The sequence below is a fragment of the Micromonospora sp. CPCC 205539 genome, from assembly GCF_036906815.1.
In the GTDB taxonomy this organism is placed as follows: domain Bacteria; phylum Actinomycetota; class Actinomycetes; order Mycobacteriales; family Micromonosporaceae; genus Micromonospora.
The window spans coordinates 1-56,753 of the sequence record NZ_JBAKHW010000020.1 but is presented as its reverse complement, the minus strand read 5'-3'; the positions used below and the strand labels follow the sequence as shown (position 1 = coordinate 56,753).

Below are 56,753 nucleotides of genomic sequence, written 5' to 3'. Positions count from 1 at the left end.
ATCGTCTGGGGCACGACCTACGCCGTGACCACCGAGTTCCTCCCGGATGACCGGCCGCTGCTGGCTGCCGCGCTACGGGCCCTGCCGGCTGGTCTCGTCCTGCTCGCGGTGACCCGCCTCCTGCCCCGGGGATCGTGGTGGTGGCGGGCGGCTGTGCTCGGCACGCTCAACATCGGAGTGTTCTTCGCGATGCTCTTCTTCGCGGCCTACCGGCTGCCCGGTGGCGTCGCTGCCGTACTCGGCGCCGCCGGCCCGTTGCTCACGATCGGCCTCTCGGCCGCTCTGCTGCGGATCCGCCCCACGATGATCGCGATCGGTGCTGGACTGCTCGGAATGCTCGGCGTCTCCTTCGTGGTCCTGCGGCCGGAGGCGCACCTCGACCTGCTGGGCATCCTGGCCGGCCTGCTCGGCACCGCCTCGATGGCCACCGGCACGGTGCTGACGAAGCGATGGGGACGCCCGGCCGGGGTCGGCGCACTGCCGTTCACCGCATGGCAACTCACCGCCGGTGGTCTGCTGCTCGCCCCGGTGGCGCTCGCCGTGGAGGGACTGCCGGCGACCCTGACCAGCACCAACCTCCTGGGGTACGGATACCTGGCGACCGTTGGCACGGCGCTGGCGTACTGGCTGTGGTTCCGCGGGATCGCCGCCCTGCCGGCGACCTCGGTGGCGTTCCTCGCCCTGCTCAGCCCGGTCACCGCAGCAGTCCTCGGTTGGCTGGCGCTCAGTCAGACGCTGCGCCCGGTGCAGGTACTGGGCCTGATCGTCGCGCTGGCCGGCACTCTGCTCGGGCAGCTACCCGCCGGTGCCGCCGTCAATCGACGGATGAGATCGCGGCGCATGTCGGCCGACCCGTCGAGCCAGGTCGGGTCGGCTGGCCGGCAGGTCAAGCCTGCCTTGTGAAGGTGCGCCCGGCAGGATTCGAACCTGCGGCCTTGGGATTAGAAGTCCCCTGCTCTATCCGCTGAGCTACGGGCGCGCGGCGTGGGTGTCGCGCCCAGAGGGTACCGCCGCCCCGCCGTCCGGCGGGATAACGGGTGGCCGCGTCCACGTTGTCGAGCAGGGTCTCACGACGGCTGTGCGGCAGGCATCCGGGTTCCCACGGTTCGACGCGGCGCGGGCCCGTACCCTCGGCTGGTGCTGCTGGACCCCGAGGTCGAGAACGATGTCGCCTACGAGCTGTGCCAGATCGTCGGCCGCGCCATCCTGCCGTACCGCTCGGCGGACGATTTCGGCACCGCGTTCTTCTTCCAGGCCGCTGACGGCCCGATGGGCGGGTTTCTGCTGACGGCGGCCGACCTCACCGGCACGCCGGGTGGGGAGTTGGGCCTGCGGGCGAGCGTCACCGAGCCGGCCGGCGTGGCCCCGGCCGCCGTCGCGGATGCCGAGATCACGCCCGGCTGGCTCCGCTTCCCGGGCGACGGTGTCGCGGTGCTGCCCACGGCCGGGCTGCACCGGCACGCCGATGACGGCGGCTGGCGGTGGCGCGTGCAGCCGGTGTCCGCCGGGATCGCCGCCGGGCCCGAGGTGGTCGCCCGCGTCGGTGCCGCCGCGGGCTCGGCCTTCGTGCTGGCCCTGGGGGTACGCCAGGACGGGTCGCGACCGCTGGAGGTGGCGATCGAGCGGGTGGTCCGCGACGGGGACGCCGTGCAGATCACGACCGAGTTGCCCCCGGGCTACCTCGGTGCGCCGGTCTTCATCGTCGAGCCCGACGATGCCGGGGAGACGTCCCTGTACTGCCTGGGCCTGGTGCTGCCCGGCATCGGCGCGCACCCGGTGGCGACCTTCGACCGGATCCGCGCCGTCCTCCCGACCGCACCGGGCAACGCCTGAGTCAGCTGCCGGGCGTTGTCGCGCCCGGCGACGCCTGAATCAACTGCCGGGCTTCGCCGCACTCGCCGGGTCGCCCGCCGGGCGTCGACTTTCCGGCAGCCGGGTCGCACCCGGGGCCGACGCGGTGTCGGACGACGTGCCGTCGACCGAGCCGGTGTCGGGCGGTCCAGCGACGGCCGGTCCAGCGACGGCCGGTCCAGCGACGGCCGGTCCAGCGACGGCCGGGGCGGCGTCCGCCGGGGCGGTGGGACCGGCGCCGAGGAACGCCTCGGCCCAGCGGCCGACCTCGTCGAAGACCTTCTGGCGTACGGCGGGGCCGGAGAGCGTGAGGTCGTGCAGCCCACCGTCGAAGCGGGCGAGGGTGACGTGCCGGCCGAGTCGGGGCGCATACCGGACCATGTGCTCGACGTCCAGCACGGCGTCGGCCAGAGTCGCGTTGTCGTGCCACTTCGTGCCCCGGAAGGAGCGGGTCGAGCAGGCCACTAGCACCGGCACCTGGATGTCCAGCCCGGCGCGGAGCCGACGTTGGCCGGTGCGGATCGCGTTCAGCCAGCCGGCCCGGACCGGGAACCCGGCCAGCGGCTTCCACGCCAGGTCATAGCTCCATTCGCCCCGGTGGTCGGCGTGCAGGCTCTCGCCGTACACCGTGCCCAGCCCGAACGGGAGGATGCGGTGCGGCGCCCGGCGGCCCAGCCGGGAGACGGCGGCCGCGAGGGGTCGGCGCACCGCCCAGGGTGCGTTGATGTCGAAGAAGGGACTGTTGAGCACCAGGCCATCGACAGTGCCGGTGTCGCGGCGGGCGTCCGCCCAGAGCGAGAGGATCAGGCCACCGGTGGAGTGGCCCATCGTCAGCAGGGTGTCGTGCCCGTCGTCCGTGCGGATGATCTCGGCGGCGGCGTCCAGCTCGGGGAAGTAGTCGCTGATGTCGCGGCAGAAGTTCGGGGTCTGGCCGGGGAGCAGACTGCGGCCGTACTTGCGCAGGTCGAGGGCGTAGAAGTCCCAGCCCCGCTCGGCGTAGAAGTCGGCCAGGTGGGTCTGAAAGAAGTAGTCGACGAAGCCGTGCACGTAGAGCACGGCCCGCCCGGTGGGGCGCTCGGCCCGTCGCCGGACCAGGGTCGCGACGACCGGCCCTTCGTCGTCGGTGCCCAGGTCGATCGTCTGCCGCTCGTAGGGCGGCCCCAGCACGTCCGGTTCCACGACCGCGACGGTACGCCGGCAAGCTACCCCGCGGTAGCCCCGCTCGCCCTCCCCGCGCCGCCCGGCCCGCGCCAGCCCTGCCCCGCCCGCCCCGCCCCGCGCCAGCCCCGCCCCGCGCCAGCCCCGCCCCGCGCCAGCCCTGCCCCGCGATCTTGCACTTGCTGTCTCGGCAAAGCGCGCGAAAGGCGCGAAACGGAGTCCGAAAGTGCAAGATCGCTGGACTGGACTGGGCTGGGCTGGGCGGGGCGGGGCGGGGCTGGGCTGGGCGGGGCTGGGTGGGGCTGGGTGGGACCGCGGGGCGGGGCGGGACCGCCGGGGAGGCGGGACCGCCGGGGGTCAGGCCGTTTCTGCGTCGGCGCGGCTCGGGTCGGCCGCCGGCAGTGCCTCGGGGTCCTCGGCGAGGTCAGTCTCGCTCTGGGGCTGGCCGACATCGCGCAGGTGCTTGTTGTGCCGCGGTTCCTGGCGCGTCTTGGCATCGTTGAGTCGCCGGCGCAGATCGTCGCGGACGTCGTTGAGCGCGGCGTGCAGGTCCTCCTCGGCGGAGGTGGTGACGATCTTCTGCCGGCCGGCGATCCAGCACTCCAGGGTGACCTTCTGCCCCCGGGCTTCCCGGTCCTTTACCGACACCTCCAGCTCGGTGGCGTCGGAGTGGAAGCTCGCCAGCCGGGCGTCGAGGGTGGCGAATTGCTCGGCGATCCAGTTTCGGTCGCCCTGCGAGAACCCGGTGCCGACCCGCAGGCACTCCGCCACGGTGGCCGGGTTCGCCACGGCGCTCATCGCCGCACCTGGCCGGATGCGGCTGCGGAGTCGATGCTGGTGATCATCATGGCGCTGACCTCTCGTCGACGTGGAGCTTGTCGGTGTTGCGTTGATCAAGTCCATACCCAGTTCGAGCGGATTCGGAACCGCCCTGGCCCGGGCGAGCGGGTTGGGCGTACCACATCGGGGCGAGATCAGGGCGTTGTCCACAGGTCGCTTGGTTGTCCACAGGCCGGGGGTGGGGCGCTGGTGGCGGCCGGTTCCACCGCCCAGGCTCGGGGTCGAGTCGATTCACCTTGGCAAGCTCCCGATCCCACTGGAGGGACGATGTTCGACACCTACGTCACGATTGTCGGCAATGTGCTGACGACGCCGGAGTGGCGGCGTACCACCCAGAGCGGCACCCTGGTCGCCAACTTCAAGGTCGCCTCCACCGCCCGCCGCCTCGATCGGGGCAGCGGTCGCTGGGTCGACGGCAATTCGCTTCGGGTCCGCGTCAACTGTTGGCGGAAGCTCGCCGAGGGGGTCGCCGCCTCGGTGATGGTCGGCGACCCGGTGGTGGTCTGCGGCCGGCTCTACACCCGTGACTGGACCGACGACGCGGGCAACCACCGTTCCCTCTACGAGTTGGAGGCGGTTGCGGTCGGGCACGACCTGTCGCGGGGCCGGGCCCGATTCATGCGCACCCGGCCGAGCACGACCACCAGCACCGTGGAGGACGCGGAGGCCGAGAGCCGGGTGCACGGCGAGCCCACCGAGCCGGTGCCGGCCGGGGAGGCGCCCGCCCTGCTCGACGACCGTCCGCTCGACGACGACTTCGAGTTGCCCGACTTCGGCGTGCCACGTGGCGGCCCGTTCGCCACTGCCGGCCCGGACGACGACGGCGCCTTCCTCGGCGCCGGCGGCGCCCAGGGCGCCGACGACGCGGAGGGCCTCGACGACGACGAGTTGGCCCTTCCGCCTCGGACGGACGAGGACGACGAACTGGACGACGAGTTGGGCCCGGTGCCGGACGAGGGCCGGCCCGAGCCCGAGGAGACGCCGACCAGAGGGCGGCGTGGCAGGGGTCGGATACCGCAGCCGGCGTGACCCCTCGACCCGGCCCAACCCGGGCCGGCTGCGGCTCGACGTCATCGCGGCCAGCCGGCCGGGGTCGACGCGGTGACCGGTGCTCCGGCGCCTCGGCACGACGGGGGCGGGGTGGCGACGCGACCGGCGTCGTCACCCCGCGTGGTTGGCTGCGGTGCGGTCGGGCCTGTGCCGAACAGGGCTGGGCCGGGTTGGTTCACGGGATGCTCGTCTAGGCTGGCCGGCCGGAGGTGATGCGCGTGCGACGGACAGCGCCGGTGGCGAACGCGGTGGGGCTGCTGGCCGGGTACGCGCTGGACACGCTGCTCGGTGACCCACGCCGGTGGCATCCGGTGGCCGGCTTCGGCCAGGCCGCTGGTGCGCTGGAGCGTCGCCTCTACCGACCGGACCGGACTGCTGGGGCAGCGTTCACCGCCCTGGCCGTGGGCGGGCCGGTGCTGCTCGGAGCGGTCGCCGCGGCGGCCACCCGACGTCGGCCGGTGGCCCGGGCGGTGCTCGTGGCCGCCGGCACCTGGACCGTGCTCGGTGGTCGCACGCTGCGGCACGAAGCCACCGTCATGGGGCGCACGCTGCGTGACGGTGACCTGCCTGCCGCCCGGCGACGCCTTGGTCACCTCTGCGGCCGGGACCCGTCGACCCTAAGCGAGTCGGAGCTGGCGCGGGCCACCGTCGAGTCGGTGGCGGAGAACACTTCCGACGCGGTGGTCGCCCCGCTGCTCTGGGGTGCGGTCGCCGGCCTGCCCGGGCTGCTGGGCTACCGCGCCGCGAACACCCTGGACGCGATGGTCGGCCACCGGTCGGCGCGCTACGTCCGGTTCGGCACTCCGGCCGCCCGCCTGGACGACCTGCTCAATCTGGTGCCGTCCCGGCTGACCGGGCTGCTCACCATCGCCGTCGCGCCCGTCGCGAACGGCGACCGGGATCGAGCCCTGCGGGTGTGGCGCCGCGACCGCAACGACCATCCGAGTCCCAACGCCGGCCAGTGCGAGGCGGCGATGGCCGGGGCGCTCGGCGTCCGCCTCGGTGGTCGCAACGTTTACTTCGGGCGCTCCGAGGTGCGCCCGTTCCTGGGCGACGGCCCCCGTCCCGAGGCGCGGCACCTCAAGCGGGCCGCTCGGATCTCCGGCGCTGTCGGGTTGGCCGCCCTCGGGCTGGCCGCCGCCTACCCGCTGACCGTCGGGCGCCTGGCCGCCGCCGTCGGCCGGCGTGGGCTGGCTGCCGTCGCTGGCGAACGTGGGCTGGGTGCCGATGCTGGCCGGCGTGGGCTGGGTGTCGTGGGCGGCGTCGGCACACCGTGGGGTGCGCGGCGCGTTGGCGCGGCTGGGCGGGGGAGTGGGCGGTGACCGGCGGCCTGTTGGTTGCCGGCACCACCTCCGATGCCGGCAAGAGCGTGCTCACCGCCGGCATCTGCCGATGGCTGCACCGGCAGGGCGTGAAGGTGGCGCCCTTCAAGGCACAGAACATGTCGAACAACTCGGCGGTGGTGGTCGGGCCGGACGGGCGTGGCGGCGAGATCGGCCGAGCCCAGGCCATGCAGGCGGCCGCCTGCGGGGTCGCTCCGGACCTGCGCTTCAACCCGGTGCTGCTCAAGCCGGGCAGCGACCTGGCCAGCCAGGTGGTGCTGCTCGGCGAGGCGGTCGACATGATCACCGCCGGCACCTTCCGGCAGTTGCGTCCCCGGCTCGCCGAGACGGCGTACGCGGCGCTGGCCGAGCTGCGGGCCGCGTACGACGTGGTGATCTGCGAGGGCGCCGGCAGCCCTGCGGAGATCAACCTGAGGGCCGGCGACTACGTCAACATGGGGCTGGCCCGGCACGCCAACCTGCCCACCATCGTGGTCGGCGACATCGACCGGGGCGGTGTCTTCGCCTCGATGTTCGGCACGGTGGCCCTGCTCGACCCGGCCGACCAGGCACTGATCGCCGGCTTCGTGATCAACAAGTTCCGGGGTGACCTCGGTCTGCTCGAGCCGGGTCTGGACATGCTGCGCCAGGTCACCGGCCGCCCCACGTACGGTGTGCTGCCGTGGGCACTCGACCTGTGGCTCGACGCCGAGGACTCGCTCGCGTACGGCCGGGTGCTCGGCCGCCCGGCCGCCCCGCGCGGCACCGAATGGCTGGACGTGGCCGTCGTCCGGCTACCCCGGATCAGCAACGCCACCGACGTGGAGGCACTGGCCACCGAGCCGGGTGTCCGCGTACGTCTCACCGTCGAACCGGCCGAACTGGCCGCCGCCGACCTGATCGTCCTGCCCGGCTCCAAGTCGACCGTGGCCGACCTCGCCTGGCTGCGCGAGACCGGCCTCGCCGACGCGGTCCTCGCCCACGCGACGGCCGGCAAGCCACTGCTCGGCATCTGCGGCGGCTTCCAGATGCTCGGCCGGGCCATCCACGACCCGGTGGAGAGCCGGCAGGGCAGCGTCCCCGGCCTCGGCCTGCTGCCCATCGAGATCACTTTCGACCCTCGCAAGACCGTCCGGCAGTCGGTGGGCACCGCCCACGGTGAGCTGCCGGTCCGGGGCTACGAGATCCACCACGGGTACGTCTCGCACGCCGACCCCGCCCTCACCCCGCTGCTGACCGAGGAGGACGGTGCCGGCGGCGAGGGGGCCGTACTCGGCGCGGTGCACGGCACGCACTGGCACGGCGCCTTCGAATCAGACGGGTTTCGCCGGCACTTCCTCACCGAGGCGGCCCGCCTGGCCGGCCGCACCGGTTTTCGGGTCGCGCCGGACAACCGCTTCGCCGCCGCCCGGGAACGTTCGCTCGACCTGCTCGGTGACCTGGTCGAGGAGCACCTCGACACCGACGCCCTCTGGCGCCTCATCGAGACCGGCCCACCCCCCGGCCTCCCGTTCATCCCACCGGGGCAGCCCTAACCCTCCGCCGTCCCGTCCCGCCCGGCGTTCGCTGGGGGCACGGGCCGGCCGTGCCGTCCTTCGAGGAGTTCCTTGAGCTTCTGGTGACTCGCAGGTGCGCTCTTCTGTGCCTGCCGGCGCACCAACGGCACGATGGGCACGCCGAGCCCGTGGCCGTCGATGTCGAGAGTGAACGTGACCCGGGACCCGGCGCCACCGTTGATCGGCTCCACGCTGATCGTGGCGGCTGGGCGGATGGGTCCGTCGACACCCTGGGCGGCCCAGTAGCTCGGTGGGTCGTTTCGCGTGATGCGTTGGGTCATCGTGCGCTCGGTGCCGCCGATCCGCCGGGTCGTGGTGAACCGTGCCGCGTCCAGCACGCGTACGCTCACGACGTCACGCTGCCACTCGGCGAAGTGCCGCGGATCGGCGGCGAAGGCGAAGACCTCCTGCGGTGGGCGGGCGATCTCGATCGTGGAAATCAACGGTGCCATCGTTGCTCCTTGTTACCTCTGCCTCAGCTGACTCGTCGGTGCTATGACGAGAAGCGCGGCGGGAAGGTAACTGTGAACGATTTCGAGGCGCACCGAGGGCACCTGCGTAGCGTGGCCTACCGGATCCTCGGTTCAGCGAGTGAGGCCGACGACGCGGTCCAGGAGGCCTGGCTGCGCTCGGCGCGGGCAGACCACGTCGGCATCCGCAACACCCGGGCCTGGCTCACCACCGTCGTGGCGCGGGTATGCCTGGACATGCTGCGCGCACGCACGGCACGCCGGGAGGTCGTACTCGACGCGGCGCTGCCCTCCGTCAGCCCCGACCCGGAGCAGCAGGCGCTGCTGGCGGACTCGGTGGGTCTCGCCCTGCTGGTCGTCCTGGACACGCTGCCCCCTGCGGAGCGCCTGTCGTTCGTGTTGCACGACATGTTCGCCGTGCCCTTCGAGGAGATCGGGTCGATCCTCGGACGGTCGACGCCAGCGGCCAAGATGCTGGCCAGCCGCGCCCGGCGCCGGCTGCGCGACGCCGAAGCTCCCGACGTCGACGTGACCCGCCAACGCAAGGTGGTTGACGCTTTCCTCGCGGCGTCGCGCGAGGGCGACTTCGCCGCGCTGCTGGACCTGCTCGCCCCCGACGTCATCGCCCGCGCCGACGGCCTCGCGACGCCGGGTGGAGTTCCCACACGGCTGCGCGGCGCCAACGCGGTGGCGCGGCAGGCCTTGGCGTTCTCGCAACGGGCCAGGCATGCCAGCGTCGGGTTGGTCGACGGAGCCGTCGCCATCCTCGTGGCACCCCAGGGACGGCTCGCCATCGTCCTGACGTTCGCGATCCACGACAGCAGGATCGCCGCAGTCGACATCATCGCCGATCCGCAGCGTCTGGCCGCGCTCAGCATCACGCCGCTGGAGGACGAAGGCTCAGGCTAGGGGCGGATGTCGGCGGGGTGGTCGGTGGTGGGGAGGCCGGCGGTGAGCCATGCCTCGACTCCGCCGATCATGTCGGTGGCCCGGCGTAGGCCGAGGGTCTGGAGGCTGGCGGCGGCGAGGCTGGAGCTGTAACCCTGCCGGCACACCAGCACGATCTCCCGGTCGTACCCGGTGGCCTCCGGGATGCGCCAGGCGCTGGCCGGATCGAGCCGCCACTCCAGCACCGTGCGGTCGATGACGACCGCGCCGGGGAGTTCGCCCTGTTCCCGGCGTTGTATCTCGGTACGGGTGTCGACCAGCAGCGCGCCGCCGCGGACCACCTCGACGGTCTGCTGCGGAGTCAGTCGGTGCAGCCCGGCGCGGGCCTGTTCGAGGAGGGCGTCAATGCCGGGGCTCATCACGTCTCGGAGCACCTCCCGAGCATGCTCATTCCGGTGTTGCCGTGCCGACGAACGGGCGGCACATCACCCGTCACCGCCCCAATTCCCCCGGACGTGAGAGTGGCCGGTGATGACGGATGCCGAGGCGTGCGGCGGGCCAACGCTGGGAGAGACTGGGACCGTGCTTGATGACCGGCCTCCCACCGACGGACCGGCGGGCGACGAGGAGCCGGCAGACGGCGGGGAGCGCGCGTCGGTCGCGCTCGTCGAGGCGTACGCCGAGCTGGCGCGCCGGGTGGTCGCGGGCCCGGCGCGGTTGGGGCGGACCCGGCTGGTCGCGGTCGACGGACCGAGTGGCGCGGGCAAGAGCCGGTTCGCCGCGCGCCTCGCGGACGCCCTCGCGGCGCTGCCGGGCGGCACCCGGCCGCCGGTGGTGCACACCGATGACCTGCTCGACGGCTGGGACGACCAGCTCACCTTCTGGCCCCGGTTGGACGAGTGGGTGCTCGCCCCGCTGCGCGAGGGAACGCCCGGCGCCTACCGGCGCTACAGCTGGGTCCGGCGGTGCTTTCTGCCCCGCCCGGTGCCGGTGCCGGCCGCACCGGTGGTGCTGTTGGAGGGGGTCAGCGCGGCGCGTGCCGTCGTCCGACCCGAGCTGACGCTGGCCGTCCTCGTCACCGCGCCCGCGCCGTTGCGGTTGGCCCGTGCGGTGGCACGGGACGGGCCGGAGATCCTGCCTGAGCTGCGCCGCTGGCACGCCGGTGAACGGGCGCACTTCGCCGCCGACGGTACGGCCGAGCGGGCCGACCTGGTGGTCGACGGCGCTCCGATCCTGCCGCACGACACGGACGGGTACTACGTGCGGATCCGCTGAGCGGTCCATGGACGCCGGCCACTGGCTGCGGCACGATGCGAGGAGTCACGGCGAAACGGGGGACGCATCATGTCGACGACGGACCTGCCCGCGCGGCGCCGGATCACCCTGACCGGGATCAGCTCCCGTGCCTGGGAGCATCCGGCCGACCGGGGCGCCCTGGTGGCGCTGCGGGAGCTGCGCGGCTTCGACGACGTGGTGCGGGCGTTCTTCGGCATGTGGAACGAGCGCGGCTTCCGGCTCTCCGTGCTGTCCGCCGGCATCCGGGTCGACCATCGGCAGTACCCGGCGGTGTGGCAGCGCTACACCGAGGCCGCGGCGGCGCTCGACCTGGCCGAGCTGCCCGAGCTGTACGTGACCCAGTCGCCGTGGCTGGGTGCCGAGGCGGTCGGCCTGGAGCGGCCGTTCATCGTGCTGAACTCCGCCTGCGTGCAGCAACTCGACGAGGACGAGCTGCGCTGCCTGCTCGGCCACGAGCTGGGCCACGTCGGCAGCGGGCACGCCGTCTACAAGACGATGCTCGTGATCCTCACCCGCTGGGCGGCCAATCTGAGCTGGCTGCCGGTGGGCGCGATCGCGCTGCGGGCGATCATCGCGGCGATGCTCGAATGGTGGCGTAAGGCCGAGCTGTCGGCCGACCGGGCCGGTCTACTCGCGGGCCAGGACCCGGCGGCCGCGCTACGGCTGTTGATGAAGCTCGCCGGCGGTGGCGACCTCTCCCAGATCGACACCACCGCCTTCCTGGAACAGGCCGCCGAGTACGCCGGCGGCGGTGACCTGCGGGACAGCCTGCACAAGATCCGGATGACGGCGTGGAGCACCCATCCGGCTCCGGTGGCGCGGGCCGCCCAGCTGCGGCAGTGGATCGACTCCGGGGCGTACGGGCGGGTGCTGGGCGGGGACTATCCGCGCCGCGAGGACGACGCCTCGACCAGCGTCTCCGAGGAGATCAGGGCGGCTGCCGAGTCGTACCGGGAAGAGTTCAGCCGGTCCACCGACCCGCTCGTCGGGCTGCTGCGCCGGCTTGGCGACGGCGCGAGCGACGTCGGCGAGTGGGTGGGCGGCACCGCGGGCCGGGCCCGTTCGTGGATGGACGCGGCCACCGAGGCCGCCGGCCGCGCGCACCGCGGCAGCCGGGCCGCGCCCGGCGCGACTGCGGGTGCCGGCCAGGCCGGAGCCGGTGACGGTACGGGCTCCGCCGGCACGCCGGGGTAAGGCCGGCATACGATCTCGGTCATGACCACACCGATCATGTCCGAGTCCGAGGTGCGGGCCGCCGTCGAGCGGGAGATGCCCGGCGTCCGGGCCGACCTGGAACGCCTCGTCCGCATCCCCGGCATCGCCTTCGAGGGCTTCGACCACTCGCACGTGGAGCGCTCCGCCGAGGCGGTGGCCGAGCTGCTGCGCGGCTGTGGCCTGGACGTCGACATCGTCCGTTCCGGCGGTCAGCCCGCGGTGATCGGCCGTCGGGCCGCCCCGCCCGGCGCTCCGACCGTGCTGCTCTACGCCCACCACGACGTGCAGCCGGTCGGCGACCGGTCGCTGTGGGAATCCGACCCGTTCGAGCCGGTGGAGCGGGACGGCCGGCTCTACGCCCGGGGTGCGGCCGACGACAAGGCCGGCATCATGGCGCACGTCGCGGCGCTGCGCGCGTACGGTGACGCGTTGCCGGTCGGCGTGGTCCTCTTCATCGAGGGCGAGGAGGAGTACGGCTCCGACTCGCTGGAGCGGCTGCTGGCCGAGCACCGCGACGAGATCGCCTCGGACGTCATCGTGATCGCCGACTCCGGCAACTGGGACATCGGCGTACCGGCGCTGACCACCTCGCTGCGCGGCGTCGTCAACTGCTTCGTCGAGGTCCGTACGTTGGACCACGCGGTGCACAGCGGCATGTTCGGCGGGGCGGTCCCGGACGCGCTCACCGCGCTGGTCCGGCTGCTGGCCACCCTGCACGACGATGCCGGTGACGTGGCGGTGGAGGGGCTGCTCGGCCGGAACGGCGCCACCGTCGACTACCCCGAGGACCGGTTCCGGGCCGAGGCCGGGCTGGCCGAGGGCGTGCAGCTCATCGGCACCGGCCGGATCACCGACCGGCTCTGGACCAAGCCGGCGCTGGCGGTGCTCGGCATCGACGCGCCGACCACCGGCGAGGCGCCGAACGCCCTGGTCCCGGCCGCGAAGGCGAAGCTCAGCGTCCGTCTCGCTCCGGGCGACGACCCCAAGCGGGCGTACGCGGCGGTGCAGGCGCACCTGGAGAAGTACGCGCCGTGGGGCGCCCAGGTGACGGTCAGCCTCGAGCACGACGGCGATCCTTGCGTGATCGACGCGTCCGGCCCGATGTTCGACGCCGCCCGCTCGGCGTTCCGGGCGGCCTGGGACGGCACCGACCCGGTGGACATCGGCGTCGGCGGCTCGATCCCGTTCATCGCCACCTTCCAGGAGATGTTCCCGAAGGCGGCGATCCTGGTGACCGGTGTGGAGGACCCGCACGCGCGGGCGCACGGCCCGAACGAGAGCCTGCACCTCGGGGAGTTCGCCCGGGTCTGCCTCGCCGAGGCGCTGTTGCTGCACAACGTTGCCGCAGCGGGCACGAACGGGAGCTAGGCGTCGGAACGGTAACTTCCGGCTGATCTGGGAGTTTACGGCGTGTCGCGGACGTGGTTGGGATAGCGTTTCGAACATGAGTACGAACGAGGTGATGGCCCGGTTGGGGGCCGCCGTCAGCGCGCTGGGGGACGTCGATGTCTCCGGGTGGTCCGAGGCCACGCTCAACGAACAGATCGGCGAGCTGTCCGCCGCCCTGGTCGCCCTCGACTCGGTGCTCTCCCGGGTCGCTGGCGAGGTCCGTGCCCGAGGGTTACGCATCGAGGAGCCCGTCTCCGCCTGATCCGGCGCCCACGTCGGCGGCGGCGCCCTGCCGACACCGTCCGGGCACGGCAATGTCCGGGCGGTGTCGGGGGTGGCTGGCAGGATGAACTGCGTGCGGTTCATCGACCTGGCAGCCACCTCCGCCGCCGTCGGCGCCACCAGCGGCCGGCGGGCCAAGGTGGAGTTGCTCGCCGACGCGCTGCGCCGGCTCGACCCGTCCGAGGTGGAGCCCGGCTCCGGCTACCTCGCGGGTGAGTTGCGTCAGCGGCAGACCGGGGTGGGCTATGCGAGCCTGCGTGACCTGCCCGCGCCGGCCACCGAGCCGACGTTGACCGTGGCCGCGGTCGACGCCGCCGTCGAGCAGCTCGCCGGCGTGCACGGCGTCGGCGCGCAGGCTCGGCGTCGGGCCCTGCTCGGCGCTCTCTACGCGGCGGCGACCGCTGACGAGCAGCGGCTGCTCACCGGCCTGTTCAGCGGCGAGCTACGCCAGGGCGCCCAGGCCGGGCTGCTCGCCGACGCGGTGGCCCGGGCAGCCGACGTGCCGGTCGCGGCGGTCCGTCGGGCTCTGCTGCTCGCCGGTGACCTGCGGGCGGTGGCGGTTGCCGCTTTGGCCGGAGGCACTGCCGCGCTGGCCGGGTTCAGTCTGCGGGTCGGTCGGCCGCTGGCGCCGATGCTCGCGCAGAGCGCCCCCTCGGTCGACGAGGCGCTGGCCGCGACAGGTGTGCCGGCGGTGGTCGACGTGAAGCTCGACGGCATCCGCATCCAGGTGCACCGCTCCGGCAGCGACATCGCCGTGTTCACCCGCAGCCTCGACGAGATCACCGCTCGGGTGCCCGAGGTGGTCGCCGCCGTCCGCGTCCTGCCCGGCCGCGAGCTGGTGCTCGACGGCGAGGCGATCGGCCTGGACGAGACGGGCCGCCCGTTGCCGTTCCAGCAGACCGCCAGCCGGGCCGCGCGGCGCACCACGCCCAGCACCACGGGGCGTACGCCGGTCGCCCCGGCGGTGCTCGCGGCGGCCGCCAGCACCGGCGAGACCGTGCTGACTCCGTACTTCTTCGACCTGCTGCATCTCGACGGCCAGGATCTGATCGACCTGCCCGGCCGGGACCGGTGGGCCGCGCTGGCCGGCGCGGTGGACGCGTCGCTGCTGGTCGGGCGGATGGAGGTCGACGGCCCCGAGCAGGCCGGGGCCGCATTCGCCGCGGCGCTCGACGCCGGCCAGGAGGGCGTGGTCATCAAGGCACCGGACGCCCCCTACGACGCCGGTCGGCGCGGTGCGGCCTGGGTCAAGGTCAAGCCTCGGCACACCCTCGACCTCGTGGTGCTCGCCGTCGAGTGGGGCAGCGGCCGGCGGCAGGGCTGGCTGTCCAACCTGCATCTCGGTGCCCGCGATCCGAGCACCGGCGACTTCGTGATGCTCGGCAAGACGTTCAAGGGGCTCACCGACGAGTTGCTGCGCTGGCAGACCGAGCGGTTCCTCGGCCTCGCGGTGGAGCGCGGCGACTGGGTGGTCCGGGTCCGCCCCGAGCAGGTGGTCGAGATCGCGTTCGACGGGGTGCAGACCAGCTCGCGCTATCCGGGCGGGGTGACGCTGCGGTTCGCCCGGGTGGTGCGCTACCGCGACGACAAGTCGGCCGCGGAGGCGGACACCATCGACGCGGTCCGCGCCATCCAGGCCGGCCGCGTCACCTGACGGACAGCGACCGGGCGTAGTTGACCTGGCTGTTGAGGTGCTGCACGCCGGGATCGGTTTCCCGGAAGTCGGGTGGTCGGAGGACGTCTGATACCCCGACTTCCCGGGAGTCGAGTCGATCAACGCCAACGCCAACGCCGGGCGTCGGCGCCGGGTGCGGTTAGGCCGTCGCGCTCGGGGTCGGCTCGGCCGCCCGGTCCAGCGGGGCCGGCTCGGTGCCGATGCCCGCGGCCCGTCGGGCTTCCCGGCGGGCCACCCAGCCATAGCCGAACAGGGCCATCACGGCGAAGAGCCACCACTGCACGACGTAGCCGAAGTTCTGCCAGTTGTTGGCGTGCCCGACCGTCACCGCCTTGAACGCCGGGTCGGCGGCCGGGGTCTGCTCGTCGAGCAGCAGGTAGCCGCCGTACACCGGGTAGGGGAGTTCGCGGGCCAAGCGCGACACGCCGATCCGTCGGGTCTCCAACCGCCCCTCACGCCGGTCCACCGTGCCGGAGCCGCTCTCGGTCGCGTGCACCCGGCCGACCACCGTCACGTCGCCGCCCGGCACCGCGGGCACCTGCGGCTGAGCGGTCGCCCCGCCCGGCGCTGGCGGGATCCAACCCCGGTCCACCAGCAGCGCCGTGCCGTCGCCGAGCACCAGCGGGGTGAGCACCTCGAAGCCGACCCGGCTGTCCACCGTCCGGCCGCGGACCAGGACGGTGTTCGTCGGGTCGTACCGGCCGGTGGTGGTGATGCGGGTCCAGACCTTGTCCTCGGCGGGGGCCGGGCCGGCCGTGCCCGCGCCGCCGGTGGGGGCACGCAGCGCGTCCGCCAGCGGCGCCGGAGCCATCCGCTGGCCGGCGTCGATCCGCTCGTTGACCTCGGTGCGCCCCCGGTAGCGGTCCAGCTGCCAGTTGCCGAGCAGCACCATGACGGCGGCAGCGACCAGGGTGAGCGCGAGCGCGCCCAACCAGCGTGGGCTCAGCAGGAACCGGTACACGCGACCGAGGCTACCCGTATGACCTGGGCCACTGACCTCGACCGGCCCGGGAGCGGTCCGCCGGCCCGCTCGGCGGTGCTGGCGCGTTGGCCCCAGACGGGTATCGTCACGCGGACGGATCGGCCCCCCGGTCCGCCGTCGCGTACCGCCCGCCGCCCGCGAGGAGTCGATGATGACTGTCGTGCCGCGCCTGGTGCTCAGCGCGCCGTCCTCCGGGCACGGCAAGAACGCGCTGGCGATCGGGTTGCTCGCCGCACTGGCCGAGCGGGGTGTCGACGTCGCCGGGTTCAAGCTCGGCCCGGACCACGTCGACGCCGCCTACCTCGGTCTCGCCGCCGGTCGGCCCGGCCGGGTGATCGATCCCCGGCTGGTCGGCGTCGACCGACTCGCCCCGCTTGTCGCCCACGGTGCCGCGGGAGCCGCGCTCGCCGTCGTGCAGGGCAGCATGGGGCTGTACGACTCGGTCGGTGGTCGCCCGGAGCAGGAGTCCACGGCCGCCGCGGCCGCCGCGCTGCGTAGCCCGGTGGTGCTCGTGGTCGACGTGGCCGCGATGGGCCAGTCGGTGGCCGCCCTGGTGCACGGATTCCGCTCGTACGACGAGCAGCTCTGGCTCGGCGGGGTGATTCTCAACCGGGTGGCGTCGTCGCGGCACGAGGGAATGCTGCGCGAGGCGCTCGACGACGTGGACGTTCCGGTCTACGGCGCGCTGCGCCGACAGGACCTGCCGGCGGTGCTGCCGTCGCGCCGGCACGGTGTGGCGCCGGTGGTCGAGGGGTCCGCCGACGCGGCCCGCGCGGTCCGTCGGCTGGGCGAGGCGGTCGCCGCCACCGTCGATCTGGAGCGGCTGCTCGGGCTGGCCCGTTCCGCCCCGCCGCTGCCCGCTGTGGCCTGGTCGCCGGCGGAGGCGCTCGGTCAGTTGACCGTGCCGGCGGAGCGGCCGGTGGTGGCGCTGGCCGGTGGGCCGGGCGGCAGCTTCAGCCACCCGGAGACCGCCGAGCTGCTGCGGGCCGCTGGCGCCGAGGTGGTCACGGTTGATCCGCTGCGCGACGAGGCGCTGCCGGCCGGCACCCGCGCGCTGGTCGTCGGTGGCGCGCTGCCGGAGGCGTACGCCGAGCAGCTGTCGGCCAACCGGAGGCTCTGCATCGCGGTGGCCGAGCTGGCGCGTACCGGTCGGCCGGTGGTGGCCGAGGGTGCCGGGCTGCTCTGGCTGGCGCGGGAGCTGGACGGGTTGCCGATGTGCGGCGTGTTGGACGCGGTCGGTGCCAGCCGCGACGGTCTGGTGGTGGGCTACCGGGAGGCGACCGCCCAGACCGACAGCGTGGTCGCCGCGCTCGGCACCGTGCTGGTCGGGCACAAGGAGCACCGAGCGGTGCTCACCCCACGGGCCGGTCAGCGGCCGGCGTGGAGCTGGGACGGCGGCGCGCCGGAGGGCTTCGTCTGGCGCAACGTGCACGCGTCGCAACTCACCCTGCACTGGGCCGGCCATCCGACGACCGCCGCCCGGCTGGTCGCCGCGGCGGCGACCGACCCGGTGGCTGAGGCTGAGCCCGCGCAGGCGGGCGGGGTGCCAGCGTGATCGGTCAGGTGGCGGTGCGCCGCTTCCCGGCGCTGACCGTCTCCACCCCGCGTACCGAGGTGCGGCCGCTCACCGCGGCGGACGCGGAGGCGGCGGGGGAGATCTTCGCGGACAAGCTGACCCGGCGTTGGTTGCCGCTGGCCGACGACTCCGGCCCGATCGACGGGCACGCCTGGTGCACGGATCTGGCCCGGCAGCGGCGGGACAGCGGCGAGGGTGACCACTACGCGGTCCTCCGCCGGGAGGACGACCAGGTGGTGGGCTCGCTGTGGACGCGGCGCACCGACTGGGGCGCCCGGTGCACCGAGGTCTCCTACGCGATGGCGCCGCACGCGCGGGGATTCGGCCTGGCCGCCGAGGCGGTGGACGCGGCGGCCATCGCGCTGATCCTGGAGCACGGCTTCCAGCGGGTCGAGCTGCGGGTGGCACCGGGCAACCTGGCCTCCCGCCGGGTCGCGGAGAAGGCCGGGTTCAGCTACGAGGGCCTGCTGCGCAACGCCGGCTTCGTCCGTGGTGGCCGGGTGGACCTCGAACTGTGGTCGTTCGTGGCCGCCGACCTGCGCTGACCCGCGCCGGCCCCACCCGCCCCCGGTCAGCCGACGATGGCGTCGGAGGGCGGGGTGAACTGGCGGGTGGGTTGGCCCTTGAGGGCATCGCGCAGGGTCTCCGCGACCGCCGCGATCGGGATCTGGGACTGCCCGTCGCCGACGGCGTTGAACGGATTGTCCGGGTCGGAGATGAAGCTCGCCGCGGCGAGTTCCGGTGTGTAGCCGACGAACCACGCGGACCGGGTGCTGTCGGTGGTGCCCGTCTTGCCCGCCACCGGGCGGCCGACCGTACCCCGGACGCTGTCGGCGGTGGACCAGCCGCCACAGCCGCCGCGTGCCGGCCTGTCCCCGGTCGGGCAGCGGGCGGCGTCGGTGGCCGCCCGGGCCGCGTCGGCGCTGACCACCTGCCGGCAGCGGGGCTTGGCCACCTCGCGGTGGATGCCACCGGGAGTGGCGTACGTGGCCGGAGTCCCGTCCCGGTTCATGATCGCTTGTACCGGGATCGCCTCGCAGTAGCGACCGTCGGCCGCGACGGTGGCGTACGCGTTCGCCATCTCCAGCGGGGTGGCATCGGAGACGCCCAGGGTGAACGCGCCCCACTTCTTGGCGTTGGTCGGTGACGCCTGTTGCCGGTCGACGTCGGTGCGCCAGCGCAGCCCGAGTTGTTCGGCCAGTCGGACCGCCCGGTCCGCGCCGACCTTCTCCTCGAGCCACACGAAGTACGTGTTGACCGACTTGCCGAAGCCGGACCACATGGTCTGCTGACCGGTCATCGCGCCGCTGGCGTTCGACGGCGCCCAGCCGTCGTAGACAGATGACTTGTACCGGTACGGGGCGTTGAACGAGGTGGAGAGCGTCATGCCGGAGTCGAGCGCGGCCAGCATCGGGAACATCTTGAACGTCGACCCGGCCTGGTAGCCCGGCAGATCACCGCCGCCGAGCAGCGGTGCCACCGTGTTCGGATAGTTGGCCTTCACCTTCGGCCCGGCCTCCGGATTGGAGCTCTGCGGATTCTCGCTGAGATCCAGCGAGTACGTCCGGTTCACCGCCATCGCCTTCACGCGACCGGTGCCCGGCTCGGAGACCACGATGCCGTTGGCGAACGGGCTGCCGGTGCCCTCCTTGGCGCCGACGTTCTTCTCCGCCGCGTCCTGGATCTTCGGGTCGATGCTGAGCACGATGCGGTAGCCGCCCCGGCGCAGCTTGTCCATCCGCTCCAGCCGGTTGGCCCCGAACGCGGGCTGCGCGCTCCACCAGTTCTTGAGGTAGTCGCAGGCGAAGCCCCAGCTGTTGTACTTCTCCGTCACCGCGGCGCAGTCGTTCGGCGGGTCGGTCAGCTTCAGGCGGATCGGTTCGGACTTCGCCGCCGCCGCCGAGTCGGGGGAGAGGTAGCCGAGCTGACTCATGTGGTCCAGCACGTAGTTGCGCCGTCCGGTGGCGTCCTTCTGGTCGGAGCTCGCCGGGTCGTACTCGGACGGAGACTTGACCAGCCCGGCCAGCGTGGCCGCCTCGACCGGGGTCAGGTCCTTCGGGGTCTTGGAGAAGAAGATCTCGCTGGCCGCGTAGATGCCGTACGCCCGGTGCCCGAAGTACGCCGAGTTCAGGTAGCGCTCCAGGATCTGCTCCTTGCTCATCTCCTTCTCCAGGTCGAGAGCCATGCGCATTTCCTTGACCTTGCGCAGGCTGGTCTGCTGGGTGGCCTCCTGGACCTCCTTGGGCGTGTCCGCGCTGTCCCGCAGGGCCATCCGGACGTACTGCATGGTCAGCGTCGAGGCGCCCTGGGAGACGCCGCTGGAGCGGGCGTTGGCCACGAAGGCCCGGGCCACGCCCTTCGGGTCGACGCCGTGGTGCTGGTAGAAGCGGGAGTCCTCGGCGGCGACGATCGCCTGCTGGATGTTCGGCGACATGTCCGACAGCTTGGTGTACTGCCGGTACTCCTCGTAGAACATCGTCAGCACGGTCTTGCCGTCCGGGGCGTAGACGTACGAGGTCTCGGCGGGCAGGGCGGTGGTCAGCAGCTTGGTCTTGCTCTCCACGGCGTGCGCGGTGGCCTTGGCGCCGAGCCCGGTGAGGGCGACCAGCGGGTACGCGGCGGCGGCGATCACGATGCCGGCGATCAGCCCGGCGCGAAGGAGAGGAACGAGGCGACCAGCGGCAGCAAGGGGTCGGTTGCTCACCTGGCAAAGTTATGACATTTCCGAATCGTCCATGAGAAGAACTCATAAACCGACGGGTGGTGATGCGGCTTACGCCGAGATCGACTGTCCCACCCGCCGCCTTCCCGGCAGGATCGCGGACATGTCTGGTCAGCCGAGCGGAGCGACCGAGCTGACGGCTGCCCGCGAGCTGCCGGCTGCCTCTGAGCCGGACCTGACACACCACGGCGACGCGGAGGTGGGCGAGGGCCTGATCGACCTCGCCGTCAACGTCCGTCAGGCACCGCTGCCGAGCTGGCTGGCCGGCCCGATCGCCGCCACGCTCACCGACCTGGCCCGCTATCCGGATCCGGCACCGGCCCGAGCCGCCGTCGCCGCCCGACACCGGCGTCACCCGGACGAGGTGCTGCTCACCGCCGGCGCCGCCGAGGGCTTCGTGCTGATCGCCCAGGCGCTGCGCGGCGTCCGCCGGCCGGTGGTGGTGCACCCACAGTTCACCGAGCCGGAGGCGGCGCTCCGGGCCGCCGGGCACCCGGTGGAGCGGCTGCTGCTGGACCCCACCGAGGATTTCCAGCTCGACCCGGCCCGGGTGCCCGCCGACGCCGACCTGGTGATGATCGGCAACCCGACGAACCCCACCTCGGTGCTGCACCCGGCGCACACCGTGGCCGCGCTGGCGCGTCCGGGCCGGGTGCTGGTGGTCGACGAGGCGTTCGCCGACACCACCGCCGCCCCCGACGGCTCCGGCGAGCCGGCCTCGCTGGCCGAACGACGCGACCTGCCCGGCCTGCTCGTGCTGCGTAGCCTCACCAAGACCTGGGGCCTGGCCGGCCTCCGGATCGGCTACCTCCTCGGCGCGCCGGATCTGCTGGCCCGGCTGGCCGCCGTCCAGCCGCTCTGGGCCGTCTCCACGCCCGCGCTGGCCGCCGCGTCGGCCTGCGCCACCCCCGTCGCGGTCCAGGCGGAACGCGCGATCGCCGCCGAACTCGCCGCCGACCGCGACCACCTGGTCGCGCGCCTGGCCGACCTGCCCGGTGTACGCGTCGTCGGGCGCCCGGCCAGCGCGTTCGTGCTGCTGCACCTGCCCGGCGCGACCCAGGTCCGGGCGGCCCTGCGCGAGCGGGGCTGGGCGGTCCGTCGGGGTGACACGTTCCCCGGGCTCGGCCCGGACTGGCTGCGGGTGGCGGTGCGCGATCGAACCACCACCGACGTGTTCATCGAGATCCTTCGCGAGATCATGGAGGCATGATGCTGGAGACCACGATCGCGACGATCCGGCCGCTGGACGCGGCGGCCATGGCCGCCGCCCGCGAGCTGCACGGCCGGCTGACCAAGCCGGCGGGTTCGCTGGGCGCGCTGGAGGAGCTGTCGGTGCGCCTCGCCGGCCTGGCCGGAGCCTGCCCACCGCCGCTGCCCGAGCCGGCCGCGGTGGCGATCTTCGCCGGCGACCACGGCGTGCACGCCCAGCGGGTGACCCCGTGGCCGCAGGAGGTCACCGCGCAGATGATCGGCAACTTCCTGGCCGGCGGGGCGGTGGTCAACGCGTTCGCCCGGCAGGCCGGCGCCTCGGTCACCGTGGTCGACGTCGGCGTGGCCACCCCGCTGCCCGCCGGACCGGTCGCCGAGACGGGCGTCCTCGACCCGTCCACGCCCCGGCTGGTCGCCGCGAACGTCCGTCGGGGCACCCGGGACCTCGCGGTGACCGCCGCGCTCACCCGGGACGAGGCGCGGGCGGCGGTCGAGACGGGCATCCGGATCGCCGATGAGCTGATCGACGCCGGTGCGGGCATCCTGCTCACCGGGGACATGGGCATCGGCAACACCACCCCGGCCGCCGCGCTGATCGCCGCGTTCACCGGCGCGGACCCGCTCGACTCGACCGGCCGGGGCACCGGGGTCGACGACCCGACGTACGCCCACAAGGTGGCCGTCGTGCGGGCCGCGCTGGCCCGACACGCGCCCGACGCCACCGACCCGCTGGGCGTACTGGCCACCATCGGCGGTCTGGAGCACGCCGCACTGGCCGGGCTGATCCTGGGCGCCGCGGCCCGCCGTACCCCCGTGCTCCTGGACGGGGTGATCGCGGTCTCCGCCGCCCTCGCCGCCGCCGCGTTCGCCCCGGACGCGGTCTGCGCCATGGTCGCCGGGCACCGTTCGGCCGAGCCGGGCGCGACGGTGGCACTGCGCCACCTCGGCCTCGACCCGATGGTCGACCTGGGGCTGCGCCTCGGCGAGGGCACCGGTGCGCTGCTGGCGCTGCCGATGGTCAGCGGCGCGGTACGGGTGCTGCACGAGGTGGCCACCTTCGACTCCGCCGGCGTGGCCGAGAAGTGAGCGAGAGGGGCATTCGGCTCAGTGGCGAGGCGAGACCGTGAGTAACCCGTACCCCCTCGGTCTGCGGCTCGACGGGCGGCGGGTGGTCGTGGTGGGTGGTGGCGCGGTCGCGACCCGGCGGGTGCCGGCGCTGCTGGACGCCGGCGCGGACGTCCTGCTGGTGGCACCGGAGCTGACTCCGGCGCTGCGCGCTCAGGCGGACGCGGGGCGGCTGCGCTGGGTGGAGCGCCGGTTCGAGGCCGACGACCTGGACGGGGCGTGGCTGGTCCACGTGGCGGTCGACGACCCGGTCGCCGCGGAGTCGGTGAGCGTCGCCGCCGCCGAACGACGGATCTTCTGCGTCCGGGCCGACGACCGGACTGCCGCCACGGCCTGGACCCCGGCGGTGACCCGGCACGGCCCGGTCACGGTGGCCGTGCTCGGCGGCGGCGATCCTCGACGGGCGATGAGCGTCCGCGATGCCATCCGCGACCTCCTCGCCGCCCGCGTGACGCCGCGCGGTGCCGCTCCGACGCGCGGTGCCGCTCCGACGCACGGTGCCGCTCCGACGCACGGTGCCGCTCCGACGCACGGTGCCGAAGCGACGACCGCTGCGGCCGAGCCAGCCGGCGGGGGCCAGCGCGGGCGTGTGGCGCTGGTGGGGGCCGGGCCGGGCGACCCGGAGCTGATCACGGTGCGGGGCTGGCGGCTGCTCACCGAGGCGGACGTGGTGGTCGCCGACCGGCTGGTGCCCGGCCTGCTGCTGGACGAGCTACGCGTCGACGTCGAGCTGGTGGACGCCTCGAAGATCCCCTACGGCCCGTCCCGCGCCCAGGAGGAGATCAACCGGATCCTGGTCGACCGGGCGCTCGCCGGAGCGTTCGTGGTCCGGCTCAAGGGCGGTGACCCGTACGTCTTCGGCCGGGGTGGCGAGGAGCTGTTGGCCTGTGCCGAGGCCGGCGTGCCGGTGACCGTGGTCCCCGGGGTGACCAGTTCGATCGCGGCGCCCGCCGCAGCGGGGATCCCGGTGACGCACCGGGCGGTGGCGCACGAGTTCACCGTGGTCTCCGGGCATCTCGCTCCCGACGCGCCGGCCTCGCTGGTGCGCTGGGAGGCCCTCGCCGGTCTGCGCGGGACGTTGGTGATCCTGATGGGGCTGAAGAACCTCGCCGCCATCGCGGCCACCCTGATCGCGCACGGGCGGTCGCCGCAGACGCCGGCTGCCGTGGTGCAGGAGGGCACGACGGGTGCCCAGCGGACGCTGCGGTCCACCCTCGGTGAGGTGGCCGCCGACGTGCTCGCGGCCGACCTGCGGCCGCCCGCGGTCGTGGTGGTGGGCGACGTGGTGGGTGCGCTCGACGGGTGAGGGGCGTCAGCGCCCCTCCCGCGAGGATGAGGTCGCACGCCGCCGGCACGAGGATCGGAAGGCACAGAGCCTCGGGGTTCAACCACTGGTAGGGACACCTTCGGTGCTGGCCCTCGCCCGGCAGCGTTGATCACTGTGTCGTGAACAGTTGCGGGGATGCTCCTGTAACTGTTCACGACACAGTGATCTTGCTGGGCTGGGTCAGTCCGCAAAGCCGGGCGGATGATGTTGCCGGACGGGTGGGTCATGCGGCCGACTAGTCGCGCTTCGTGACGTAGACCCCTCGGCCGGGCTGTCCATACACCAAGCTCCGAGCTTTGAGCTGGATCATCACGAAGCAGTATGCGGATTCGCCGGTGCCCCTGGCCATCGTCGTCATGCAGGCCGGACTGCGCACCGCCCCGGAGCCCGGCGTCAGCCCACCGGGGCGTAAGAGGCACGTCAGTGCGCGCGTAAGGGCCTGACACCGACCGACGGCGGGGCCGGAGCGTAAGCGCTCCGGCCCCGCCGTCGTACGAGCTGCCGACTACTGCTTGAGCATGTTGTCCAGCAGCAGGGCACAGCGGATCAGACCGAGGTGGCTGTACGCCTGCGGGTGGTTGCCCAGCCCGCGCTCGGCGAGCGGGTCGTACTGCTCGGGGAGCAGCCCGGTCGGGCCGGCGGTGAGCACCATCTGCGCGAACAGCTCCTCGGCATCGGTGTGGCGGCCGGTGCGCAGGTACGCCTCGATCAGCCACGCCGTGCAGATGTGGAAGCCGCCCTCGCGGCCGGGCAGGCCGTCGTCCCAGTGGTAGCGGTAGACGACCGGGCCGCTGCGCAGGTCCGCCTCGATCCGCAGGACGGTGGACAGGAAGCGCGGGTCGTCACCGGGGAGCAGGCCGGAGAGCCCGATCCAGAGCGACGACGCGTCCATGTCCTCGTCGCCGTACGCGACGCTGTACGCCTCGACGTCCGGGTGCCAGCCGTGCTCCAGCACGTTGGAGCCGATCCGGTCGCGCAGCTCCACCCACTCGGCCCGGTCCTCGCCACCGTGCTGACGCATCACGTGCAGCGCCCGGTCGACGGTCATCCAACACATCACCTTGGAGAAGACGTGATGCCGCGGAGGCAGGCGCGCCTCCCAGATGCCGTGGTCGGGCTCGTGCCAGCGGCGACGGACCGCCTCGACCATGTTCTCCAGGACCCGCCACTCGTCCTCGCGGACCGAGCCGCGCGCGTCGGCGACGGCCGCGATCAGGTCGGCGATCGGGCCGAAGACGTCCAACTGGAGCTGGTGGTTGGCGAGGTTGCCGACCCGGACCGGCCGGGAGCCGGCGTACCCGGGCAGCGTGTCGATGACCGCCTCGGCACCCAGCTCGTACCCGTCGATGGTGTAGAGCGGGTGCAGTCGCTCCGGGTGGCCGCCGGTGCGCTCGATGCAGCCGTCCACCCAGCGGAGGAACGCCTCGGCCTCCTCGAGGGAACCCAGGTCGACCAACGCGCGGGCGGTCAGAGCGGCGTCGCGCAGCCAGCAGTAGCGGTAGTCCCAGTTGCGGACACCACCCAGCTCCTCGGGGAGTGAGGTGGTCGCCGCGGCCAGGATGGAGCCGGTGGCCTCGTGGCACAGCCCGCGCAGGGTGAGCGCGCTGCGGGCGACCAGGTCGCGGGCGGTGGTCGGCAGCCGCAGTGAGGCCACCCAGTCCTTCCAGGGCTGCTCGGCGGCGGCCTGCCGGTCGTGGATCGGCACCTGGTGGTGCTCCAGGCTGTGGGTGCCGAACCGCAGCTCCAGCACGACCTGCCCGCCGGCGGCGGAGAGGTCCACGACGGCCTTCGCGGTCTCGTACCCGCCGTCGTTGCTGACCTGCCACTGCACGCCGGGGGAGTAGAGCGCGACCGGCTCGTTGGACCCGAGCACCAGCAGGCCGTCGCCGAGCGGCTGCATCTGCACGGCGACCTGACCGAACTCGGGCCGCGGCGCGAACTCCAGCCGGGCCCGGCCGCTGCCGGTGAGCACCCGGACCAGGGTCGAGTCGCCGGTGACGACGGCGGGGCCGTCCGGGGTGGTCTCCCGAGCCGGCTTGTCGAGCCAGTCGGTGACGGTGAGCCCGGACCACCGGGTCTCGACGGTCATCGTGCCCGAGCGGTAGCGCTGGCCCAGCGGGATACCACCGCGTTCCGGGGCGACGCTGAAGTGACCGGCGGGGCTGCCGCCGACCAGGTCGGCGAAGATCGCCGCCGAGTCGGGCTTGGGGTGGCAGAGCCAGCTGACCTTCGCCTCGGGAGTGAGCAGCGCGACGGTACGACCGTTGGACAGCATGGAGTGCCGCTCGATCGGCACCGCCCGCTCGCCGAACAGCCAGTGCCGGCGGGTCTCCAGCAGCAGCCCGAGCGCGCGAGCCGCCTCGAGCGGGTCGGCCACCCGGTAGTCGGCCTGGGTGTCCCCGTCACCGATCTTGATGCCGAGGTCCGGACCGTGCAGGTTGCCGAACGCGTTCTCGTCGGTGACGTCGTCGCCGATGAAGAGCACCGCGCTCGCCGCGAGCTGGGTCCGTAGCTGGTCGACCGCGGTGCCCTTGTGGGTGGCCACCACGGAAAGCTCGATGACCTCCTTGCCCTGGGTGACGGTGACGCCGTCCCAGGTGGCCGGGCCGTTGCGGACCGCCTCGATGGCCGCGGCGGCGATCTGCGGGTCGATGCCCCGGGTGTGCACCGCGACGCTGGCCGGCTTGCGTTCCAGCCGGATGCCGGGGTGCTCGGCGGCGATCTCGCGCAGCGCGTTGCGGACCTGGGTGCGCACCGCGACCAGCTCGGGGGAGAGCCGCTCGACGAAGCCGATGTCGAACTCGGAGCCGTGGCTGCCGACGAGGTGGACCTCGCTGGGCAGTCGGGAGAGCGCGGCCAGGTCGCGCAGCGCCCGGCCGGAGACCACCGCCACGGTGGTCTGCGGCAGCGCGGCGAGCGCGCGGACCGCCGCCACCGACTCGGGCAGCGGTACGGCGGTGCTCGGGTCCTCCACGATCGGCGCCAGTGTGCCGTCGTAGTCACAGGCGATCAGGAGCTGGGGGACCCGTGCGATCCGGCCGATGGCGGAGCGCAGCTCCGGGTCCATGACCCCGGTGGCGATCGCCGCTCCGTCGTTGACGGACGTGTTCACGCGGCCTCCGCCTCGGAAACTCCAAGCTCGGAGAGGAAAGACTTGGCCCAGTGCCCCACGTCGTGGGTACGCAGGTGACGTTGCATTGTCCGCATCCGGCGGCGCGCCTCGGTTTTCTCCACGTGCACGGCCCGGAGCAGGGCGTCCTTGACCGCGTCCGGGTCGTGCGGGTTACACAAAAATGCCTGACGCAGCTCTGTGGCGGCGCCGGCGAATTCACTGAGCACCAACGCGCCACCCTGGTCGGCGCGCGATGCGACGTACTCCTTGGCTACCAGATTCATTCCGTCTCGCAGCGGGGTCACCATCATCACGTCGGCAGCAACGTACATCGCGGCCAGCTCACTGCGACTGTACGACTGATGCAGGTAATGCACCGCCGGCACGCCGACCCTGCCGAACTCCCCGTTGATCCGGCCGACCTCGCGCTCCACCTTCACGCGAAGTGCCTGGTAGTGCTCGACCCGCTCCCGGCTCGGCGTGGCTACCTGGACCATGACGGCGTCCGGAACTGTCAACTTTCCGTCAGCCAGCAACTCGCGGAAGGCCTTGAGTCGCAACTCGATGCCCTTGGTGTAATCCAGCCGGTCCACGCCCAGGATGATCGTCTTCGGGTCGCCCAGCTCGGCGCGGATCTGCTTGGCCCGGGCCTGCACCGCCGGGTCGGCCGCCATCCGCTCCATCTCGTGGGTGTCGATCGAGATGGGGAAGGCGCCCGCCTTCACCTGCCGTCCGTCGACCTGGATCATCTGGCCCTCGTAGCGCAGCCCGAGCAGGTGCCGGGCCAGCCGGACGAAGTTCTGTGCGGCCAGCCGCTGCTGGAAGCCAACCAGGTCGGCGCCGAGCAGACCGCGCAGGATCTCGGTGCGGAACGGCATCTGCATGAACAGCTCGATCGGCGGGAACGGGATGTGCAGGAAGAAGCCGATCCGCAGGTCCGGTCGCAGCTCGCGGAGCATCGCCGGGACCAGTTGGAGCTGGTAATCCTGCACCCAGACCGTCGCGCCCTCGGCCGCCACGTCCGCCGCGGCCTCCGCGAACCGCGCGTTGACCAGGCGGTACGCCTCGCGCCAGCGGCGCTTGTAGGCCGGCGTCTCCACCGCGTCGTGGTAGAGCGGCCAGATCGTGGCGTTGGACTGGCCCTCGTAGTAGCGCTCCAACTCCTCGGCGCTCAACGGCACCGGGTGCAGCCGGATGCCCTCCAGGTCGAACGGCTCGGGTGCGGCGCCGGTGCCACCGGCCCAGCCGACCCAGGTCCCCTGCTGTTCGGCCAGCACGGGATGCAGTGCGGTGACGAGCCCGCCAGGGCTGCGTCGCCACTGCCGTCCCTCAGGTGTGCTCACCTCGTCGACCGGCAGACGGTTCGCCACTACGACAAAGGAGCTACGGACGGTCACGATCGGCCACCTCCGGGTACTGACGGGTCCACCGCGATGAGCGTACTGAGCGTAGCTGCGGCGTCTGCTGCCCCGTGCCGGAGTCTGCTACCCGCCTCGCGCGCGGCGAATCCTGAAGGTGATCTTGTCGACAGTCGCGGTTCAGAGGTCGATGATCGGCCACTCCTTGGGGAGCACCTCACCGAGCAGCTCCCGCCGATCCGTCATGATCGGCACGACCGCTCGGGCTGCCGCCTCGATCGCGACCTGGGCGAGATCGATGCTGCCCAGAAGGCGGGACCAACCGCCCAGGACGGGGCACATGTTGTGATCGACCGGCGTGACGAGGACTGCTTCGAGATCGGCGGCAATGTCCAGCAGCGGCCAGCCGTCGTTGGACACTCCGCGATACGCGGCCGCGAGGCACATGGCCGGGATGATCACCGACTCTCGGCGGTAGGCGACTTTGGCGATCTGGATGCCGACCGCCGGCACTCCTTGGGAATAGGCCAGCAGTGCGCTCGTGTCGAGCACGAGGCCCGCGTCAGTCACGAACCTGCATCCGTCCCCGCGACGCCTCGCTCAGCAGGGCGGCAGCCTTGGCGCGCAATTCGGGAGTTATCGCCTGGCGGGCCTGATCCAACTTGCGCCCGGCTTCCTCTAGGCCCTCGTCAGTAATTTCGAAACCGACCTGCTCCAAAGTCCGCCGCGTTCGCTCGCCGACCATCCTCTGACGGATGCTCTCCGTCACGAAGGCGGACACGTTGGCCTCGGTGGCCAACCGCTCGGCCACGTCGTCGGGCACGCTGATGGCGATCTTCTTGGTCATACCACGGACGTTATCCAGTGATACCGACTCTGGCAACGCGGCTCGCCCGCGTACTCCTGGGGCGGGGTGATGTGGGCGAAGCGCGCCGTACCTGTCAGGATTGACGATGGCGTGCGCGCGGCCGGCCCTCGGCCGGCGGCGGCGGGTGGAGGTCATCGCCCGCGCCGCGCCGCCGATCAGGCGACAGTAAATCGACGGAGGTAGCCCGCACCGTGGCCCAGTACATCTACGTCCTGGAAAAGGCCCGCAAGGCGCACGGCGACAAGGTCGTGCTCGACAACGTGACGCTGAGCTTCCTGCCGGGAGCCAAGATCGGTGTGCTCGGCCCCAACGGCGCCGGTAAGTCCAGCCTCCTCAAGATCATGGCAGGCCTGGACAAGCCCAGCAACGGCGAGGCCCGGCTGATGCCCGGCTACACCGTCGGCATGCTCGCCCAGGAGCCCCCGCTCAACGACGCCAAGACCGTGCTCGGCAACGTCGAGGAGGCGGTCGCCGAGACCAAGGCCAAGCTGGAGCGGTTCAACAAGATCGCCGAGCAGATGGCCACCGACTACTCCGACGAGCTGATGGAGGAGATGGGCAAGCTCCAGGAGGAGCTGGACCACCTCGACGCCTGGGACGTCGACTCCAAGCTCGAACTGGCCATGGACGCGCTGCGCTGCCCGCCGCCGGACGCCGACGTGACCCAGCTCTCCGGTGGTGAGCGCCGTAGGGTCGCGCTCTGCAAGCTGCTGCTGGAGGCGCCCGACCTGCTGCTGCTCGACGAGCCCACCAACCACCTGGACGCGGAGAGCGTCTCCTGGCTGGAGCAGCACCTGGCCAAGTACGCCGGCACCGTCATGGCGATCACCCACGACCGGTACTTCCTGGACAACGTGGCCAACTGGATCCTCGAGCTGGACCGCGGCCGGACGTACCCGTACGAGGGCAACTACTCCACCTACCTGGAGAAGAAGGCCGCCCGGCTGGCCGTCGAGGGCCGCCGCGACGCCAAGATGAAGAAGCGCCTCACCGAGGAGCTGGAGTGGGTCCGCTCCAACGCCAAGGCCCGGCAGACCAAGTCCAAGGCCCGCCTGGACCGGTACGACGAGATGGCCACCGAGGCGGAGAAGACCCGCAAGCTGGACTTCGAAGAGATCCAGATCCCGCCGGGCCCGCGCCTGGGCAGCACGGTCATCGAGGCGAACAAGCTCAGCAAGGGCTTCGGCGACCGGCTGCTGATCGACAACCTGTCCTTCTCGCTGCCGCGCAACGGCATCGTCGGCATCATCGGCCCCAACGGCGTCGGCAAGACCACGCTGTTCAAGACCATCGTCGGGCTGGAGCAGCCGACCGACGGCTCGGTCCGGGTCGGCGAGACCGTGTCCCTGTCGTACGTCGACCAGAACCGTGAGGGTCTCAACGGCGACAAGACCGTCTGGGAGGTCGTCTCCGACGGGCTGGACTACCTGATGGTGGGCAAGGTCGAGATGCCGTCGCGGGCGTACATCGCCGCGTTCGGCTTCAAGGGACCGGACCAGCAGAAGCCGACCAAGGTCCTCTCCGGCGGTGAGCGCAACCGGCTCAACCTGGCGCTGACCCTGAAGATCGGCGGCAACGTCATCCTGCTCGACGAGCCGACCAACGACCTGGACGTGGAGACGCTGTCCAGCCTGGAGAACGCGCTGCTGGAGTTCCCCGGCTGCGCCGTGGTCATCTCGCACGACCGGATGTTCCTGGACCGCGTGGCCACGCACATCCTGGCCTGGGAGGGCGACGATCAGGACCCGGCCAAGTGGTTCTGGTTCGAGGGCAACTTCGAGGCGTACGAGAAGAACAAGATCGACCGGCTCGGCGCGGAGGCCGCTCGGCCGCACCGGGTGACGTACCGCAAGCTGACCCGCGACTGACCGGCCAAGAAGGTGTCTGACCGGTTCGTTTACCACTGCACGCTGCGCTGGTCCGACCTGGACGCGTACGGCCACATCAACAACTCGCGCTTCCTCACCTTGTACGAGGAGGCGCGGGTGGCGTTGATGTTCGCTGGCGGCCGGGCCTGGGGAGTCGGTTCGTTCGTCGACGGGGTCGTGATCCGCCGGCACGAGGTCGACTACCTGCGTCCGGTCGACTACGCGCTGGGTCGGGCCACCGCGGAGGCCGCGCCCACCGTCCGGATCGAGCTGTGGGTGGAGGAGATCCGGCACTCCCGGTTCACCGTCGCCTACGAGCTGTACGACGGTGAGGTGCTGGCCAGCCGGGCCCGCTCGGTGCTGGTGCCGTTCGACCTGACCCGCCAGGTGCCCCGGCGGATCACCGCCGACGAGCGGGCGTTCCTGCTCACCTATGCCCCGCAGGGCGGCGGGGCGTGACCAGGCCGGGTGCGGCCGAGTCGGACCGGGCGGCGGCACCCGGGCACGGCCTCACCGGAGTGGCCGACGCGGGAGCCTTCCTGGCCCGGCTGGTGCGGCTCGACCCGGCGACGCCGGTCCGGCTTCGTCCGGCCGGCGCCACCGGCCGGGTTGCCCTGTGGGCCCGGCTGCCGTGGCAGGTGCTGGTGGCGCGGACGGTGGCCGGTGGCCCGGCCGACGGTGCTCCGGACGTGACGGTGTCCGCCGCGGAGCTGTTGGCCGAGTTGGAGCGGGGCGGCGCGGCGCTCCCGCAGCGCCGGGACGCGGAGTGGCGCTGGCCGCTGCCGCCGGCTCGCAGTCGGCCGGTGGAGGCGCTGCCCGCGGTCGAGCTGTGGCGGATCGCGGACGCGGCGGCGGGCACCCTGCGCACCGCGAGCGAGCAGGGTGTGGCTGGCCGCGCCGTGGGCCAGCGGGTGCTGCGGGACGCGCTGCTCGACCATGTCGCCGTGCTGGTAACCCCGGACGACCCACCCGGCCCGCCGGTGGAGGTGTCGCAGCGACTGGTCCAGGGGCTGGTCCGGATGGGCTTCCTCGGCTCGGCGGACGGCCTGTCCGGCACCTCCGGGGCAGCGACCGTCCAGGTGCGGGTGGCCGGCCGTTGGGTTGGCCTGGTGGGACCATACGGAGCGGCCTGGTTGCAGAAGGCCACCGAACTCGCCGTGACACCCCTGGCTGCTCGTCCGAACGGCTGACCCCTCCTCATTCTTCTGGTCAGGGGCGGTCGTTGGGGGGGTGCCTCAACTCGGCTGTCCGGGTACCGTCCATCCTCGGATCCAACGCACCGTAGGCGGCTGGATCCGCTGGGGAGTGAGGTGCACGAGCGATGCCGTGGTGGTCATGGCGCCCCGGTCCCGCCGACGGCGGTGATCCGGAAACCCGGAGCGGGATCACAATGGAGAGCGCGGTCCGGGTCGGGCCGCCGAGCCCTCGCCAGCCGGGGGACGACTGTGCGGCCCCCGAGCGGCCCGTGCGGACCGAGATGCCCGCCACCATCGAGCCGGTGAGCCTGCGCCGGGTCTGTGACGCACTCGATCTGCTGGATGTCCGCTACCTGGCCGACGGTGACGGCAACCTGCTGGCCATGTGGGAGCGGCACGCCGTCCTGGTCGCTCTGGAGGGGCCGGAGGACGAGATCCTGGTGATGCGGGCCCGTCCGCACGCCACCGTGCCACCGGACTGGGCCGACCGGGCCTACCGGGTGGTCAACGAGTGGAACCACACCCGCCGGTTCTGCAAGGCGTACATCGGCGACCCGACCGAGCGCGGCCAGCTGCCGATCTACGCCGAGCTCCAGGTGCCGCTGGGCGCCGGCACCCACGACGCGTTGCTGGTCGAGATGCTCGACTGCGGCGCCGCCGTGGCGACCAGCTTCGTGGACTGGCTGCACGACGAGGGCGCCCTGCTCTGAGGCCACCGCGACCGGGTGCCCCGGCGCGCGCCGTCAGGCGTCGGCGGCTGGGTCCTCCATCACGTTGACCATGAAGTACGCGGCCCGCTCCAGGTAGTCCCAGAGTGCGCCGGCGACCTCCGGCTCCAGGCCGAGCTTGTCCACGGCGTTGCGCATGTGCAGCAGCCAGGCGTCCCGCTCGGCCACGCCGATCCGGAACGGCGCGTGCCGCATCCGCAGCCGTGGGTGCCCGCGCTGGGCGGAGTACGTGTTCGGCCCGCCCCAGTACTGCATCAGGAACAGGGTCAGCCGGTCCGCAGCCGGGCCCAGGTCCTCCTCCGGGTACATCGGCCGCAGCAGAGGATCGGTGGCGACGCCGACGTAGAACTCGTCCACCAGCTTGCGGAAGGTGGGCTCGCCGCCGATCGCTTCGAAGAGAGTCATCGACGCGGCGGGACGGTCGGATTCGCCTGCGGGATTCACCGCTCCATCCTGCCAGGTGCGCTCCGCGTCGGCCCGACCCGGACGCCGTGCGTCGGGTCACGCCGGCCCGTACGGGACGGAGGCGGTGAGCCGGGTCAGGTGACCGCGTGCCGGCGACGGTCGTCACCGGCCTGCGGTGTGGCGTCCGCCGGCGTATCCCCCGAGGTCGGGCCGGGGGGCGGCTCGGCGTTGCCCGCGGCCGCCGCCGCGATCGCTGCGTCCACCGTCTCCTGGGCCGGCCAGCGCAGCGCGACCACCAGCATCAGCAGGACGCCGGCCGCGCTCCAGACCCCGACCACCTGCGGAATGGCGAACCGTTCGGCGAGCAATCCGGTGATCATCACGGCGCAGCCCTGAATGACCTGCACCCCGGTGGCCATCACGCCGAAGGCGCGCGCCCGGAACTCACTGGGCAGCGCCTGGACGAACAGCCCGTTGGCCATCGGCATCATGCCGGCGACCGCGAACCCGCAGAGGGCAGCGAGCAACGCCACCACCAGCGGCGGCGGGTCGAGCAGCGCCGGCACCAGCGCCAGCGGGGCGAGCACCGCGAGCGGTCGCATCAGCGCGAGCCGGCGGGCCGGGCCGAACAGCCGGCTCACCAGCAACCCGCCGAGGATGAAGCCGATCGGGTTGGCCATCATGATCACGGCCTGTGCCATCCCGGCGCTCAGGCCGCCGCTGCCGTCCTCGTTGGCCCAGCCCGCGGCCAGCCCTTCGGGGACGATCAGGAACAGCACGGTGCTGAACACCAGGACCGCGATGGCCCGCAGCACCGGGGTGCCGAACACGATCCGGAACCCCTGGCCGGTCTCCCTGAGCAGGTGACTGCGGTGCGCGGAGGTCATCACCGGGGCCCGGTCGCGGACGCCGAAACGGACCAGCAGCGCAGAGGCGCCGAAGGTCAACGCGTTGACCAGCAGCGCGAGAACCGGATTGATCGCGGCGACCGCGGAGCCGAGCAGGTAGCCGACGACCTGGGCGGCCTGGCTGACGCTGCCGTTCAACGACAACCCGACGACCAGCCGGTCACCGGTGAGGATCTGCGGCATCAGCGCGGACCGCGCCGCCTGGCTCGGCGGGTTGGCCAGCGTGGCGGCGAAGATGAGCACCAGCAGCGCCTGGACCGGCAACTGCGGGATGGCGATGAGCAGCATCAGCGCCATCCGGATCAGGTCACACGCCACCATCACCCGCCGGTACGGGTACCGCTCGGCCAGCGCGGCGAGGAGTGGGCCGCCGACCAACCAGGGCAGGTAGCTCACCGCGAAGGCGGCGGCGGAGAGCGCGACGGACTTGGTCTCCTGGAAGACCAGCAGGGTGACGGCGGCCTTCGCGACGTAGTCGCCGACCCAGGAGAACGCGCTGGCCGTGAGGACGGCCCGGAACTCACGCTGGGCGAACACTTCGCGGAAGGTGGACGGGGCCTCCGCGGGAGGTCGCTCGTCGGGCACCGTCGCCTCCATCGGCCCCCGGGGGCGGCTGCTCATGACAGCTCGGCCGGGAACTCTCGTCAGATCTCCGGATCAGCGAGGATGTGATCACGCTTTGGCGGGACCAGGTGCCCCGAATTCTGCCCGATCGTCTGACAACTAGCTAGGGCGAACGGATCGTTCGTCGCATCCCCGACTGAACGAACGGACGATACCTGAGGGGCCGGCCGGCCCGCGACCCCTCCGGATCGTCCGGTGGTGCCGCCCGGGTCAGGTGGCGCCGCCCTGACCGGTCTCGCCCTCGGCGAGGGGCCGTTCCGGCAGCCCGGGGAAGCGGCGACCGGCGGCGATCTGCGCGGTGATGCCGGAGTTCTCCAGCGCCTCGGCCAGGCGCCGGCGCAGCTCCCGGGCCACCGCGAACTGCCCGTCAGCGGTCGTCTTCACCACCGTGCGGATCACCGCGCCGTCCACTGTCATCTGCTCGACGCCCAGCACCTCGGGTGCCTCCACGATCTCCGACGACAGCTCCGGGTCCACCGCCACCGAAGCCGCCGCGGTCCGCAGCACGGCGGTGGCCTCCTCGGTGCCGGAGAAGCCGATCGGCAGGTCCACCACCACCAGTGCCCAACCCTGGCTCTTGTTGCCCACCCGGATGATCTCGCCGTTGCGGATGTACCAGAGCACGCCGCGACCGTCGCGCACCGTGGTGACCCGCAACCCGACCGCCTCGACCATGCCGGTCGCCTCGCCCAGGTCGACGTTGTCGCCCACGCCGTACTGGTCCTCGATGAGCATGAACAGGCCGGCGATCAGGTCCTTGACCAGACTCTGCGCACCGAAACCCAGCGCGACGCCGGCGATCCCGGCGCTGGCCAGCAACGGAGCCAGGTCGAAGCTGAACTCGCGCAGGATCATCAGCAGGGCGATGCCGAAGACGAACGCGGTGGTCATGCTGCGCAGCACCGAGCCGATCGCCTCGGCCCGCTGCCGCCGCCGTTCGGGCACGAACTCGGTCGGGTCGACCGGAGCGGTGGGCACCCGTTCGCGCAGCGGCCGCAGCAACGTCGGTACGGCGCCGTCGGTGGTGGTCCGGACCAACCGGTCGATCGTCCGGTGCAGCGCCCAGCGGGCCAGCATCGCCACCGCCACGATCACCAACACCCGCAGCGGCTTGAGCAGGATCCAGTAGCTGCCCTCGGCGAACCAGGCCGAGTGGGTCATGTCGAAGAGCCATTCGCAGGAGGAACTTCCCTGACAGTCCGGCGGCGCGGCGGTGGACAGGGCGAGGGGGATCAGACCGGTGGCACTCACCCTGTCTTCGTACCGCAACGGGCCGGTCCGCCCGCCGCCGACCCACCGGCCGGGTGACCTGCCGTGGAGGGCGTGGCCGGATCGGGGCGAACCGGCCATCGTGACAGGTGCGGGAAAGAGCTTCCTGAGGGACCCCGGATTAGTACGTGCAATCCGGGGTCCGATCAGGGACTATTGGCGCAACGGACGTCGGTGATCGGCCCGGCGTCGACCGTGTGGGCCGTCGTGCCCGGCCCCGGTCGGCGGCGGTTCGCAGCAGCCGCTGAACCGGGAGGGTGAGCGCGATGCCTGACATACGACCCACGGTGGGCTCCGGCGCGCTTGTCCTCAACGCCACCTATGAGCCGCTGTGTGTCGTGTCGGTGCGCCGCGCCGCGATCCTCGTCCTCACCGCCAAAGCCGTGTGCGTCGCCGATGGTGATGGCATCCTGCACAGCGCGCGGGACACGCTCCCGGTGCCGTCGGTGGTCCGGTTGACCCGCTTCGTCCGGGTGCCCTACCGCACCCACGTCGGGCTGTCCCGGCGGGCGATCTTCGCCCGGGACGGGTGGCGGTGCGCCTACTGTCGGGGCCCGGCCGAGACCATCGACCACGTCTTTCCTCGCAGCCGGGGTGGCCGGCACGCCTGGGAGAACGTGGTCGCCGCGTGTGCCCGGTGCAACCACACCAAGGGCGACAAGACCCCGGCCGAGTTGGGTTGGCGGTTACACGCGCTGCCCGCCGCGCCGAAGGGGACCGCCTGGCGGGTGCTCGGCCACCGCGCCCCCGACCCCCGCTGGGCCGACTGGCTAGACCTGAGAGAACCCGAAGCCGCCGCCTGAGGCCTCAGGGCCCGATGGCTCCAGGCGCTGATGGCCCGCGTCAGGGTTTGCGGGAGCCCGACCCGCGCAGGGATCAAGCCTGACCGCCCGGAGCGGGTCGGGCTCCCGCAAACCCCCACCTCAACCACCCCGAGCCTTGACCAACGAAGCGAACACCACGACGTTGTCCGAGTAGCCGGTCTCACCGCCGACCCACCGGCCGCCGCAGGTGATCAGCCGCAGGCTCGGTCGGCTGAAGTCGCCGTACACCTGCTTCACCGGCAGTTGGCCCTTGTCGAACCGCTGCACCGAGTCCACCTCGAAGATCGCCACGGTGTGATCGGTTCGGGTGACCTCGATCTGGTCGCCGTCGCGCAGGTCCCGCAGTTCGTGGAAGACCGCCGGCCCGGTGGTGGTGTCCACGTGCCCGACGATGACCGCCGGGCCGTACTGCCCGGGTGTGGGGCCCTGGTCGTACCAGCCGGCCTCCTGGGCGCGGGCCGCGTCCGGCACGGCGATGGTGCCGTCCTGTGCGATGCCCACGTCGTGCACCGGCGCCCGCAGGTCGAGTGTGCGGATGGAGAGACCGACCGGGCGGCTCGCCGGCAGCACCGGGAACTTCTTCGGTGGCTGGCGAAAGCCGGCACTGAGCTGCTCCGGCAGTATGCGGATCCCGGTCACCTGCTCGACGCCGAGCATCGCCACGATCAGCACCATCAGCGCGGCGACGGCCAGCACCGGCACTCCCGGGCCGGTGCCGAACCGGCTCCGAGCCAGCGACGCCCCGGCGGGGCGACGCGGCAGCGGTCGGGCGGCCGGGTCGGTGGTGGCGACGCTGGCCGACACCGCCTGTCCGGCGACCCGGCGGAGCCGACCGGACGCCCGGGCGACGAGGCGGCCGGTGGCGCGGAGTGCCGCCCCGGCCCGGGCACCACGGTCCGGCCGCGCACGCGCGGAAGATCGGCTCATGGGTGGTCCGGTTCAGGACCCGGCCCCGGTCCGCCGCCGGCCGCCGGCCATGCCGAGCGCGACCGCGGTGGCCACCAGCGCCACGCCGCCGAGCACCAACAGTGAGCCGGTACCCCGGCCGCCGGCCGTGCCGCCGCCGCCGGTCGCCGGTCCCTTGCTGGGCGAGGCCATGTTCAACACGGTCAGCATGGTCGAGGCCGTCTTGCCGTCCTGGCAGCGCAGGTCGACCGGGTAGTCGCCGGGCTCCTTGTTGCCCGGGATGGTCACGTCACCGGTCAGGTCGCCCTTGTCCGGTTTGAGCACCACGTGCCCGAACGCGTCGGAGTGCACGTTGGCCTGCCGGTTGTTGTCGGTGTCGCAACTCGCCCGGATGTGGACCCGGCTGCCGGCCTGCGTGCTGTTCGGCGTCACCTCGACGAAGGTGTTGTCACCCGCGCGCGCTGGCGCGCCCGACATCAGGACGAACGCCCCGACCAACCCCACCAGTGTCAGGGCTGCCGAGAACGCGCGGTTGATCGTGCGAAGACCCTGCATGAATTCCCCCTACCGGCGACAACCGCCGGAACCCTCCCCTGGGCACCCGCGCTGCTTTCCCGCTGGCCTCGGGGCAAACCCGCAGGGCGGTCACGCGCGGGGTCGGTCAGCGGCGGCGGGGGGTGCCGGCAGCCGGGGGCGGGCTGATCGGCTGCCAGTCCAGCGGGGAGGACAGGACCATCGTGCTGGACGGCTGGCCGTACGGGGCGAGCCGGTCGATGACCGCCTCGAACTCACCGATCGAGCCGGCCGCCACCTTGAGCACGCTGCACGCGTCCCCGGTGATCCGGTGGATCTCCAGGATCTCCGGCCAGCCGGCCACGGTGGGGTTGTGCAGGATGCACCGCGTGCCGTAGCAGGACATCCGGATCAGCGCGACCACGGTGCGGCCGGCCCGGGTCAGGTCGACGTGGGCGTGGTAGCCGGTGATCACCCCGGCCTCCTCCAGCCGGCGGACCCGTTCGGCGACCGCCGGTGGGGACAGGTGCACCCGCCGGGACAACTCGCTGAACGACAGGCGCGCGTCAGCCTGCAACTCACGCAGCAGCGCCCAGTCCATGTCGTCCACGCTCAGACCTTACGTTCGTGAACCGTATTCGCACAGTTGCCTCTGGTTCGTCAGTTGAACGCGGCAAGAGCCGTTGAACCGGCATTCCGAAGGCCGTTCCGACCGCGAGATCATGACCTCGGCCAGTCCTGGGGAGGGAGACAGATGGTGGACCAGACGGAGCGGCGGGCGCCGAACCGCCCCGCCACAGTGCGCCCGGTGACCCCGCGGCAGCGGGCCGCCCGCGCGGCACGCAACGGCGGCGAGCCGACGTTGGAGTTCGCCGAGCTGGTGCCGTACGACGCGTACGTGCAGGCCACCGCCCTGCACCAGTTGCAGCAGCCGCTCAGCGACGACCCGGGTGAGATGTCCTTCCTGATGGTCAGCCAGATCATGGAGCTGTACTTCGGGCTGACCTGCCACGAGCTGCGGGAGACCCAGCGGCTCGTCCGCGCCGACCAGATCTGGGAGGCGTTGGCGCCGCTGCGCCGGGCCGCGCTGCACCTGGAGGGGCTCAACGCCGCCTGGCAGGGCCTGCGCTGGATGAGCCCGGCCGACTTCAACCGGTTCCGCAACCTCCTCGGCGAGGGCTCCGGCTTCCAGTCGGCGATGTACCGGCACCTGGAGTTCCTGCTCGGGCTGCGCGATCCGGCGCTGATCCGGCCGTTCCGGCGGCAGACCGAGGTGCACGCCGCGCTGAGCGAGGCGCTGGCCACCCCGAGTCTCTGGGACGACGTGCTGGCGCTCCTCGCCCGACGCGGCTTCGACCTCCCCGACGACCTGCTGAGCCGGGACGTGGCGGTGGAGCACGACCCGCAGCCCGCGGTCGAGGCGGCCTGGGTGCGGATCTACGCCGACAACGGCCCGGACAACCACCTGCGGATGCTCGGCGAGGCGCTCAGCGCGGTCGCCGAGGAGTTCGGCGACTGGCGGTGGAACCACGTGAAGGCCGTGCAACGGACAATGGGCGCCAAGGTCGGCAGCGGCGGCTCCGCCGGGTTGGCGTGGCTGCAGCGCAGCATGGCCCGGGTGGTCTTCCCGGAGCTGTGGTCGGCCCGCACCGCGATGTGACCGGAGAGCGAGACATGCACACCCCTGAACAAGAGGCGCGTCGCCTCGACGAGGCCGACCCGGGCCACCGGCACCTGTTCCACGTGCCGCCGGCCGACGGTGGCAGCCACCCCGAGTCGGCGTACCTCGCCGGCAACTCGCTCGGCCTGCAGCCCCGGGCCACCCGTGACGAGCTCCTCGCCGACCTGGACGCCTGGCGGCAGCTCGGCGTCGAGGGGCACCTGGAGGCGGAGCGGGCCTGGCTGCCGTACCACGAGCTGTTGACGGCGCCAGCGGCCCGACTGGTCGGCGCCCGCCCCGCGGAGACCGTGGTGATGAACTCGCTCACGGTCAACCTGCACCTGCTGATGGTCAGCTTCTACCGCCCGGCCGGCGCCCGCACCCGCATCGTCATCGAGGATGCCGCGTTCCCGTCGGACAGCTACGCGGTCCGCAGCCAGGCCCGGTTCCACGGCCTGGACCCGGACGACGCGGTGGTCCGGCTGCGCCCGCGCCCCGGTGAGGACGCGCTGCGCACCGAGGACGTGACCGGTTACCTGGCCGCCGAGGGTGACCGGGTGGCGCTGGTGCTGCTCGGCGGGGTCAACTACCTGACCGGTGAGCTGCTGGACATTCCGGCGATCACGGCCGCCGGCCGGGCGGCCGGAGCGGTGGTCGGCTGGGACCTCGCGCACGCCGTCGGCAACGTGCCGCTGGCCCTGCACGACTGGGATGTCGACTTCGCCGCCTGGTGCTCCTACAAGTACCTGAACGCGGGGCCGGGCGCGCTGGCCGGTGTCTTCGTGCACGAGCGACACCTCGGCGACCCCGATCTGCCCCGCTTCGAGGGCTGGTGGAGCACCGCGGCGGCGACCCGGTTCGAGATGACCCCGGTGTCCCGGCCACCGTCCACCGTGGAGGCGTGGCAGATCTCCAACCCGCCGATCTTCGCGATGGGCCCGGTGCGTACCTCGCTGGAGCTGTTCGACGCGGTCGGCATGCCGGCGCTGCGCGCGCGCAGCCTGCGGCTCACCGGCTGGTTGGAGCACCTGCTCGACGAGGTGACCGCCGATCGGCCGCTGAGCGTGGTCACCCCGCGCGACCCGGCCCGGCGGGGTTGTCAGCTCTCGGTGCGGCTCGCCGCCGGCAGCGCCGCCGAGCTCACCAAGCGGCTGCGGCACGAGCATGGCGTAATCGCCGACGCCCGGGAGCCGGACGTCGTCCGCTTCGCCCCGGTGCCGCTCTATTCGACGTACCACGACTGCTGGCGGGCCGCGACCGCGCTCGCCGCGACCGTCGGGGAGGTGGCCCCATGACCGCGCGCCGCGACGAGATCGCGATCATCGGCGCCGGCCTCGCCGGCTGCCTGGCGGCCTGCTTCCTGGCCCGGCGCGGCTACCCGGTGGCCCTCTACGAGCGTCGGCCCGACCCGCGCACCGGCACGGCGGAGCGGGGCCGCTCGATCAACCTGGCGCTCTCCGAGCGCGGCCTGGACGCGCTGCGCCGGATCGACCTCGCCGATCAGGTGATGACCGACGCGCTGCCGATGCGCGGTCGGATGATCCACCCGGTCGAGGGGGAGCCGCAGTTCCAGTCGTACAGCGCGGCCGGCGACCGGGCGATCAACTCGATCAGCCGGGGCGCGCTGAACAACGCCCTGCTGGACGCCGCCGCCGCGCTGCCGGGGGTGCGGATCGTCTTCGACCACCGCCTGGTCGGGCTCGACCCGACCGACGGCAGCCTGAGCTTCGACACTCCGCAGGGCCCGGTCACCGCGAAGTCGTCGGTGGTGCTGGGTGCCGACGGTGCCGGCTCCGCGGTGCGCGGGCAGTTGCTGGCGTACGGGTCGCTGCGCGAGAGCGTGGACCTTCTCGACTACGGCTACAAGGAGCTGACGATCCCGGCGCTGGGCGGCGACTTCGCCCTCGATCCGGACGCGCTGCACATCTGGCCGCGTGGCACCTCGATGATGATCGCGCTACCGAACCCGGACCGCTCCTTCACCTGCACGCTGTTCTGGCCCAACGAGGGCGCCGGGAGCTTCGCTGCGCTGGACAGTCCGGCGGCGGTCGAGGAGCACTTCGTCCAGCACTATCCGGATGTCATCGGACTGGCACCGAACCTGGTGGACGACTACCAGCACAACCCGGTGGGCGTGCTCGGCACCGTCCGCTGCACACCGTGGCAGGTCAACGGCACGGTCGGCCTGCTCGGCGACGCGGCGCACGCCATCGTGCCGTTCTACGGCCAGGGCGCCAACTGCGCCTTCGAGGACGTGGTCGAGCTGGACCGCTGCCTGGACGAGTGCGCCGACGACTGGTCGGCGGCATTGCCGCTGTTCCAGCGGCGGCGGCAGGAGAACGCGGAGGCCATCGCGCAGATGGCGCTGACCAACTTCGTGGAGATGCGGGACAAGGTCGCCTCCCCGGTCTTCCAACTCGGCCGCCGGGTCGAGCACGCACTGGAACGGGCGCTGCCCGGCCGGTACGTTTCCCAGTACGAGCTGGTGTCCTTCTCCACCACCCCGTACGCCGAGGTGCGTCGCCGCGTCCGCCGGCAGCACCGGGTGCTCGGCGTGCTCGCCGGTGGGGCCGCGCTGGTGCTGGCCGGCGCGGTCAGCGCGCTGCTCGGCCGAGGGAGGCGTGGATGACCGGCACCTGGGACCCTCTGCTGATGGCCGGCCGTGCGCCGGCCGGGCCGGGACGGTTGCGCAACTTCGTGGCGGGCGAGTTCGTCGACGGTGGGCAGACGTTCACGAAGTCCAGCCCGGTGACCGGCGAGCCGGTGTTCGAGGTGGTCGAGGCGTCGAAGTCCACGGTGGACGACGCGGTCGCCGCCGCCCGGGCCGCCCTGCGCGGGCCGTGGGGCCGGATGGGCGAGCGGGAACGCGCCGAGGTGCTGCGCCGGGTCGCCGACGAGCTGGAACGTCGCTTCGACGACCTGGTCACCGCCGAGGTGGCCGACACCGGCAAGGCCATCGCCCAGGCCCGTACGCTGGACATTCCGCGTGGCGCCGCGAACTTCCGGGCCTTCGCGGAGATCGTGGCGACCGCGCCGACCGAGTCGTTCACCACCGTCACTCCGACCGGTGGCCGGGCGCTCAACTACGCGGTCCGGAAACCCGTCGGCGTGGTCGCGGTCATCGTGCCGTGGAACCTGCCGCTGCTGCTGCTCACCTGGAAGGTCGCCCCGGCGCTGGCCTGCGGCAACGCCGTAGTGGTCAAGCCCAGCGAGGAGACGCCCGCCTCGGCGACGCTGCTCGCCGAGGTGATGGCCGCCGCCGGAGTTCCGGCCGGAGTGTTCAACCTGGTGCACGGGTTCGGCCCGGAGTCGGCCGGCGAGTTCCTCACCCGCCACCCCGACGTGGACGCGATCACCTTCACCGGCGAGTCGGCCACCGGCGGCGCGATCATGCGCGCCGCCGCGGACGGGGTGAAGGCGGTGAGCTTCGAGCTGGGCGGCAAGAACGCGGGCTTGGTCTTCGCGGACGCCGACCTGGACGCCGCGGTGGCCGGCTCGGTACGGTCCAGCTTCACCAACGGTGGGCAGGTCTGCCTCTGCACCGAACGGCTCTACGTGCAGCGTCCGGTCTTCGAGGAGTTCACGGCCCGGCTGGCGAAGCGGGCCGGTGAGCTGGCGTACGGCTGGCCGGCCGACGAGGCGACGGCGAACATGCCGCTCATCTCCCACCAGCACCGGGCGAAGGTGCTCGGGCACTACGACCTGGCCCGCGCCGAGGGCGCCGAGGTGCTCACCGGCGGCGGCACGCCCACCTTCGGTGACGCCCGCGACGGTGGGTCGTACGTGCAGCCCACGGTGCTCACCGGGCTCGGCCCGGACGCGCGCACCAACCGCGAGGAGATCTTCGGCCCGGTGGTGCACGTCGCGCCGTTCGACACCGAGGACGAGGCGTACGCCCTCGCTAACGGCACCGAGTACGGCCTGGCGGCGACGGTGTGGACCCGCGACGTCGGCCGGGCCCACCGGGCCGGCACTCGGCTGGACGCCGGCATCGTCTGGGTCAACACCTGGTTCCTGCGTGACCTGCGGACCCCGTTCGGCGGGGTGAAGGCGTCCGGCATCGGCCGCGAGGGCGGCGTGCACTCCCTCAACTTCTACTCCGAACTCACCAACGTCTGCGTGGACCTGTCGTGAGCCGTCGCAGCGAGGAGCGGGCATGAATGCTGACATCGAGGCCGCCAACCGGGAGCTGGCCGACGCCCGCAGCAGCGGCAAGCCCTGCCCACCCCTGCGGGGCCGGCTGCTGGCCGAGGGGGACGTCGAGTCCGCGTACCGCGTGCAGCAGCTTCAGGCGCGGGCCTGGCAGGGCCGCGGCGAGCGCCGGGTCGGCGCGAAGATCGGGCTGACCTCCCGAGCGGTGCAGGAGACCTTCGGGGTGTTCCAACCGGACTTCGGCATGCTGACCGACGCGATGGCGGTCGGCGACGGCGTCGAGGTGGACATCGACCGGCTGCTCCAGCCGCGGGTCGAGGCGGAAATCGCGTTCGTGCTCGACAAGGACCTGGCCAACCCCCAGATCACCACGGTCGACCTGATCCGGGCCGTCGACCACCTGCTGCCGGCGATCGAGATCGTCGACTCGCGGATCGCCGGCTGGGACATCTCCATCGTGGACACCGTCGCCGACAACGCCTCCAGCGGGCTCTTCGTGCTCGGCACCACACCGCGTCGGCTCGCCGACGTCGACCTGCGGCTCTGCGGGATGGTGCTGGAGCACGCGGGGGAGCCGGTGTCGGTGGGCGCGGGTGCGGCCTGTCTCGGCAACCCGTTGCACGCCCTGCACTGGCTGGCCAGCACCCTCGCTCGCGCGGGCGACCCGTTGCGCGCCGGGGACGTGGTGCTCTCCGGAGCGCTCGGCCCGATGGTGCCGGTCACCCCGGGCGCCGCGTACGAGGCACGGATCTCCGGGCTCGGCTCGGTGCGGACATCCTTCAGCGACAGGGGCGGCCAGTGACCACTAACGTGGCGGTGCTGGGATCGGGAAACATCGGCACCGACCTGATGATCAAGGTGCTGCGGCTGAGTGACAGCCTGCGGATGGTGGCGATGGCCGGCATCGACCCGGCGTCCGACGGTCTCGCCCGAGCCCGTCGGCTCGGCGTGGCCACCACCGCCGACGGCGTCGACGGCCTCGTCGCGATGCCCGAGTTCGCCGACGTCGAGCTGGTGTTCGACGCCACCTCGGCCGGCGCGCACCAGCGCCACGACGAGGTGCTGCGCGCGCACGGCCGCACCGTGGTCGACCTCACCCCGGCGGCGCTCGGCCCGTACGTGGTGCCGCCGGTCAACCTGGACGAGCACCTGCACGAGGCCAACGTCAACATGGTGACCTGCGGCGGGCAGGCGACCGTACCGATCGTCGCCGCGGTGCGCCGGGTGACCCCGGTGGCGTACGGGGAGATCGTCGCGTCGATCGCCTCCCGCTCGGCCGGTCCGGGCACCCGGGCCAACATCGACGAGTTCACCGAGACCACGGCCCGGGCCATCGAGGTGGTCGGCGGCGCCGAGCGGGGCAAGGCGATCATCGTGCTGAACCCGGCGGACCCGCCCCTGCTCATGCGGGACACCGTCTACTGCCTCTGCCCGGACGCCGACGCCGACACCGCGGCCATCGCCGCCTCGGTGGCGGACATGGTGGCGACGGTGCAGGAGTACGTCCCCGGCTACCGACTCAAGCAGGACGTGCAGTTCGACCGGGTCGAGGCGTACCTGCCGACGCTGGGCCGGCACCTCACCGCGCTCCAGGTGTCGGTCTTCCTGGAGGTCTCCGGCGCGGGGCACTACCTGCCGGCGTACGCCGGAAACCTGGACATCATGACCTCCGCCGCACTGCGTACCGCGGAGCGGCTGGTCGCGCTCCGGGCCGTCCGGCGCCTCGCGCCGACCCAGGACACGGGAGTGCCGGCATGACCGACCTGTACATCCAGGACGTGACGCTGCGCGACGGCATGCACGCCATCGCCCACCAGTACACCGTCGATCAGGTCCGCACCATCGCCGCAGCCCTGGACTCCGCCGGCGTGGCCGCCATCGAGGTGGCGCACGGCGACGGGCTCGCCGGCTCCAGCGTCAACTACGGCCACGGCGCGGCCAGCGACGCCGAGTGGATTTCCGCAGCCGCCGAGGTGTTGACCACGGCGAAGCTGACCACCCTGCTGCTGCCCGGCATCGGCACCATCGCCGACCTGAAGGCGGCGAAGGCGCTCGGGGTGACCAGCGTCCGCATCGCCACCCACTGCACCGAGGCCGACATCTCCGCCCAGCACATCTCCTGGGCCCGGGAGAACGGCATGGACGTGGCCGGGTTCCTGATGATGTCGCACATGTCCGACCCGGCCGGGCTGGCCGGGCAGGCCAAGCTCATGGAGTCGTACGGGGCGCACTGCGTCTACGTCACCGACTCCGGCGGCCGGCTGCTCATGTCCGACGTGGCGCAGCGGGTCGACGCGTACCGCCAGGTCCTGGCCCCGCAGACGCAGATCGGCATCCACGCTCACCACAACCTGTCGCTCGGGGTGGCCAACAGCGTGCTCGCCGTCGAGCATGGCCGGGTCACCGGGTCCGCGCCGGTCGGCCCCGACGCGGTGCACGGCCGGACCGTCCGCGTCGACGCCTCCCTCGCGGGCATGGGCGCGGGCGCCGGAAACGCTCCGCTGGAGGTCTTCGTCGCGGTCGCCGAGCTGTACGGCTGGAAGCACGGCTGCGACGTGTTCGCGCTGATGGACGCCGCCGACGACCTCGTCCGCCCGTTGCAGGACCGGCCGGTCCAGGTGGACCGGGAGACGCTCTCCCTGGGGTACGCGGGGGTCTACTCCAGCTTCCTGCGGCACGCCGAGCGGGCCTCGGCGAAGTACGGCGTCGACGTCCGGTCGATCCTGGTCGAGCTGGGTCGGCGCCGGATGGTCGGCGGCCAGGAGGACATGATCGTGGACGTGGCGCTGGACCTGGCCGGTAAGGGGCAATCGTGATTGGCGTGGACACCGCGGGTATCGCGGCGAAGCTGGGCGCGGCGGCGGACACCGCCACACCCGTCTCGCAGCTCGCCGCAGAGGTCGGGCTGGACGTGCCGACCGCGTACGGCGTGCAGGCGGCGCTGGTGCAGCGTCGGCTGGACTCCGGCGAGCGGCTGGTCGGGCTCAAGATGGGGCTGACCAGTAAGGCGAAGATGGCCCAGGTCGGCGTGGACGAGGTGATCTGGGGGCGGCTCACCGACGCGATGCGGGTGCCCGACGGTGGCACCGTGGACCCGGCCGCCTACATCCACCCCCGGGTCGAGCCGGAGGTGGCGTTCCTGCTGGACCGGCTGCCCGAGCCGGGCGAGCCGGTCGGCGACTTCGCCAGCGCGGTCCGCGCGGTCGCCCCGGCCATCGAGCTGATCGACTCCCGGTACGCCGACTTCCGCTTCTCGTTGCCGGACGTGATCGCGGACAACACCTCGGCCGCCGCGTTCGTCATCGGGCCCTGGTCGCCGGTGCCGGCCGGGCTGGACAACCTCGGTGTGCTGCTGGAGGTCGACGGGCGGGTGGCGCAGGTCGGCTCGACGGCGGCGATCCTCGGGGACCCGCGCCGGGCGCTCGACGAGGGCATCCGATTGGCCGGCCGGTACGGCGTCCGGATGCAGTCCGGCTGGGTCTTCCTGGCCGGCGCCGCCACGGCGGCCGTCCCACTCCGTCCCGGCGCCCATGTCCGTGCCGTCGTGGAGAAGCTCGGCACCGCGTCGCTGCGGGCGTCGTCGTGAGCGGCGTCGTGGCGGGAAAGGCCGTCCCGCGGGGGGCTTTTCCGCACGTCAAGGTGGCCGGTGGCTTCGTCTTCGTGTCCGGTACGTCGTCCCGGCGGGCCGACAACAGCTTCGCCGGCGTCGAGGTGGACGGGTTCGGGACGACGAACCTCGACATCCGGGTGCAGACCCGGGCGGTCATCGAGAACATCGGGGACCTGCTGCGCTCGGTCGGCGCCGACCTCACCGACCTCGTCCAGGTGACGTCGTACCTGGTCAACATGAATGACTTCGGTGGTTACAACGAGGTGTGGGCGGAGTTCTTCGACGCGTCCGGACCGACTCGGACCACCGTGGCGGTGCACCAGTTGCCGCACCCGCACCTGCTCATCGAGATCCAGGCCGTGGCCCTTCTTCCCTCGGGAGGTCAGTCGTGAGTGAGATCGCCGAGCCGTTCAGCTTTCCGGGATGGATCGCGGACAACCAGCACCTGTTGAAGCCCCCGGTGGGCAACAAGGAGATGTTCCCCGGCGGGGACGACTTCATCGTGATGGTCGTGGGCGGGCCCAACCAGCGCACCGACTTCCACGTGGACCCGTACGAGGAGTTCTTCTACCAGGTCAAGGGCAACATGCACATCAACCTGATGACCCCGGAGGGGCCGCGCACGGTGCACGTACGCGAGGGTCAGATGTGGATGCTGCCGCGCAACACCCCGCACTCGCCCCAGCGGCCGGAGGTCGGCTCGATCGGTGTCGTGGTGGAGCGGGTCCGCGAGGAGGGCACCCTGGAGACCTTCCAGTGGTACTGCCCCGACTGCGGGCACAAGGTGCACGAGGTCGAGCTGCAGGTCCGCGACATCGCCGCCGACCTGCCGCCGGTGTTCCAGGCGTTCTACGCCGACGAGGCGGCCCGCACCTGCGCCAGCTGCGGCACGCTGCACCCGGGCAAGGGCTGATGCGCCCAGGCGTGGTCGACGTGCACACGCACGTCGTACCCAAGGGATGGCCGGACCTCGGCGCAGCGTGCGGCGGGTCCGGCTGGCCCTGGCTTCGGGTCGACTCCGAGCGGGCCGCGATGATCATGGTGGGGGAGACGGAGTTCCGCCCGGTCGGGGCCGAATGCTGGGACGCCTCGACCCGCCTGGCCGACATGGACGCCGACGGGGTGGCCGTGCAGGTGGTCTCGCCGACACCGGTCTTCTTCAGCTACGACCGCCCCGCCGACCAGGCGGTGAAGGTGGCCCGGATCTTCAACGACCTGACCCTCGAGGTGACCGCGGCCGGCGGCGATCGGCTGGTGCCGTTCTGCCAGGTGCCGTTGCAGGACCCGGACGCCGCGTGCGCCGAGCTGGACCGCAGTCTCGCCGCCGGGCACGTCGGCGTGGAGATCGGCAACCACGTCGGCGACCGGGACCTCGACGACGCCGGTGTGGTCACCTTCCTCCAACACTGCGCCGAGGTGGGCGCGCCGGTCTTCGTCCACCCCTGGGACATGCCGGGCGGGCCTCGACTGGATCGGTGGATGGCGCGTTGGCTCACCGGGATGCCCGCCGAGACGCACCTGTCGGTGCTGGCGATGATCCTGGGTGGGGTTTTCGACCAGGTGCCGGAGACGCTGCGGATCTGCTTCGCGCACGGCGGCGGCAGCTTTCCGTTCTGGCTCGGCCGGGCCGACAATGCCTGGCACCGCCGCGGCGACCTGATCCGCGGCGCGTCCTCCGGGCCACCCAGCAGCTATCTCGACCGGTTCCACGTCGACTCGGTCGTGTTCGCGCCGCCCGCGCTGCGGCTGCTCGTGGACACCATGGGGGAGGACCGGGTGCTGGTCGGCAGCGACTACCCGTACCCGTTGGGCGAGCGACCGGCCGGCGCGGTGGTCCACGCGGCCGACTTCCTCACCGACGACCAGCGCGACAAGCTGCTCTCCGCCAACGCCCTGCGCTTCCTCCACGGCTGATGCCCGCCGCCCGGTGCTGGCCGGCTACCCTCGCCCACCTCGTCCGACCGGCGAGCTACGTGGGGCCGGACGGACTGGCGGCCGACTCCGTGGCCCGGCGGGATCCGGGGCCATCGAGGGTCGCTGGCGGTGGACGCCGGCGATGTCGGTCCGTTCCCGATCGTCGGCGCGTGACGAGTGCACCTGGAACCGGCGGCGGGCAGGATGACGGCATGGCCGAGCCGCACGACCTGACCGCGTTGGAGCAGGCCGCCGCCGTCGCACGCGGCGAGCTCTCCAGCGTCGAGCTGGTCGAGCACCACCTGCGTCGGGTGGAGGCGCTCGGCGACACCGTGGGCGCGTTCGTCACGGTCACCCCCGAGCTGGCCCGCGAGGCCGCCCGCGCAGCGGACGCGGTGCCCGCCGAGCAGCGCGGCCCGCTGCACGGCGTGCCGACAGCGATCAAGGACCTCACTCTCACGGCCGGGGTCCGCACCACCTTCGGCTCAGCCGCGTTCGCGGACTTCGTCCCGCCGGTCGACGCCGACGTGGTCCGGTTCATCAAGGCTGCCGGCCTGGTCAGCCTCGGCAAGACCACCACCTCCGAGCTGGGCTGCTCGCTCTACTCGGAGGGCCGGGTCGCGCCCCCGGCCCGCAACCCGTGGCAGTTGGCGTACACCGCCGGTGGGTCCAGCGGTGGCTCGGCCGCCGCGGTGGCGGCCGGGCTGGTCCCGGTCGCCCAGGGCTCCGACGGTGGCGGCTCGGTGCGCATCCCCGCGTCGCTGTGCGGGCTGGTGGGCTACAAGCCCAGTCGTGGCCTGGTCTCCGGCGGGCCGCTCGGCTCCGGTGCGTTCGGTCTGCCCACCAGCGGGCCGCTCGGCCGGACCGTCACCGACGTGGCGGCACTGCTCGACATCATGGCCGTCCCGGTGGCCGGCGAGCCGTACCTGCCGCCGCCCGCGCCGCCCGGCGGCTACCTGGCCGTCGCCCGTCGGGCTGCGCCCGGCCGACTGCGGATCGGCCGGTTCACCACCCCGATGCTCGCCGACGAGCCGGTGCACCCCGACTGCGTGGCCGCCGTGGACCGGGCCGCGGCGCTGCTCACCGCCGCCGGCCACGAGGTGGTCGAGGTGCCGCCGCCGCTCGGGCCGCAGGCATGGCCGCTGTTCGAGATCCTCTGGTACGTGCTGGCGCTCGCTCCGGTGCCGGCGCAGCGGGAGGCGGAGCTGCTGCCGCTGACCCGGCTGCTGCGGGCCCGGGGCGCCGAGATCTCCGCCGGCACGCTGGCCGCCACCCTCGGCGAGTTGCAGGCGCAGGTCCGCCTCGGCGCGCAGCGCACCGCCGGCTGCGACCTGCTGCTCTGCCCCACCCTGGCCGCCCCGCAGGCACCCGTCGGCTGGTTCACCGCCGACGGTGACCCGGCGGCCGACTTCGACCGACAACGTCGCTTCTCGCCCTACTGCGCGATCTTCAACGTCACCGGCGAACCTTCGGTCTCCCTGCCACTGGGCGTGACCACCGACGGCCTGCCCGTCGGGGTGCTGCTCACCGGCCGGTACGGCGACGACGTGCGGCTTATCGCGACTGCTGCGCAACTGGAGAACTCCAGTGACGGATGGGATCGGCACCCCGCGATCTGGCGGGCCGTCGACTCCGCTAACGTGAATGGCGACGGCGTCGGGCGTTCCACATTGTGATCATCCATCCGACCCGGTTGTTCGAGGTCCTTCTTCCGCCTGGGGGCGTTGGGATTGTCTGTTACCGAGACGTTGCTGGTCTTCGTCGGCATCCCGGCAGCCGCGGTGCTGGTGATCGCCGGCCTCGCGTACGCGGGTAGCCGAGGTAGTGGTGGCGGCGGCGGTGGTGGCGCCAAGCGTTACCGGCCCGGCCGACCCTTCGACTTCACTCCGGTCTGGTTCCTGGGCCGTCCGGAGCAGCTGGCCGACTCGGCCGGCACCGCGCTGGCGGCGGGCGCGCAGGCGCCGGCGCTGACCAGCCACAAGCTTGAGCAGGCCAGCGTCGAGGCGCCGGCCGGTGGAACCGGAGGCGCAAGTGACCGTTGGTGAGGAGCAGGCCGGGACGGACACTCCGCCCGAGGTGCTGGACGGGCCGTTCTCGACCCGCCAGCTGCTGCGCATCGACGAGGCGCTGCGCCTTGCAGACCAGGGCACGGGCCTGGTCTTCTCGGTCTTCGTCGGTGGCCTCGACGAGCCGATCCGGGAGCACGCCCAACGGCTGCACCGTCAGCTCGCCGAGCCCGACAAGTCGGTGCTGATCGCCGTGTCGCCCAACCAGCGTCGGCTGGAGGTCGTCACCGGGCGGTACGCCCGTAAGCGCATCCCCGACACGTACGCCAAGCTGGCCGCGCTCTCGATGGCCGGCGCGTTCAGCGGGGGCGACCTGGCCGGCGGCATCATCAACGGCCTCGACCAGCTCGCCAGCCACGCCGGCAAGGGCTGACCCACCCGTACGACGAAGCCCGGCCCACGTGTGTGGGCCGGGCTTCGGTCTGTCCGGGGGCTGTCTCAGCGCGGCCAGGCGCTCGGGTCCGACCTCATCGGCCACGGCTCGTCCACGGTCACCGCGTCGTCCGGACCGATGGTGCCGATCAGGTCGTGGTGCACGTCGGCGGGCAGGTCGAACAGGTCCTGCTCCCGCCACGCGCGCGCAGGGGGCCGCCATCCGTCGGTCGGGTGTGCCATCACGTCCACCTCCTTCCGCAACGCTAACGGCCCGGGGCCGGCGCGGGCGTACACCCACGCCGGCCCCGGGCCGCGTACTCGGTGGTCAGCCCTGCTGGGCGTCCTTCGCGCGGGCCTTGAGCGCCCGCACCACGCCGTCGCGGCCCTCGGCCACCAGTCGGCGCAGCGGGCCGGGGTGCCCCTCGCCGGCCAGCCACGCGTCGGTGGCGGCCACCGTGTCGTCCTCCACCAGGTAGGCCGGGTACGCCAGCTGGGTGAACTCCTGCGCCGGCTCGCTGTCCCGGGTGGCCCACACCTGACCGACCGCCGGGAAGTACCGCTCCCGGTACGGTGCGACCAGCTCGACCTGCGTCGGGTGGCTGAAGCCCTGCAACAGCGCCCGGTGTCGCCAGTTGGGCAGCGCGTCCGGGCCGGTCAGCAGCGCCCAGACGGCGGCCTTGTTCTCCGCCGTCGGCACCAGCGCGTGCACGTACGCGGCCTCCCGCTCGCCGCTGGCGGTGCGGTCGTTGGCCAACTCCGCCTCGATCTCGGCGGTGCCGGCCGCGCCGTTGGCCACCAGCGACCCGAGCACCGACCAGCGCAGCTCGGTGTCCACGGTGAGCCCGGCCGGGATGCCGGAGCCGTCCAGCCAGCCGCGCAGCGTGGCCAGGTCCTCCTCGGACCGGGCCGCCGAGGTGTACGCCCGGGCCCAGGCCAGCTGGAACCCGCTGCCCGGCTCGGCGGCGGCGAGCGCGTCCCGGGCCGTACGGGCCAGGTCGGCCCAGCCGGTCGGCGCCCAAGCCGGGTCGGCGTAGAGGGTGATCGCGGTGGTCGCCTGCCGCAGGGTGGCGGTGACCAGGTTGATGTCGGTCTCGGCGGGCAGCCCGGCCAGCACCAGCGCCACGTAGTCACGGGCCGCCAGCTCGCCGTCGCGGATCATGTCCCATGCGGCGGTCCAGCAGAGTGCTCGGGCCAGCGACGACTCGAAGCCACCGATGTGCTGCACCACGGTGGCCAACGACCGGTCGTCGAGGCGCATCTTGGCGTAGGTCAGGTCGTCGTCGTTGAGCAGCAGCACGTCCGCAGCCCGGACGCCGGCCAGCTCGGCGAGGTCGGTGCGCTCGCCGGTCACGTCCACCTCGTGCCGCTCGCGGCGGACCAGCCGCCCGTCGGTCAGGTCGTACAGGCCCACGCCGATCCGGTGCGTCCGCAGCGTCGGGTACGCGGCCGGTGCCTCCTGCCGGATCACCACCTGCTGGTACGTGCCGTCGGAGCCGATCGTCACCTCCGGGCGCAGCGTGTTGACCTGCGCGGTCTCCAGCCACTGCGCGGCGAACTTGCGCAGCTCCCGGCCGGAGGCCGCCTCCAGCTCGGTCAGCAGGTCGTCGAAGGTGGCGTTGCCCCAGGCGTGCTTGCCGAAGTACGCCCGCAGCCCGGCCACGAACGGCTCCTCGCCCACGTACGCGACGAGCTGCTTGAGCACGCTCGCGCCCTTGGCATAGGTGATGCCGTCGAAGTTGACCTCGACGGCCTCCATGTCCGGCATCTCGGTGTAGACCGGGTGGGTGGAGGAGAGCTGGTCCTGGCGGTAGCCCCAGTTCTTGCGGATCGACAGGAAGGTCGTCCACGCCTCGGTGAACCGGGTCGCGTTGGTGTTGCACCAGTGGCTGGCCCACTCGGCGAACGACTCGTTCAGCCACAGGTCGTTCCACCAGCGCATGGTGACCAGGTCGCCGAACCACATGTGGGCCAGCTCGTGCAGGATCGTGTTGGCGCGCTGCTCGTACTCGAAGTCGGTGACCTGCGAGCGGAACAGGTAGTGCGACTCGGCGTGCGTCACGCAGCCGAAGTTCTCCATCGCGCCGGCGTTGAAGTCGGGCACCCAGAGCTGGTCGTACTTGGGCAGCGGGTAGCGCACGCCGAACTTCTCGTGGAAGAAGTCGAAGCCCTGCTTGGTGATCAGGAACAGGTTGTCCGAGTCCAGGTAGGCCGCCATCGACGCCCGGGAGAACACCCCCAGGTCGATGCCGTCGTGCGTGGTCCGCACCTCGTGGTACGGACCGGCGCAGAGCGCCGTGATGTAGGTGCTCATCTTGGGCGACGTGGTGAAGTGCAGGGCCTTGAGCCCCTCACCCGCCGACTCCTCACGCTGCACCGGCATGTTGGACACCGCACGCCAGTGCGCCGGCACCACGGCGTGCCAGGTGTAGACGCTCTTCAGGTCGGGCTGGTCGAAGCAGGCGAACACTCTCTGCGCGTCGGCCGTCTCGAACTGGCTGTAGAGGTAGGTCTCGCCGTCCACCGGGTCGACCGTGCGGTGCAGACCCTGCCCGCTGCTGGAATAGCCGAAGTCGGCGTCGACCACCAGGACGTTGTCACTGGCCAGCCCGGACAGGGTCAGGCCCTTCTCGGCCGACCAGTCGGACAGGTCAACCGGCGCGCCGTTCAGGGTGGCGGAGCGCACCGAGTCGGCGGCCACCTCGATGAACGTGCTCGCGCCCGGCTCGGTGCAGCGGAACCGGACCTCGGTCGTCGACCGGAACGTGCGGCCGTCGGCCGCCAGCACAGCGGTCGACAGGTCCAGACTGATGTCGTACCCCGTCACATCGAGCAGTCGGGCCCGCTCGGTCGCCTCGACCTGGGTCAGGTTGCGCACTCCCGGCACTGTTCGTCTCCATCCCACATCTCGCCGTACGCCCGGCGGCGCCCGTCTGCCGACCGCTCGTGACGGCTGGCCCGGAACCGAGTCTTCCATGTACCGCCAGCCTGCGGTGGCCGAGGTCACGCTCTCATTCACGTGCCGCTCGACGCGTCGCGGGGTGAAGATCGAGGAGACGCGCCGGACTGCCGGCGTACCCCTGCCTGAAGGGATCTCACTGTGACCGAACGTGTCGCCGTGGACATGTGGTTCGACCCGGCCTGCCCGTGGGCGTGGATCACGTCCCGCTGGCTGCTCGAGGTTGAGCAGGTCCGGGACGTGGACATCCGCTTCCACGTGATGAGCCTGGCCGTGCTCAACGACGGCCGGGACCACCTGTCCGAGGATTACAAGGCGTTTCTGCGTACCGCCTGGGGGCCGGTGCGGATCTGCATCGCCGCCGAGCAGCGGTACGGCAGCGACGTCCTGCGCCGGCTCTACACCGCGCTCGGCAACCGGATCCACCTCGACAAGGAGGAGCGGGGTCCGGAGCTCTACGTCGCCGCGTTGACCGAGGCCGGCCTGGACCCGGCGCTGGCCGAGGCCGCCGACAGCACGGAGTACGACGAGGCGCTGCGGGCCAGCCACGAGGCCGGCATGCGCCCCGTCGGGCAGGACGTCGGCACTCCGGTCATCCACGCGCCCGGCCCGGACGGCAGCCAGGTCGCGTTCTTCGGCCCGGTCGTCACGCCGCGACCGAAGGGCGAGGCCGCCGGCCGGCTCTGGGACGGCGTGCTGCTGGTCGCCGGCACGCCGGGCTTCTACGAGCTCAAGCGCAGCCGCGACCTGGGCCCGATCTTCGACTGACCCACGACCATCAGCGCCCCCGTTCGGACAGCGTCGGCTGCCCGTGCGGGGGCGCGTCGCGTCGGGCGGCGGCGGTACCTGTCGAGGGTCGAAAGCGATCACTGCGTCACCGGCGGGCAGGGGACCTCGTTTCCCTCGGTGTCCGCCGAGCGACCCGCTGGGCCGCGTACCCGCAGTTCGTGGAGGCAATACCGATGGCCAAGCACCGTGCGTCCGGTGACGATCAACTGACCCTGCAGGGGGTGATCGAGACTCCCGGCGCGGCCTACTGGTCGGTCGACGACTCCCGCTGGCCGACGGTTCGCCCCGATCTCCCCGCCGACCTGGTGGATCTCCTCGCCCCGCCGATCGTGGTCGGCGTGGCTCGGGTGCCGGTCACCTCGCGCCTGACCCCGCCGACGTCGCCCGCCGATGCCGCGCTGGCCGTGTCGCCTATCGACGCCTCGTCGGCCGGCGGGCTCGAGCTGGCGGGATCGACCGACCCCGTCGTGACCGTACCCCTGACGCTGTCGGCCGCCGGGGCGGCCAGTCTCCCGACGCCGCCGACCGGAAGCGCCCAGCTCGAGCCGCCCGCGCCGCCCGTGGTGTCGGCCCCCGTGCCGCCGTCGGCGGCCGCGCCGGCCGAGCCCGCGCCGCCTCCGCCCGCCCCGGCCGCTCCTCGCCCGGTGCCGACGCCGCCGCTGAACCCACGGCCCGTCCCCACGCCGCCCCACGAGCCGCGCCCTGTGCCGGGCCCGCCC

General features: G+C 72.6%; 53 protein-coding genes, 1 tRNA gene and 2 pseudogenes (1 of these 56 running past the window's edge). 37 read left to right on the top strand and 19 right to left on the bottom strand.

The annotated features are described in order from the left end of the window. Nucleotides 1-903: the 3' portion of an EamA family transporter gene (locus V6V47_RS19045; protein WP_334629615.1), read on the top strand. 36 nt of this gene lie to the left of the window's left edge; 903 of the gene's 939 nt are visible here — the last part of the coding sequence; the start codon falls outside the window, past its left edge; it ends in the stop codon at nt 901-903. Nucleotides 904-906: 3 nt separating this feature from the next. Here the strand turns inward: V6V47_RS19045 and V6V47_RS19040 are convergent. Further along, nucleotides 907-979, bottom strand: a tRNA-Arg gene (locus tag V6V47_RS19040). Nucleotides 980-1,137: 158 nt separating this feature from the next. On the opposite strand from V6V47_RS19040, the gene V6V47_RS19035 reads away from it, so the two are divergent. Then, nucleotides 1,138-1,833 (top strand): hypothetical protein, encoded by a 696-nt coding sequence (locus V6V47_RS19035; RefSeq protein ID WP_334629614.1) that lies wholly within the window; start codon nt 1,138-1,140, stop codon nt 1,831-1,833. A gap of 198 nt (nt 1,834-2,031) precedes the next feature. Here the strand turns inward: V6V47_RS19035 and V6V47_RS19030 are convergent. Then, a pseudogene (locus V6V47_RS19030) lies at nt 2,032-3,030 on the bottom strand (alpha/beta hydrolase); the annotation flags it as partial. 336 nt (nt 3,031-3,366) lie between these two features. After that, a complete protein-coding gene (locus V6V47_RS19025) occupies nt 3,367-3,807 on the bottom strand; it encodes an HPF/RaiA family ribosome-associated protein (RefSeq protein WP_334629613.1) in 441 nt (146 codons plus the stop codon). Nucleotides 3,808-4,116: 309 nt separating this feature from the next. Between V6V47_RS19025 and ssb the strand changes: the two genes are divergently transcribed. From ssb to V6V47_RS19010, 3 genes and pseudogenes are all read left to right on the top strand, one after another. Then, nucleotides 4,117-4,878, top strand: coding sequence for a single-stranded DNA-binding protein (gene ssb / locus V6V47_RS19020; RefSeq protein WP_334629612.1), 762 nt, complete (start codon nt 4,117-4,119; stop codon nt 4,876-4,878). A 239-nt stretch (nt 4,879-5,117) separates the two neighbouring features. Beyond that, nucleotides 5,118-6,107, top strand: a pseudogene (locus tag V6V47_RS19015) (cobalamin biosynthesis protein); the annotation flags it as partial. Nucleotides 6,108-6,217: 110 nt separating this feature from the next. Next, complete coding sequence (locus V6V47_RS19010; RefSeq protein ID WP_334629611.1) at nt 6,218-7,756, top strand: cobyric acid synthase; 1,539 nt, start codon at nt 6,218-6,220, stop codon at nt 7,754-7,756. Here V6V47_RS19010 and V6V47_RS19005 read toward each other — a convergent pair. Next, the gene (locus V6V47_RS19005) at nt 7,753-8,229 is read right to left on the bottom strand and encodes an SRPBCC family protein (RefSeq protein ID WP_334629610.1); all 477 of its coding nucleotides are present in this window, start codon (nt 8,227-8,229) and stop codon (nt 7,753-7,755) included. The two genes, V6V47_RS19010 and V6V47_RS19005, sit on opposite strands and share 4 nt — an antisense overlap. Nucleotides 8,230-8,301: 72 nt before the next feature. On the opposite strand from V6V47_RS19005, the gene V6V47_RS19000 reads away from it, so the two are divergent. Beyond that, nucleotides 8,302-9,156: a sigma-70 family RNA polymerase sigma factor gene (locus tag V6V47_RS19000; protein WP_334629609.1), complete on the top strand. Its 855-nt coding sequence runs from the start codon at nt 8,302-8,304 to the stop codon at nt 9,154-9,156. Here the strand turns inward: V6V47_RS19000 and V6V47_RS18995 are convergent. Then, nucleotides 9,153-9,554 (bottom strand): rhodanese-like domain-containing protein, encoded by a 402-nt coding sequence (locus V6V47_RS18995; RefSeq protein ID WP_334629707.1) that lies wholly within the window; start codon nt 9,552-9,554, stop codon nt 9,153-9,155. The genes V6V47_RS19000 and V6V47_RS18995 overlap by 4 nt on opposite strands. Before the next feature lie 265 nt (nt 9,555-9,819). On the opposite strand from V6V47_RS18995, the gene V6V47_RS18990 reads away from it, so the two are divergent. The 5 genes from V6V47_RS18990 (at nt 9,820) to V6V47_RS18970 (ending at nt 14,971) form a co-directional block, all read left to right on the top strand. Beyond that, nucleotides 9,820-10,410: a uridine kinase family protein gene (locus tag V6V47_RS18990; protein WP_334629706.1), complete on the top strand. Its 591-nt coding sequence runs from the start codon at nt 9,820-9,822 to the stop codon at nt 10,408-10,410. A gap of 69 nt (nt 10,411-10,479) precedes the next feature. Then, entirely contained in the window at nt 10,480-11,625 is a 1,146-nt protein-coding gene (locus V6V47_RS18985) for a M48 family metallopeptidase (protein ID WP_334629608.1), read from the top strand. 36 nt (nt 11,626-11,661) lie between these two features. After that, nucleotides 11,662-13,014, top strand: a complete 1,353-nt coding sequence (locus V6V47_RS18980) for a dipeptidase (RefSeq protein ID WP_334629705.1) — start codon at nt 11,662-11,664, stop codon at nt 13,012-13,014. 76 nt (nt 13,015-13,090) lie between these two features. Then, a complete protein-coding gene (locus tag V6V47_RS18975) occupies nt 13,091-13,297 on the top strand; it encodes a hypothetical protein (protein WP_334629607.1) in 207 nt (68 codons plus the stop codon). An 84-nt stretch (nt 13,298-13,381) separates the two neighbouring features. Beyond that, nucleotides 13,382-14,971, top strand: a complete 1,590-nt coding sequence (locus V6V47_RS18970; RefSeq protein ID WP_334629704.1) for an ATP-dependent DNA ligase — start codon at nt 13,382-13,384, stop codon at nt 14,969-14,971. A gap of 160 nt (nt 14,972-15,131) precedes the next feature. Here V6V47_RS18970 and V6V47_RS18965 read toward each other — a convergent pair whose 3' ends face one another. Continuing rightward, nucleotides 15,132-15,953: an SURF1 family cytochrome oxidase biogenesis protein gene (locus V6V47_RS18965; RefSeq protein WP_334629606.1), complete on the bottom strand. Its 822-nt coding sequence runs from the start codon at nt 15,951-15,953 to the stop codon at nt 15,132-15,134. A gap of 172 nt (nt 15,954-16,125) precedes the next feature. Here V6V47_RS18965 and V6V47_RS18960 point away from each other — a divergent pair, with 172 nt between their 5' ends. Then, complete coding sequence (locus tag V6V47_RS18960; protein WP_334629605.1) at nt 16,126-17,529, top strand: cobyrinate a,c-diamide synthase; 1,404 nt, start codon at nt 16,126-16,128, stop codon at nt 17,527-17,529. Then, on the top strand, nt 17,526-18,095 hold the full coding sequence (locus V6V47_RS18955; RefSeq protein ID WP_334629604.1) for a GNAT family N-acetyltransferase: 570 nt from the start codon (nt 17,526-17,528) through the stop codon (nt 18,093-18,095). The genes V6V47_RS18960 and V6V47_RS18955 overlap by 4 nt, the downstream gene beginning before the upstream one ends. 26 nt (nt 18,096-18,121) lie before the next feature. Here V6V47_RS18955 and V6V47_RS18950 read toward each other — a convergent pair whose 3' ends face one another. Beyond that, nucleotides 18,122-20,254 (bottom strand): transglycosylase domain-containing protein, encoded by a 2,133-nt coding sequence (locus V6V47_RS18950; RefSeq protein WP_334629603.1) that lies wholly within the window; start codon nt 20,252-20,254, stop codon nt 18,122-18,124. A 121-nt stretch (nt 20,255-20,375) separates the two neighbouring features. Here V6V47_RS18950 and cobC point away from each other — a divergent pair, with 121 nt between their 5' ends. The 3 genes from cobC to cobA are packed head-to-tail and all read left to right on the top strand — an operon-like array spanning nt 20,376 to nt 23,912. After that, nucleotides 20,376-21,482 carry an Rv2231c family pyridoxal phosphate-dependent protein CobC gene (gene cobC / locus V6V47_RS18945; protein ID WP_334629602.1) on the top strand — a complete coding sequence of 369 codons (1,107 nt, stop codon included), beginning with the start codon at nt 20,376-20,378 and terminating at the stop codon, nt 21,480-21,482. Next, entirely contained in the window at nt 21,482-22,567 is a 1,086-nt protein-coding gene (gene cobT / locus V6V47_RS18940; protein ID WP_334629703.1) for a nicotinate-nucleotide--dimethylbenzimidazole phosphoribosyltransferase, read from the top strand. The genes cobC and cobT overlap by 1 nt, the downstream gene beginning before the upstream one ends. Before the next feature lie 37 nt (nt 22,568-22,604). Next, on the top strand, nt 22,605-23,912 hold the full coding sequence (gene cobA / locus V6V47_RS18935; protein WP_334629601.1) for a uroporphyrinogen-III C-methyltransferase: 1,308 nt from the start codon (nt 22,605-22,607) through the stop codon (nt 23,910-23,912). Nucleotides 23,913-24,438: 526 nt separating this feature from the next. Here the strand turns inward: cobA and otsB are convergent. From otsB to V6V47_RS18915, 4 genes are all read right to left on the bottom strand, one after another. Further along, nucleotides 24,439-27,000: a trehalose-phosphatase gene (otsB, locus tag V6V47_RS18930; RefSeq protein WP_334629702.1), complete on the bottom strand. Its 2,562-nt coding sequence runs from the start codon at nt 26,998-27,000 to the stop codon at nt 24,439-24,441. A 41-nt stretch (nt 27,001-27,041) separates the two neighbouring features. Further along, complete coding sequence (locus V6V47_RS18925) at nt 27,042-28,442, bottom strand: alpha,alpha-trehalose-phosphate synthase (UDP-forming) (RefSeq protein WP_334629600.1); 1,401 nt, start codon at nt 28,440-28,442, stop codon at nt 27,042-27,044. Nucleotides 28,443-28,583: 141 nt separating this feature from the next. Beyond that, a complete protein-coding gene (locus tag V6V47_RS18920) occupies nt 28,584-28,973 on the bottom strand; it encodes a hypothetical protein (protein WP_334629599.1) in 390 nt (129 codons plus the stop codon). Next, on the bottom strand, nt 28,966-29,250 hold the full coding sequence (locus V6V47_RS18915; protein WP_334629598.1) for a hypothetical protein: 285 nt from the start codon (nt 29,248-29,250) through the stop codon (nt 28,966-28,968). Before V6V47_RS18915 ends, V6V47_RS18920 begins: the two co-directional genes overlap by 8 nt. 212 nt (nt 29,251-29,462) lie before the next feature. On the opposite strand from V6V47_RS18915, the gene ettA reads away from it, so the two are divergent. The 4 genes from ettA (at nt 29,463) to V6V47_RS18895 (ending at nt 33,045) form a co-directional block, all read left to right on the top strand. Then, nucleotides 29,463-31,139 carry an energy-dependent translational throttle protein EttA gene (ettA, locus tag V6V47_RS18910; RefSeq protein ID WP_334629597.1) on the top strand — a complete coding sequence of 559 codons (1,677 nt, stop codon included), beginning with the start codon at nt 29,463-29,465 and terminating at the stop codon, nt 31,137-31,139. Between the two features lie 12 nt (nt 31,140-31,151). Then, a complete protein-coding gene (locus V6V47_RS18905) occupies nt 31,152-31,598 on the top strand; it encodes an acyl-CoA thioesterase (protein WP_334629596.1) in 447 nt (148 codons plus the stop codon). Next, nucleotides 31,595-32,329 (top strand): hypothetical protein, encoded by a 735-nt coding sequence (locus tag V6V47_RS18900; RefSeq protein ID WP_334629595.1) that lies wholly within the window; start codon nt 31,595-31,597, stop codon nt 32,327-32,329. Before V6V47_RS18905 ends, V6V47_RS18900 begins: the two co-directional genes overlap by 4 nt. Before the next feature lie 131 nt (nt 32,330-32,460). After that, the gene (locus tag V6V47_RS18895; protein ID WP_334629594.1) at nt 32,461-33,045 is read left to right on the top strand and encodes a YbjN domain-containing protein; all 585 of its coding nucleotides are present in this window, start codon (nt 32,461-32,463) and stop codon (nt 33,043-33,045) included. A gap of 33 nt (nt 33,046-33,078) precedes the next feature. Here the strand turns inward: V6V47_RS18895 and V6V47_RS18890 are convergent, their stop codons facing one another. The 3 genes from V6V47_RS18890 to V6V47_RS18880 all read right to left on the bottom strand — a co-directional run bounded on the left by V6V47_RS18890 (nt 33,079) and on the right by V6V47_RS18880 (nt 36,251). Next, on the bottom strand, nt 33,079-33,507 hold the full coding sequence (locus tag V6V47_RS18890; protein ID WP_442934262.1) for a globin: 429 nt from the start codon (nt 33,505-33,507) through the stop codon (nt 33,079-33,081). Nucleotides 33,508-33,602: 95 nt separating this feature from the next. After that, entirely contained in the window at nt 33,603-34,973 is a 1,371-nt protein-coding gene (locus V6V47_RS18885; RefSeq protein ID WP_334629701.1) for an MFS transporter, read from the bottom strand. Nucleotides 34,974-35,210: 237 nt separating this feature from the next. Then, on the bottom strand, nt 35,211-36,251 hold the full coding sequence (locus tag V6V47_RS18880) for a mechanosensitive ion channel family protein (RefSeq protein WP_442934261.1): 1,041 nt from the start codon (nt 36,249-36,251) through the stop codon (nt 35,211-35,213). A gap of 284 nt (nt 36,252-36,535) precedes the next feature. On the opposite strand from V6V47_RS18880, the gene V6V47_RS18875 reads away from it, so the two are divergent. Next, nucleotides 36,536-37,072 carry an HNH endonuclease gene (locus V6V47_RS18875; protein ID WP_334629591.1) on the top strand — a complete coding sequence of 179 codons (537 nt, stop codon included), beginning with the start codon at nt 36,536-36,538 and terminating at the stop codon, nt 37,070-37,072. Between the two features lie 120 nt (nt 37,073-37,192). Here the strand turns inward: V6V47_RS18875 and V6V47_RS18870 are convergent, their stop codons facing one another. From V6V47_RS18870 to V6V47_RS18860, 3 genes are all read right to left on the bottom strand, one after another. After that, on the bottom strand, nt 37,193-38,020 hold the full coding sequence (locus V6V47_RS18870) for a class F sortase (RefSeq protein ID WP_334629590.1): 828 nt from the start codon (nt 38,018-38,020) through the stop codon (nt 37,193-37,195). Nucleotides 38,021-38,032: 12 nt separating this feature from the next. Then, complete coding sequence (locus tag V6V47_RS18865) at nt 38,033-38,554, bottom strand: hypothetical protein (RefSeq protein ID WP_334629589.1); 522 nt, start codon at nt 38,552-38,554, stop codon at nt 38,033-38,035. A 106-nt stretch (nt 38,555-38,660) separates the two neighbouring features. Beyond that, nucleotides 38,661-39,122, bottom strand: a complete 462-nt coding sequence (locus V6V47_RS18860; protein ID WP_334629588.1) for an Lrp/AsnC family transcriptional regulator — start codon at nt 39,120-39,122, stop codon at nt 38,661-38,663. Nucleotides 39,123-39,269: 147 nt separating this feature from the next. Here V6V47_RS18860 and V6V47_RS18855 point away from each other — a divergent pair, with 147 nt between their 5' ends. The 14 genes from V6V47_RS18855 to V6V47_RS18790 all read left to right on the top strand — a co-directional run bounded on the left by V6V47_RS18855 (nt 39,270) and on the right by V6V47_RS18790 (nt 52,287). Continuing rightward, entirely contained in the window at nt 39,270-40,172 is a 903-nt protein-coding gene (locus V6V47_RS18855; RefSeq protein ID WP_334629700.1) for a tryptophan 2,3-dioxygenase, read from the top strand. 14 nt (nt 40,173-40,186) lie between these two features. Beyond that, nucleotides 40,187-41,467 (top strand): kynureninase, encoded by a 1,281-nt coding sequence (kynU, locus tag V6V47_RS18850; RefSeq protein ID WP_334629587.1) that lies wholly within the window; start codon nt 40,187-40,189, stop codon nt 41,465-41,467. Then, on the top strand, nt 41,464-42,801 hold the full coding sequence (locus V6V47_RS18845) for an FAD-dependent oxidoreductase (RefSeq protein WP_334629586.1): 1,338 nt from the start codon (nt 41,464-41,466) through the stop codon (nt 42,799-42,801). The genes kynU and V6V47_RS18845 overlap by 4 nt, the downstream gene beginning before the upstream one ends. A gap of 23 nt (nt 42,802-42,824) precedes the next feature. Beyond that, nucleotides 42,825-44,306 carry a 2-hydroxymuconic semialdehyde dehydrogenase gene (locus tag V6V47_RS18840; RefSeq protein WP_334629699.1) on the top strand — a complete coding sequence of 494 codons (1,482 nt, stop codon included), beginning with the start codon at nt 42,825-42,827 and terminating at the stop codon, nt 44,304-44,306. 22 nt (nt 44,307-44,328) lie between these two features. Next, nucleotides 44,329-45,126: a 2-keto-4-pentenoate hydratase gene (locus V6V47_RS18835; protein WP_334629585.1), complete on the top strand. Its 798-nt coding sequence runs from the start codon at nt 44,329-44,331 to the stop codon at nt 45,124-45,126. After that, nucleotides 45,123-46,082, top strand: a complete 960-nt coding sequence (locus V6V47_RS18830; RefSeq protein WP_334629584.1) for an acetaldehyde dehydrogenase (acetylating) — start codon at nt 45,123-45,125, stop codon at nt 46,080-46,082. The genes V6V47_RS18835 and V6V47_RS18830 overlap by 4 nt, the downstream gene beginning before the upstream one ends. Beyond that, nucleotides 46,079-47,140, top strand: a complete 1,062-nt coding sequence (gene dmpG, locus V6V47_RS18825; RefSeq protein ID WP_334629583.1) for a 4-hydroxy-2-oxovalerate aldolase — start codon at nt 46,079-46,081, stop codon at nt 47,138-47,140. Before V6V47_RS18830 ends, dmpG begins: the two co-directional genes overlap by 4 nt. Further along, entirely contained in the window at nt 47,137-47,910 is a 774-nt protein-coding gene (locus tag V6V47_RS18820) for a 2-keto-4-pentenoate hydratase (RefSeq protein ID WP_334629582.1), read from the top strand. Before dmpG ends, V6V47_RS18820 begins: the two co-directional genes overlap by 4 nt. Next, nucleotides 47,907-48,326: a RidA family protein gene (locus tag V6V47_RS18815; RefSeq protein ID WP_334629581.1), complete on the top strand. Its 420-nt coding sequence runs from the start codon at nt 47,907-47,909 to the stop codon at nt 48,324-48,326. The genes V6V47_RS18820 and V6V47_RS18815 overlap by 4 nt, the downstream gene beginning before the upstream one ends. Continuing rightward, the gene (locus V6V47_RS18810) at nt 48,323-48,847 is read left to right on the top strand and encodes a 3-hydroxyanthranilate 3,4-dioxygenase (protein ID WP_334629580.1); all 525 of its coding nucleotides are present in this window, start codon (nt 48,323-48,325) and stop codon (nt 48,845-48,847) included. The genes V6V47_RS18815 and V6V47_RS18810 overlap by 4 nt, the downstream gene beginning before the upstream one ends. Then, nucleotides 48,847-49,848 carry an amidohydrolase family protein gene (locus V6V47_RS18805; protein ID WP_334629579.1) on the top strand — a complete coding sequence of 334 codons (1,002 nt, stop codon included), beginning with the start codon at nt 48,847-48,849 and terminating at the stop codon, nt 49,846-49,848. Before V6V47_RS18810 ends, V6V47_RS18805 begins: the two co-directional genes overlap by 1 nt. Before the next feature lie 212 nt (nt 49,849-50,060). Beyond that, nucleotides 50,061-51,524 (top strand): amidase, encoded by a 1,464-nt coding sequence (locus V6V47_RS18800; RefSeq protein WP_334629578.1) that lies wholly within the window; start codon nt 50,061-50,063, stop codon nt 51,522-51,524. A gap of 54 nt (nt 51,525-51,578) precedes the next feature. After that, the gene (ctaJ, locus tag V6V47_RS18795; RefSeq protein WP_442934260.1) at nt 51,579-51,893 is read left to right on the top strand and encodes an aa3-type cytochrome oxidase subunit CtaJ; all 315 of its coding nucleotides are present in this window, start codon (nt 51,579-51,581) and stop codon (nt 51,891-51,893) included. Next, complete coding sequence (locus V6V47_RS18790) at nt 51,880-52,287, top strand: DUF5130 family protein (RefSeq protein ID WP_334629577.1); 408 nt, start codon at nt 51,880-51,882, stop codon at nt 52,285-52,287. The genes ctaJ and V6V47_RS18790 overlap by 14 nt, the downstream gene beginning before the upstream one ends. Nucleotides 52,288-52,352: 65 nt before the next feature. Here the strand turns inward: V6V47_RS18790 and V6V47_RS18785 are convergent, their stop codons facing one another. Together V6V47_RS18785 and pepN are read right to left on the bottom strand one after the other, a co-directional pair. Beyond that, nucleotides 52,353-52,529, bottom strand: a complete 177-nt coding sequence (locus tag V6V47_RS18785) for a hypothetical protein (RefSeq protein ID WP_334629576.1) — start codon at nt 52,527-52,529, stop codon at nt 52,353-52,355. A gap of 85 nt (nt 52,530-52,614) precedes the next feature. After that, nucleotides 52,615-55,164 carry an aminopeptidase N gene (gene pepN, locus V6V47_RS18780; RefSeq protein WP_334629575.1) on the bottom strand — a complete coding sequence of 850 codons (2,550 nt, stop codon included), beginning with the start codon at nt 55,162-55,164 and terminating at the stop codon, nt 52,615-52,617. A 222-nt stretch (nt 55,165-55,386) separates the two neighbouring features. Here pepN and V6V47_RS18775 point away from each other — a divergent pair, with 222 nt between their 5' ends. Both V6V47_RS18775 and V6V47_RS18770 read left to right on the top strand, forming a co-directional pair. Beyond that, on the top strand, nt 55,387-56,013 hold the full coding sequence (locus V6V47_RS18775) for a mycothiol-dependent nitroreductase Rv2466c family protein (RefSeq protein WP_334629574.1): 627 nt from the start codon (nt 55,387-55,389) through the stop codon (nt 56,011-56,013). Between the two features lie 194 nt (nt 56,014-56,207). Continuing rightward, the coding region (locus tag V6V47_RS18770; RefSeq protein ID WP_334629573.1) for a hypothetical protein at nt 56,208-56,753 on the top strand (546 nt) is incomplete at its 3' end.

Excerpts from the sequence above, each read along its gene's own strand:
- V6V47_RS19025 (WP_334629613.1), bottom strand. The coding sequence starts at position 3,807 with ATGAGCGCCGTGGCGAACCCGGCCACCGTGGCGGAGTGCCTGCGGGTC.
- ssb (WP_334629612.1), top strand. The coding sequence starts at position 4,117 with ATGTTCGACACCTACGTCACGATTGTCGGCAATGTGCTGACGACGCCG.
- V6V47_RS19005 (WP_334629610.1), bottom strand. The coding sequence starts at position 8,229 with ATGGCACCGTTGATTTCCACGATCGAGATCGCCCGCCCACCGCAGGAG.
- V6V47_RS18995 (WP_334629707.1), bottom strand. The coding sequence starts at position 9,554 with ATGAGCCCCGGCATTGACGCCCTCCTCGAACAGGCCCGCGCCGGGCTG.
- V6V47_RS18985 (WP_334629608.1), top strand. The coding sequence starts at position 10,480 with ATGTCGACGACGGACCTGCCCGCGCGGCGCCGGATCACCCTGACCGGG.
- V6V47_RS18980 (WP_334629705.1), top strand. The coding sequence starts at position 11,662 with ATGTCCGAGTCCGAGGTGCGGGCCGCCGTCGAGCGGGAGATGCCCGGC.
- V6V47_RS18975 (WP_334629607.1), top strand. The coding sequence starts at position 13,091 with ATGAGTACGAACGAGGTGATGGCCCGGTTGGGGGCCGCCGTCAGCGCG.
- V6V47_RS18970 (WP_334629704.1), top strand. The coding sequence starts at position 13,382 with ATGAACTGCGTGCGGTTCATCGACCTGGCAGCCACCTCCGCCGCCGTC.
- V6V47_RS18960 (WP_334629605.1), top strand. The coding sequence starts at position 16,126 with ATGACTGTCGTGCCGCGCCTGGTGCTCAGCGCGCCGTCCTCCGGGCAC.
- cobC (WP_334629602.1), top strand. The coding sequence starts at position 20,376 with ATGTCTGGTCAGCCGAGCGGAGCGACCGAGCTGACGGCTGCCCGCGAG.
- cobT (WP_334629703.1), top strand. The coding sequence starts at position 21,482 with ATGCTGGAGACCACGATCGCGACGATCCGGCCGCTGGACGCGGCGGCC.
- otsB (WP_334629702.1), bottom strand. The coding sequence starts at position 27,000 with ATGGACCCGGAGCTGCGCTCCGCCATCGGCCGGATCGCACGGGTCCCC.
- V6V47_RS18915 (WP_334629598.1), bottom strand. The coding sequence starts at position 29,250 with ATGACCAAGAAGATCGCCATCAGCGTGCCCGACGACGTGGCCGAGCGG.
- V6V47_RS18895 (WP_334629594.1), top strand. The coding sequence starts at position 32,461 with ATGCCGTGGTGGTCATGGCGCCCCGGTCCCGCCGACGGCGGTGATCCG.
- V6V47_RS18885 (WP_334629701.1), bottom strand. The coding sequence starts at position 34,973 with ATGGAGGCGACGGTGCCCGACGAGCGACCTCCCGCGGAGGCCCCGTCC.
- V6V47_RS18875 (WP_334629591.1), top strand. The coding sequence starts at position 36,536 with ATGCCTGACATACGACCCACGGTGGGCTCCGGCGCGCTTGTCCTCAAC.
- V6V47_RS18870 (WP_334629590.1), bottom strand. The coding sequence starts at position 38,020 with ATGAGCCGATCTTCCGCGCGTGCGCGGCCGGACCGTGGTGCCCGGGCC.
- V6V47_RS18865 (WP_334629589.1), bottom strand. The coding sequence starts at position 38,554 with ATGCAGGGTCTTCGCACGATCAACCGCGCGTTCTCGGCAGCCCTGACA.
- kynU (WP_334629587.1), top strand. The coding sequence starts at position 40,187 with ATGCACACCCCTGAACAAGAGGCGCGTCGCCTCGACGAGGCCGACCCG.
- V6V47_RS18845 (WP_334629586.1), top strand. The coding sequence starts at position 41,464 with ATGACCGCGCGCCGCGACGAGATCGCGATCATCGGCGCCGGCCTCGCC.
- V6V47_RS18840 (WP_334629699.1), top strand. The coding sequence starts at position 42,825 with ATGGCCGGCCGTGCGCCGGCCGGGCCGGGACGGTTGCGCAACTTCGTG.
- V6V47_RS18835 (WP_334629585.1), top strand. The coding sequence starts at position 44,329 with ATGAATGCTGACATCGAGGCCGCCAACCGGGAGCTGGCCGACGCCCGC.
- dmpG (WP_334629583.1), top strand. The coding sequence starts at position 46,079 with ATGACCGACCTGTACATCCAGGACGTGACGCTGCGCGACGGCATGCAC.
- V6V47_RS18805 (WP_334629579.1), top strand. The coding sequence starts at position 48,847 with ATGCGCCCAGGCGTGGTCGACGTGCACACGCACGTCGTACCCAAGGGA.
- V6V47_RS18800 (WP_334629578.1), top strand. The coding sequence starts at position 50,061 with ATGGCCGAGCCGCACGACCTGACCGCGTTGGAGCAGGCCGCCGCCGTC.
- V6V47_RS18785 (WP_334629576.1), bottom strand. The coding sequence starts at position 52,529 with ATGGCACACCCGACCGACGGATGGCGGCCCCCTGCGCGCGCGTGGCGG.